Genomic DNA, 57,671 nt, shown 5'->3' with positions numbered 1-57,671 from the left:
AGCTATTAAATTAGCGTGCGCCAGCAAACCAATCAAACATCAAGCTCTCGCCAAAGCGAGTTTGTTTCAATATCGACGGCAGCTCTGCCTGTAACTTTAAAGAGGAAGAAAAGTTACGTGATCCAATTTAGATCTGATACAGACGAGATATCAAAACCATCTACGGGAACTTACAACTATAGATCAAGATAATGACCTGTGCATAACTTTGTGCAAAAAAAGTGCACAAATCAGAAGTAAGTATTAAGCACCAAATTCTAAACATTAAAAAATCAATTATTTAAACAATATTCAATTTCATAAAATACAGGTTAGCCGCTCAACATCAGCGACTAATCCCGTTAAGCCTAGATTTCGTAATGCAGTCCACACTCACGTTTTAAACCGTTAAAACGGGTTTCCTCTTCGCTCATGCCTAGCTCTAACGGCTTACTCGAATGCGTATCACCCACCGACACATACCCCTGCTCCCACAATGGATGATAAGGTAGGTCATGGGCAGTTAGATACTCATGCACATCCTTATTGCTCCACTCTAATATCGGCAACAGCTTATAGCGATCGCCATGAATCGCTAAAATAGGCAAGGCTTCGCGAGTGGTCGATTGCGAACGACGCAACCCAGCAAACCAAGTTCCCACATTGAGATCGCTTAGTGCATTTTGCATCGGAATCACTTTATTGATCCGATTATACTGCTCCAATCCATCTAAACCTTGCTCCCACAAGCGTCCATAACGAGCCTCTTGCCAGGCGCTACTGTGTGGCGCTCGATAGGTTTTTAGGTTCAAGCTTAAACGCTCAGTTAACTGGTCAATAAACTGATAGGTTTCGGGAAAAAGGTATCCCGTGTCAGTGAGTATTACCGGAATATCACTTTGCGCTTGGCTGACCAGATGCAGCATCACAGCAGCCTGAATACCAAAACTCGATGACAGTGCATGATTCCCTGGCAAGTAAGCCAAGCCCCACACCACACGTTCACTTGGACTGAGCTTGGCTAAAAACTCATTCACCTGCGTTAATACGGCTTGCTGTTCAACTTTTGGCGCAGACAACAGCGCCAATAGTTCCTCAGCGGTCACCACTGAATTATCCATGAAAATCCCTAGCAGCATCGAGCACTGCTTTCACCACGCCAACGCGCACGGTGAAATTACCAAAGGTTTCATCTGTTTCGCGCTCACTGACATAACGAGCAAACAGGGCATCAAGTTCAGATAAGATCTCTGCTTCTTGAATATTCTCACGATAGAGTTTATTCAAACGCGTCCCTTCAAAACTAGCCCCTAAATAGAGGTTGTAACGTCCTGGCGCCTTACCCACTAAACCGATTTCAGCCGCAAATGGACGCGCACAACCATTAGGACAACCTGTCATGCGGATCACAATACCTTGGTCGAGAAAGCCATGTTTTTCTTGCAGCGCCTCAACTTTGGTTAAGAAGTCGGGGAAGTAACGTTCCGCCTCTGCCATCGCCAATGCACAAGTCGGTAGTGCTACACAAGCAATTGAATGGCCACGCGTTTCACTAATCAACTTGCCCATCAAGCCATGACTGCGAGCAATCGCTTCAATTTGTGCTTTGTCGGCTTCGGCCACACCCGCAATGATGATGTTCTGATTAGAGGTCATACGGAAATCACCTTTGTGTACCAAGGCTATCTCGCGTAACCCCGTTTGCAATGGTTGACCCGGCAGATCTTTAATGCGACCACCTTCAATAAATAGGGTTAAGTGCCACTGATCATCAACACCTTTGATCCAACCATAACGATCACCACGATCGCCGATCACAACGTCACGTTTAGGCTCAAACTTTATCCCTGCACGCTTTTCCACTTCAGCTTTAAACGCCTCAAACCCATGTTTTACAATGGTGTATTTAAGACGAGACTGTTTACGATCGGAACGATTGCCCCAGTCACGCTGCACCTTAAGTACCGCTTCGGCAAACTTAAGGCAGTCTTGTGCCTGAATAAAACCAAAATCATCCCCAAGACGCGGGAAGGTAGCGACTTCACCATGGGTCGATCCCATTCCACCACCAGCAACCATATTAAAGCCAATTAACTCACCCGCTTCAGCCACCGCGACGAAACCAAGGTCATTGGTATAAACATCCACGTCATTATCTGGCGGCACAGCAACGGCCATCTTAAATTTACGTGGCAGATAAGTCTTACCGTATACCGGCTCAACTTCATCACCTTCACTGACAGCAACTTTGTCATCACCCAGCCAGATTTCAGCGTAGGCTTTAGTGCGTGGTAAATAATTGTCTGACAGCTTTTTGGCCCAGTAAAAGGCTTGTTGGTGCAATCTAGACTCAACGGGGTTTGGATTACACATCACGTTGCGGTTGACGTCACCACAAGCTGCGATTGAATCTAATGCCTCTTTGTCGAGATCTTGAATCAAGGTCTTCAGGTTACGCTTTGGAATACCGTGATACTGAAACGTCTGACGTGTGGTAAGACGAATGCTATTTGAACTGGTAAGGTTTGTGGCAATTTTATCGACCCCTAACCATTGCTTAGGCGTACACACACCACCAGCCACACGAGCACGTAACATAAAGCTATATAAAGGCTCTAGTTTTTGCTCTTTACGTTCATTACGCAGATCGCGGTCATCTTGTTGATAGAAACCATGAAATTTGATGAGCTGCTGGTCACCTTCACTGAACGAGCCTGTCAATGAGGTATCTAAACCCTCTTCGATGGTGCCGCGCAGATAGTTACTGTCTGTTTTAAGGTATTCGTTTACTGATAATTTCTGATCACTCATGGCTAGCGCCTCATCCTTTTCGAGCAGCGGCATCACCACTGCTCGTTAATCTTTTTAGTCAAATCTACGGGTATCAAGACGTAGGGTTAGTAAACGTCTTTTTGATAACGCTTATCGCTACGCAGTGCTTCTAAATACGCTGCCGCCTGTTCATCATCTTTACCGCCAAACTGTTTAACCACCTCAAGAAGTGCCTGATGCACATCTTTGGCCATACGCTCTGCATCACCACAGATATAGAGATGTGCCCCGTTTTCTAACCACTGCCATAACGCTTCGCCGCGCTCAGTAATACGATGTTGCACATATATTTTGTGTGCTTGGTCCCGTGAGAAAGCTGAATCCAAACGGGTCAGGCTGCCATCATTGAGGTATTGCTGCCACTCGGTTTGGTAAAGGAAATCTTGTTCAAAGTGCGGATTACCGAAAAACAACCAGCTCTCTCCAGTCGCACCTTGCACGGCACGCTCCTGCATAAAGGCTCTGAAAGGCGCTACACCTGTGCCTGGGCCTATCATGATCACAGGCGTTTCTGGGTTCTCGGGTAAACGGAAGTGGTTGTTAGGCTCAACATAAACCTTCACTTCAGCTCCCTCATCAGCAGTCGCTAAAAATTGCGACGCGCCACCGAAACGGCTGGTGCCATTACGCTGATCTTCAACCAACGCCACAGTTAGATGTACTTCAGATTCCACTTCACTTTGACTCGATGCAATGGAATAGAGTCGCGGCGTGATTGGACGTAACAACTCGACCAACTGAAAGGCGGTGATATCAACGGGATATTGGGCAACAAGATCTGCTAGCTGATGATTGAGCACAAACTGACGCGTCTGTTCTCTATCTTCACTCAGTGCTAGTAATGCTTCATCACCGCTTAGTTGTGCCCAGTTTTGCACCAATCCTGGGTAGAGCTGAGTCAACTCTCGTTTTTCAGTTAATGCTTGGTTCAAGCTGAGCGTTTCATCACCAAGTGTTACTTGGGTTGCGCCATCCAGTGATAATTGCTCAATAATCTCATTCACTAAATCGGCAGAGTTAGTAAACCAAACTCCTAGCGCATCCCCCACCTGATAGCTCAGTCCTGATTCACCTAGGTCAATCTCAACATGACGAACGTCTCTGTCTGAGTCTCGCCCCGTCAGTTTTTGGCTGACAAGCAACTCGGCACTATAAGGCTTTTGCTTAGTGAAAGCTGAGCTGGTCGCTGACGTCACTGAAGAGATAGACACTACACTGGCACTCGCGGCACTGATTAACGGCTTCACCGCTTCAAGTACATTTTGCTGCCAAGTGCTCGCAGCTGCTTCATAATCCACATCGCACTCTGTTAGCGGCACAATCGATTTTGCCCCGAGCGCGGCAAGGCGCTGCTCAAAGTCTTTACCGGTTTGACAGAAAAACTCATAACTTGAGTCGCCTAAGGCTAACACTGAGTAATGTAAATTTTCTAAACTTGGCGCACGTTTCGACGCCAAGAACTTATGCAGTTCAATCGCATCATCAGGAGCTTCACCTTCACCATGGGTGCTGACCACAGCCAGTAGTAAGGTCTCCTGTTTTAGTTGACGCACCTTGTAATCAGCCATCGAAACCAGATTAACGGCATAGCCTTGGGCCAGTGCCTTCTCAGCAAGTTCGCTGGCAACGCCCCTGCCATTACCTGTCTGACTACCATATAAGATAGTAATGGTTTGCTCAGGGGTGCTTTCAACACTTCCTGTGCTAGCACCCAATTGCGCTGTCGCAGATAGATAACCACCCACCCATGCCAATTGCACAGCACTTAATTCTGCAGTGAGTTGCTTCAGCTTATCCACCTGTCCTTGAGACAGTGGAGAAGCCAGTGATGAAAGCTCTTTTAACAACATGGAAGACGGCCCTATATCAGTGTAATGAGCCTAGCTTAGTCCCTTACGTGAAAAGCAAAAAAGAATAAAATCTAATTTTTAATTCGATTTTGGAATATGCAAAGGTTACTATTTGAGCTACAAAAGTGAGGGTGGCGATAAAGTTTTTCGAAAAGAGTGCAGTTAACCACAGAATTTGAAATGAAATTTTGTGGCCTAGCGCAAATAAATTGCTCTGACCAGTGCTAAACACCTAAATATGAAAAATTCGCGCTTGTGTCTGATTTCAGACTCGCCACAATAACGAGCCTACAAAACATTAATAACGACGTCTGTCCCTAACTAAGAGGTTTCCTCAGTGAAACTAGGTCTACCTAAAGAGAGCCAAGCCGACGAAAAACGCGTAGCGTTAATTCCGGCCAACGTGACTCGGTTAATCAAAAAGAACCTCCAAATCCTTGTTGAAAGCGGAGCTGGCCTTGCGGCGGGTTTTAGCGATTCAGAATACCAGGAAGCAGGAGCGACTATCACCAGCCGTGAGCAGCTATTTCAAGAGGCTGAAATCATCACCTTAGTTAACTGTAAAGGTCAGCAATTTGATGAGATCAAAGCACTCGCTAAGCCAAATCAGTTATTCATTGGCATGATGGATCCCCTAGCTAATCCGGACAATGCGAAAATGCTTGCATCAACGGGCACAACGGCTATCGCGCTTGAACTGGTACCACGTATTACACGTGCGCAAAGCATGGATATTCTCTCTTCCATGGCAACGATTGCTGGCTATAAAGCAGTGCTATTGGCCGCCCATCATGCACCGCGACTCTTCCCCATGATGATGACTGCAGCGGGCACACTAAAACCGGCACGTGCATTTATCATGGGGGTAGGTGTGGCTAGTCTACAAGCTTGTGCGACCGCGAAACGACTCGGCGCAGTGGTTGAGGCCTATGATATTCGCCCCGCCGCCCGTGAACAGATCCTCTCGGTTGGCGCAAAGCCGGTAGAACTCGATCTTGAAACCGAGAACACAGAAACCAAAGGTGGTTACGCAACCGAGCAAAGCGACGACTTCCTCAAGCGTCAGCAACAGGCGATGACCAATGTATTGGCCCAGCAAGATATCGTGATCACCACCGCGGCGATTCCAGGCCGTAAAGCCCCTGTTCTTATTACCAAAGAGATGGTTGATGGCATGAAGCCTGGCACCATTATTGTTGACTTAGCGGCTGAAACGGGTGGTAACTGTGAGCTAACTCGTCTTGATGAGATTGTGGTTCACAATGGTGTCACCATTTTTGGCCCAGCCAATATTCCCGGTACGGCAGCCACCCATGCCAGCCAGATGTACGGGACTAATATTGAAAACTTGCTCAAGCTGCTGATCGATAAAGAAGGCCAGCTTAACTTAGACTTTGACGACGAGATTGTACGTGACACCGTTGTCGTACACCAAGGTGACGTGGTTAACGCGCGGATCCGAACACTATTGGGCATGCCCGAAATTGCTGCGCCAGAGGAGGCTCAATAATGGAAATTCTATTACTACTCACCCTATTTATGGTGGCGGTATTTTTAGGTGTCGAACTGATCACTAAAGTGCCACCAACACTGCATACACCATTAATGTCAGGTTCAAATGCAATCTCAGGGATCTCATTAGTTGGCGCACTTCTATCGGCCGGTTCTGGCGCGGGCATTTGGGTCAATGTGTTAGGTTTTATCGCTGTGGTACTTGCCACAATTAATGTTGTTGGTGGCTATATGGTTACCAACCGCATGCTTGCCATGTTTAAAAGGAAATAAGCTAACATGAGTATGACGATTATTTATCTCGCCTACCTTGTGGCTGCGAGTCTGTTTATTTTAGGTATCAAAGGCCTCACTAAACCACGCACTGCGGTACGTGGTAACCAGTTATCGGCCTTAGGTATGTTTATAGCTGTTGTGGTAACCCTTTTTGATAAAAGCATTTTAAGCTACGAATGGATCATCGCAGGGGTATTACTGGGCGGAACCATTGGTGCTGTGATGGCCACCAAGATTCAAGTCACGGCAATGCCACAGATGGTCGCCCTGCTTAACGGTTTTGGTGGTGGAGCATCGCTATTTATCGCCATGGCGAGCTTCCTTGATCCCGAATCAGCAACCCATCTGGTGGCGCTTATCTCTATCAGTTTAACTGTACTGATTGGTGCGGTGACGCTTTCTGGTTCGTTTGTGGCTTTCGCGAAACTCCAAGAGCTGATCTCGGGTAATCCAATTAGAGTACCCGGTAATAAGTTTATCAATGCTGTGTTATTGATTTCAGCCATTGGTCTCTCTATTGCTATAGTCCTCGACCCTAGTAATACCGCGCTCATTTATGCTTTAGTGGCGGTATCATTACTGCTAGGCCTATTCCTCGTCGTCCCTATTGGTGGTGCGGACATGCCTGTTGTGATTGCACTGCTTAACTCATACTCAGGTATTGCGGCGGCGACCACAGGTTTCATCACAGGTAACACGGTACTGATTGTGTCTGGTTCACTGGTCGGTGCGTCGGGGATTATTCTGACACAAATCATGTGTAAGGCGATGAACCGTTCGCTATTTAACGTGCTGTTTGGCGTCATGGCGGAAGGCGGCGAAACCATCGATGCCGATGAAGTCTACGCAGGTAAAGTCACCTCATCATCGCCTGAAGAAGTCGCTATGCTATTAGAAACCGCAGAGCGCGTAGTTATTGTACCTGGTTACGGATTAGCCATGGCCCAAGCTCAACATGCGGTGCGTGAACTGGCCTCAGTACTTGAAGGACGTGGCGCACAAGTCTTGTACGCGATTCATCCGGTTGCAGGGCGTATGCCAGGGCACATGAACGTACTGCTGGCAGAAGCAGAAGTGCCTTATGAGCAGTTGATAGAGATGGATGAGATCAACCCTCAGTTTGAGCAAACCGACGTGGCTATTGTTATTGGTGCCAACGATGTAACCAACCCTATGGCGCGAGAAGACAAAGGTAGCCCAATCTATGGCATGCCGATTCTTAACGTAGACAAAGCGCGCACCGTGGTTGTGGTTAAACGTTCATTGAGTCCAGGTTTTGCTGGACTGCCTAACCCCTTGTTTGCCAAAGACAACACTTTAATGTTGTTTGGCGACGGTAAAAAGGCAATTGTGGATTTAACCCAGAGCCTAAAAGAAGCAGATTAGTCTAATCGCTGACATATTAAAAAGACCGCGATGCGGTCTTTTTATTTTTCTAGCCCTTTTAGACTTTGACCTGTTGAAAACCTAAATAAACGCTTGATTTTTAACCACCTTGTAGCATCCTATGACTACGGCTCATTGGCTAAACTAATAATATGAAAACGATAATTTCACTCAGCCCCCTCATACTCTCGTTATCACTGATAACGCCCTTATCACTCATGGCAGAAGAAACCTCTACACCACAGGCCAACTACCGCACTGACGATTGGGGGGTTGCTATTGGTGTCCGTCGTGGCGATATTCCCTATGCCGTTGAAGACGATGAAGTCTATGACGTACTGCCACTACTTAAATTTGAAAGTGACTATGCCTTTATCAATGGTATGGAAGGTGGCGTACATTTATGGCAGCAGGGCGATCATCAAATTAATGCTTATACCCGCTTTCGCTTTGTCGATATTCCTAAAGAGTTACAAAATGAATCTCAGGCGCAAGCCTTCGATTTTGGACTGCAATACAAATTTACCCATGGACCTTGGGAAGCCGACGTTGCCTTGCTTTCTGATTCGCACAAACGCGGCTACCTTTACACGCGAACTAAATACCACTGGCAACAAGGCGACTGGAAGCTCACCCCCTATGCAGAGTTTCAATGGAAGAGCGACGACTTTAACCAGTATTACTATGGATTAGAGCAATATGACGTCGGCGGTGGCGTTCAAGTAAACGCTGGTGTAGAGGCACGTTACCATGTAGTCAGCAACCTTTACCTACTTGGCCAATTTGGCATTGGACGTTTGGAAGACAGTGTATCGAATCTGCCAAGCATAGACACCGCCTACCAATATGAGTCCTTTTTTGGATTTGGCTTCTTTCCTGAGCCTAACAAAAAGAGCTACCGCTCGGTGCCCTATAGTGATGACAGTGATGAGTTTTTGCGGCTCTCTCACGGCTGGGCTACGCCCTCCAATCTCAATGAAATATTAAACTGGAACACGCGCACCGATCCCTATAATAACCAAATGAGCTCGCTGTTTTACGGTACCCGCTTGAGCGAGACACTATTTACCCTGCCCATTGAACTTTATTTTACCCCCGGTTTGGCTTGGCATCACAGTTCTGAAGTGCAAAATGATTTAGCTGAGGCGGTCGTCGCCATTAAAGCATTCTATACCTTTGAGCTAGGACCAAGATTTAGATTAGGCGTAGCCGAAGGGCTCTCTTATGTCAGCAGCCTTACCCATATTGAAGGTTCTGAAATTGAGGAGAAAGGTTATAAACCATCAAAGCTACTTAACTATCTTGATTTCTCGCTCGACGTCAACATGGGCGACCTATTCAACAGCCACAACATGCGAAACATGTGGCTAGGCTATGCTATTCACCATAGATCGGGCATATTTGAAACCAGCTCAGCATTTGGGCGTATTAAAGGCGGCAGTAATTACCAAACAATTTACCTGCAATGGCATTTCTAATCTGCCATCCAGCCTATGCAGGTTTGTGGCCAAGAATCATTCTGGCAACAAATCTGAACATATTTGTGACGTTCAACAGTGATCCGATCAAGTAACCGTTGCGTATTGCTTGCATAAATAGGAGTCATCTGATTATATAATCATCGATAGTGAATTAATCTGAGTGTTAATTGAGGAAAGTGTTATGCAAGCGTCAGCCTTAGACAGCAACTATCTCACCTTTGAGGAGAGAAGAATTGCCCAAGCCAATGTTGAGCAACATTGGGATCGCCTTACTACACCTCAAAGATTCGCTTTTTACACCCTTGCAAAACTGGGCTACCAATTACTTTTTGTTAGGAGCTCACCTCACTCTCGCACTGCTGTGGCTAAACAAGACGACAAGCTCGTCACCATTGACGATGAAGGTGATATCGATTTTAACCCTGATGTCGTCCTACGTGAACGTCGTCCACCACGTCACTGAATGAATAATTATTAAAATAAAAGGAGCACTATGCTCCTTTTATTTTGGCCGGTATTATCCATTCAGCATGTTATACCAATCAGTATTAAGATCTGTTCGCTCTGCGAGCGTTTAGTGCGTCTGAAGCAAGGCCCTCAATTGCTCCTCGTCTCTAACATCCTCGGTAACCGATCCGTGCGTTACCCTATCTCCTATATCCATATAGTCGTGCATCAAGGGCATTCACAACGTCATTGTTGATTGCAATGAATGAGGAACATAGTCGTTCGTTAACACGGCATCGGATGCAGTAAAACACACTGAGTTGATCACACTCTTATCGTGATTGGTATCACTCCCCATGCACAGGGCTATTCATCGCTTGTTCAACCAGCCACGCTGTCGCCGCCTGTTGCCCCATCATACGTTCTAATGTGGGTCGAATATATTGCGCCATTGCTGGGCGCCGCCAAAACATATATTGCGGTAAATCATGCAGTTTACTAGCACCAAATAGCTGCTGTAGCAGGCTAGAAAACTCATTCAACTCATCGGCTTTATACTGATGCAAATGGGGATAAACCTCTGCAATCAGCGTGGAAAACCGCTCAAATTGACCCAGTTGCTGCCACGTGTAACGCGCTAATAACTGTGAAAGCATTGGCGTTGTCCAGTGAGACATCGCCTGCACACTCTCAAATACTGCCAAATTACGTTTATGATACTGCTGCCAGGCTAACGCCATTGGCTCTCCTTGTTTAGCCAGGTGCCAAACAAGGTAAAAGTCGGCGAGCCACTCATGCTGATATGGGGTTAATCCTTCTTGCCCCCAGTAGTCGACAGGCAAACGTGCCGTGGCCAGATGACCTAGCTCATGAATTAAGGTGAGCTGTTGTGATGCCGCTAAAGGTAGCGCATACACCTCGCCTCCCCATAGTGCTGAAGAGGACATAGGGATATTTTCAACTGATAAAAACACCACCCCAGCAATAGATGAATGAGAAACGGGGCGCGCCATGGCTCCTCTTCCCCCCATCTGTAGGCGAAGCTGAGCGCGATTGCTCGGCAGTTGCCGTTTTACAGTGCTAGGCAACTGTGCCAAGCACAACTCCAGTTGCGGCGTATGGCAAACTAAGGCCTGCGACGTCTGGCTGATCGGCGCCCAAAACCAGCCGCTAGCGATAAATAACGCTTCTGCTAACACTCGATAGCCAACCTCAATATGCATCTGCTTGCCCTAGGTAACAGATTATCTTGAGTATGAGAGTCTGTATAGCGCAAACGTGCAAGCAAGTTAATGTGGCCCTCCCCTGCTCGCTTTGAAGCAGATAGGTATTGGAGCATGATCCAGCTACTCTTTTTAAAAAATTGTCAGTGATTATACCAATCCCCTCCACTAATTGCGGTAGAATGTGGGCTCGTTTTGATTAACACATTTAGGTTTCCGTGGTCGAAAAAGCAAGCTTCTCATCCTCTTTTTATCATCCAAAGTACTGGCTTATCTGGCTAGGCGTGGCCATTATGCGGTTAAGCCAGTTGTTACCTTTACGCCAACAGATGCGCCTAGGAAAAGCCATTGGCCGATTGGCCATGAAGCTTGTCAAAGGTAGAGTTAACACGGCCAAGCGTAATATTGAATTGTGTTTTCCACAGATGTCGGCAGCAGACCAAGCAGTACTGCTCACCCAAAACTTTGAAGAAACGGGTAAAGCTATTTTCGATATTGCCAACGCTTGGTGGTGGCCAGATAGCAAAGTACAGCAGCACATGACCATTAAAGGACAAGCCCATGTAGAGCAGACCTTAGCCGCCGGCCAAGGTGTCATCCTATTTGCGGTGCACTGTCTTCCTCTTGAGATGGGGGCACGTATTTTTGGCCAATTCCAACCCGGTATTGGTGTCTATCGGCCCCATAATAATCCGTTGATGGAGTATCTGCAGGTCAATGGGCGCTTACGTTCTAACAAAGGCTTAGTCGCTAAACGCGATATCCGTCAAATGGTGCGCAGCTTAAGAAGCCCTGATGTAATTTGGTATACCGCAGACCAAGACTTTGGCCGCTCGAGTGCGGTATTTATTCCTTTTTTCGCCGTCCCCGATGCCGCCACGATAACCGGTGCCACGACACTCGCCAAACTGGGTAAAGCCAAAGTGCTCCCTTTGCCGTCGTCCGCAACGATGATGATAACGGCTACAGCATTGAAATACAGGCGCCATTGGACGATTTCCCCGGTGAGAATGAGCTTGAAGACGCCAAACGTGGTAATCAAATCGTCGAATCAATCATTGATCGTAATCGCGCCCAATATATGTGGTTACATCGCCGTTTCAAAACTCGACCAAATAAAGACGACCCCTCTTTATATCAGTAACCCCTGCACTCGATGGCAGTGATATAGCGCACTGTCATTAAGACACCTCAATGTCATATTGACTACTTACACTGAGTGTCATAATGACAGTAATGACGTAAATAAAAAACACTAAACCACATAAAAACAATAAGATACAAAGCTGGCACAGCTAGTGCTATATCAGTGCAACTTATACTAAAATATATTGCGCTGAGAGGTTTTATGAGCAAGCAACGGCTAACTGCAATAGCACTGATAGTGGTACTTATTGCATCCTTCACGGTACTGCTAAGTATTGGCAGTGAGATCTATCGAGAAAAGCCCCCGATTCCCACCGCCTTTGTTAATGAACAAGGCAGCCCTATCTTCACCAAAAATGATATTGAACAAGGTCAACTGGTCTGGCGTTCAATGGGTGGCCATCAGTTGGGTTCAATTTGGGGACACGGTTCCTACGTTGCACCAGACTGGACTGCAGATTGGCTGCATAAAGAAGCACAAGCTTGGTTAGATATCACAGCTAAAGCACGCCACAACTTGCCCTTCAATGAACTCAACTCTCAAGTTCAAGCTGCACTGGAGCAAGCATTACGCGAGGATATTCGCGCCAACAGTGTCGTCACCGATCCCCAAGGCAACAGTGTCATTACCCTGTCAGCTACCCGTATTCAGGCGATCGGTCAGGTCGTCGAACACTATCTGGCATTATTTGGTGATGACCCTAAATTGTCAGTGCTCAGAGAGCAGTATGCAATGAAAGAGGGCACTGTGCCGGATCTCGCTAGACGAGAAAAGCTTAATGCCTTCCTATTTTGGGGCGCTTGGGCAGCCGTCACAGAGCGCCAAGGAGAGTCCTACACCTACACTAATAACTGGCCTTATGATCCACAGATCGGTAATACACCAACTTCTGATAACATCGTGTGGTCAATCTTAAGTATTATTACCCTGATTGCCGGTATTGGCGGCTTAGTTTGGCATCATGCAAGTGGCAAACATGAGAGTCTACCTCAGCCTGCAGAACAAGATCCCTTATTCCTCACCAAACCCACGCCGTCACAAAAGGCCGTAGGCAAGTATTTCGTCACTGCCATTGGTTTGTTTTTACTACAAATTTTTCTAGGTGGTATTACCGCACACTACGCTGTTGAAGGGCAAAACTTCTACGGTATACCACTCTCTGAAATTTTACCCTACTCGGTCACTCGTACTTGGCATACCCAACTCGCGGTTTTTTGGATCGCGACCGCATGGCTGGGTACGGGCCTTTATATCGCCCCAGCACTGTCTGGATATGAACCCAAATTCCAGCGTCTTGGTGTGAATGTGCTCTGGATTGCGTTAGTCATCGTCGTACTCGGCTCTATGGCGGGTGAATGGATAGGCGTTCAACAGTATTTCGACTTGGATATGAACTTCCTATTTGGACACCAAGGCTACGAATACATAGATTTAGGCCGTGTATGGCAAGTGCTACTGCTAGGCGGTCTACTGATTTGGTTAGCCCTGGTGACGGCATCAATTCGCCCAGCCCTCAAAGTAAAAGGTGAGATGCGCCCAGTTATTTGGGTATTGTATGCATCATGTGTCGCTATTGGCCTGTTCTACGGTGCAGGGCTAATGATGGGCAAACACACCAACCTTGCCATCGCCGAATATTGGCGTTGGTGGGTGGTTCATTTATGGGTTGAAGGCTTCTTCGAAACCTTTGCAACGTCAGTTATCGCACTCATGTTGGTACGCTTAGGCCTCATTCGTGCTCGCAGTGCTAATGCTGCCGTGCTCTTTACCACTGTGATCTTCTTAACGGGTGGTCTAATTGGTACCCTACACCACCTCTATTTTACTGGCACACCAACGTCGGTTATTGCTTGGGGCGCTATATTCTCGGCTCTTGAAGTCGTTCCGCTCGCCTTAATCGGTTTCGAAGCCGTTGAAAGCTACCGTTTACGTAACGCTAGTCCATGGATGATCCGCTATAAGTGGGCAATCATGTTCTTCGTCGCCACCGCGTTTTGGAATTTAGTCGGAGCAGGCATTCTAGGTTTCTTAATCAACCCTCCTATCGCACTGTATTTTATTCAAGGATTAAACACCACTGCCACCCATGGCCATGCTGCCTTTATGGGAGTCTACGGCATGCTCGGCATGGGATTAATGCTGTTCTGTCTTCGCGGCTTAAGTGGTCAAATTCAATGGAATGAAAAATGGCTAAAAGGCGCGTTTTGGAGCCTTAACATTGGCCTTGCCGCCATGGTATTTATGTCACTATTGCCTGTAGGGTTAACGCAGTTCTTTGCAGTACTTGAAAATGGCTACTGGTTTGCACGTTCACCAGAAGTCATTCACAGTCCACTCGTGGAAACCTTAGTCTGGATGCGTATGCCTGGTGATATTCTATTTGGTGCAGGCGGCTTGTTTATGGGCGTATTCCTGTTTGACTTAATTAAGAAGGCGCTGGCTAAATCTAAAGGCAAAGTAGAACAAGGGGAGCCACTACCAGCCGCTACATAATCGTATGATTCACTAAGGTCGAAGTACAGAAATAGGGGCAGCGAGCCCCTATTTCTGGTCTGATATCAGCGCTACGGCCACTCAGTCAACAAGACGAGACATCTATGTAAACTGGCATGTTCAATTTGGCATAGTCAATCAAACGCACTAAATTAAACACGTCAAATTGACAGCATCAAATTGACATTGCACTAGGATTTATTGGTCATATCCGTTCATAATAACCACTCATATTAACCCTATTACCTTGTTAACATTTGGAGACCCTATGGCCCTCAGCCAGACTGAACTCACTCGCATGGCACTCGATCTCACCTCAGGGCTCTCCAACCACGATAGATTCTCTCGCCTGCTCAATACAATCAGACTTAGCGTTCAGTGCGATGCCGCAGCACTACTACAATTTAAGGGGCAGCTATTTACGCCATTAGCCATAGATGGACTCAGCCCAGATGTGCTTGGTCGACGCTTTAACCTTCACGAACACCCCCGCCTCGAAGCCATTGCGCGAGCGGGTGATATTGTGCGTTTCCCCGCCGATAGCGATCTTCCAGATCCCTATGATGGCCTGATCCCAAATCAAGGCGACAACCTAACTGTACATGCCTGTATCGGCTTACCACTCATCGCCGATGGTGCCCTGATCGGCGCTATCACAATCGACGGCTTTAACCCGGATCAATTTACCTCCTTTAGTGATGGGCAATTACGTGCCATCAGCGCCATTGCCTCGGCTTCGCTCAATAACGCGCTACTCATCGATAAACTCGAGAAACAGTCACTACAATCAAAATGGGATGACACACAAGTCAGCACAACGCGCGCTCAAGCTGCCGACACCGAGATCATAGGTCAATCTCCAGTAATGCTTAATCTCAATCAAGAGATCGCCGTCGTCGCACCAACCGAGCTCAACGTGCTCATTCTTGGTGAAACGGGCACGGGTAAAGAGCTTATAGCCAGCGCTATCCACCAGCAGTCCCAACGTGCCAATCAAGCCTTGGTATACCTCAATTGCGCAGCATTACCAGAATCTGTGGCAGAAAGTGAACTCTTTGGCCATGTCAAAGGGGCGTTTACGGGAGCAATTAGCCATCGTAGCGGTAAGTTTGAAATGGCCGACAAGGGCTCACTGTTTTTAGATGAGATAGGTGAGCTCCCGCTGACACTGCAATCGAAGTTACTGCGGGTATTGCAATATGGTGATCTACAAAAGATCGGTGATGATCGCAGTTTAAAGGTGGACGTTCGTATCATTGCCGCCACTAATAAAAACCTTAAAAATGAAGTGTTAGCAGGCCGCTTTAGGGCCGATTTGTATCATAGACTTAGCGTGTTCCCGCTGCTCGCTCCGCCTCTCAGAGAGCGCGAACAAGACATCACCTTACTCAGTGGTTTTTTTGTTGAGCGCTGTCGCCAGCAATTAGGCCTGCAAAGCCTACGTCTCAGCCCCCAAAGCATAACCATGCTCAACCAATATGCTTGGCCGGGTAATGTTAGGGAGCTCGAACACAGTATTTATCGAGCGGCCATCTTGGCAAGAGCACAGTCGACCGGCAATATTGCCTTGATAAATCCAACACATTTTGAATTTGCACCGCAAAACCAAACCGCAATGACCCAAGAGATCGCTACCCCAGCTTTCGCCGTCAGCGGCGATCTTAAGCAGGCTACAGAGCAATTTCAAAGCAACTATATTCGTCAGATGTTGCTGCAACACCAAAATAACTGGGCAGCAACCGCTCGCGCCTTGAAAATTGATTCAGGAAATTTACACAGATTGGCAAAACGACTAGGGTTAAAACCGAACAACGAATAAAAACAATCGGCATAATCAGGCTTTAGAAGCGAGACAATTACATTGAACTTAACACTTTCTCGACACTTGATAATGGCGCACTTATTTATAGCCGCCACAATAACGACTAGCGTAGCGGCAGCCAATGATGAGTTGGTTAAGCTGGCATTGCCCCTTTATCAAGTAGAAAAAACCATTGAGTATCGCCGTTTAGACAATGGGCTTGAAGTGAGGCTATTACCACTTGCGCAACGACAAAGTGTGGCAATTGCCAGTCAGTTTGCAGTCGGTTCGCGCAATGAATCACAAGGTCAAACCGGCTATGCCCACCTGTTTGAACATATGCTATTTAAAGGCAGCCAAAATGCTCCAGGCGACAGTTATAGCCAAACCATGAGTGCACTCAGTGGCCGATTCAACGCGAGTACCTTTTTCGATTACACCAACTATTATCTTAACCTTCCCAGCAATGCCCTTGAGTTAGCACTCTGGTTAGAGGCCGATCGTTTTATTCGTCCCTCACTGACAACAGACACAGTGAAAAACCAGCAACAGACAGTGCTAGAGGAGATGGCGACGACGATAGATAATCAGCCCTATATTCGCCCTGCTATGGAGTTTTTGCTCAAGCAAGTGCAGGGAACCCCTTATGGCCATGCCGTGATTGGATCTAAAACCGATATTGAAGCGGCGACAACCGAGAGCCTAACTCAGTTTCATCAAACATTTTACCGCCCCGATACCCTGCAACTAAGCATAGTCGGGCAAGTGCCACCACAAACGCTCACTTGGGTAAAAGCGTATTTTGCTGACTGGCCAATGCCAAATAACACACCCCAAGGCTTTCATCCACTCCAAGTTAACAGGCAGTCTGTGCATCATGAGATCATCGATGCTCGAGGGCCTTGGCCTGGCTTACTATTGGCATGGCACACCGTTGGTCGTTCGCATCAAGATGCCGCCGCCATCAGTTTAGTTGAATCCTACCTGTTACAAAGCCGCTCTAGTGTATTAGCTAAACTCAGCCTCACAGAACCTAAACAGTTGCTGTATTACTCATTGCCATTGACCATGGAACATTTTGGTGTGATGAACCTTGTGATGGTGCCAAGAGCCAACATCTCCTTAGATCAGCTCACCGAGCAGATCACAGCGATTATCGATGACTTTGCAGCCGGTGGGCTCACATCCGAACAACTTAAGCAGTTAAAGCTGCGATCACTACAGCAGCAGCTAGCAAAACTAGATAACGACATCAGCTTAGCGACAACACTCAGCGCGACCCTTGAAAAAGACAGATTAACTCCACTATCTGGCCCATGGGAGCGCGTCAACGCAGTCACCAACGCCGATATTATTCGAGTCACTCGACAATATTTACAGCCTGGTGTCGTCCGTTTAGATCTGCTGCCGCCTTGGTATATTCGCTGGAGTAAAGCGGTACTCGAATGGCTACCTACAGGATGGACAGACTCATTAGAGGAGCAAGTGTTATGAGGCCCTTTGTTGTGAAGCTGTGCGGTATAAAGCTGTGCAGTATAAACTCATGCCTCTTACTCAGTTTTTTTCTCATCTTGCTAATTTGCGGTGGTTGTCAGCAGACCAAAATGACCTTTACACCAGTTCAATCCCCCGAGCCCCCTAGCTTCAAACCGTTAATCAACGCACCTATAGTTGAATCATCAGGTTCGAGCCTAGTAGAACACCATTTAGTGCCGCAAGTGAGTGTGCTAGCCCCCTTTCATCTCCTGCATATACTCCCAGGCAGACTCTCTACGCTTAACCGCATTCATTTAGTCGCAGTTAGCCCAAACCAGCCTTATCAAGATGCGGATATCTTGGCCAAGGCCTTTACTGAAAAAGGGCTTTGGCTGGCAAATAAGCCATCTGCAAAAACACCTTTCAACTGCATAGAAAGCTTTAACTCACAAGTGAGTCTACATAGCGTTACGCTTACCTTGGCCTGCCCTGATGATCAGCTTGAAACGGCCTTATCGCTATTAGTCGATATATGGTCAACCGGCAGTTTTAGCGATCTAGATATCGCCAAACTAAGACGACAACTCGCACTCGATAAACATATCAACGCGTTTAATGGTAACGAAATAGAGAAGCTGTGGGCGGAAAAAATATTGGGACAAACCCATCCCTATAATGGCGCGCTCAATAATGAAGCACAGCAAAAAACGCTAACACATCAGTCTCTTGAAAAGATTGCTCATCAAGCAGGGATCCAAAGCCAGTGGCACCTAATCATCGAACGCGACGCGTCAATTGAGCCGCAGCAAAAAACGGTTATCGCAGCGCAAATGAAACGCCTGCCTGTGCCATCGAGTTTCAGTGAACCAAAGCTAGATAGCTTTAAACCCTATGGTAAAACCCTCTACGTTATCGACGCGCCGGGCAGCGTACAAACCCAAGTGCGCCTTGGATACCATTTACCATTACAGGCTCACAGCAGTGATAGTGGCCAGATAGACAGCACTTTTAGTTGCGAACTTCTGAGCCGTTGGCTCGGAAGAAGTTTTTCAGGCAGACTTTACTATGATCTGCGTGAACGACGAGGACTCACCTATGGAATTTATGGACGCTGCTTCGACAACCCTATGGCGACAATTCTAAAGTACTACGGTAGTACCCAGTTACAGCACACAGGGGCTTTTATTAAAGGGATTTTAGATCATTTACAGCTAGCCCAAACTGAGCTCGCCGAAGACGACGAGGTAAAAGCGCTCGCAGATTACTATCAAAATCAATTCAACTTAATGTTTGACGATCCCGCTCATCGCACGGCGCGCTATATTCAGCTGCTGAGTAAGCAGCAGGATTGGCAAGCGATAGTGAATCAGCAAGCTCAATGGCAACGTCTCAATTCGTTGACATTACAGCAAGCGGCACAGCAAGTGTTCCACGCTCCACCAGTGATGGTTATCCGTGGCGATCTCGATAAAATAAAACCCGATCTACAGGAAAAATTACCAGATTGGCATATAGTCACACCATAGGTTTACTTACCTCATTTATGCCAAGTTATAACACCTACAATCTGCAGGGTTGTGTCTAATAGATATATAGATAAAATAGTAAACACATTTTGATACAACTAACATAATAATAAAGTTGTACGATTTATTCGTTTCAAAAACAACCCTAGTAATAAAGTAGTACATTATAAATCTCATAAGGAAGTGAAATGTATAATGGTGAATTATTTACCCTAAGTAGATGCCCTAGAAATATCCAATTTTTAAGAAGTACTGCGGGCTTGCTCAACTTAAAAACAAATATACTCACACACCAAAATACCCAGGGCGGGATTAAACTTTGTTAAATCATTTAACCAAAGAAAATCTCGCTCCTAAAATCGCCACTCCATGCTGCTTTTCTTATCTTGGTTGGTTTACTTGCTTTTAGCGGATGCTGCTCTAAAAGGTTCAGCACGATACGCCGAAATAGCGCCATCTTCTTCGCGTTTTCATGGTCACCAATCCTTGAACAATCTTCCCTAAAGGTGACGTCAAGCACCCAGTGTTGCTGGTTCTCGATGTGCCAATGCTGACGCACCGCTTTGGCTGCGAGTTTGATGTCTAGAGGCAAAGAACTTAAGTAATAATCCGTACTTATGGTGGTAATGCCTTTGCATGTTCGTTGACGTTCAACGGCAATGAGCGACTTTGCTGACGGCCACTTTTTCGCGAGCGCCTGCGGCAGCTTTGCTGAAATTTGAAATGTCGTGCGACGCTCCTTACGGCCATGCCCCTTATCATCCTCTTCGATACTCAAGATGTCGACGCCGTCGTTATCCCAGTGAGGTTGAAACTGCATCTCTATGGCCTGCCTCAGTAGCGGTTGATTGCCTTTTACCTGAACAACATAGTCGCCTTTAGCTTTGATGATTTGTTGAAGCGTTTCCCGCTGGCAGTGAAGTGCATCAAAGGTTACAACAGTGTTTTTAATGTCTAACATGTGCAATAACGCCTGAACCGTTGCGATTTCATTGTCTTTAGTCTGTGTATCTTGCTGATACAGCACAATTCCTTGTTCAGTATCAAAGGCCGAAACCAAGTGAAGCGCATTGTTAGCGCCATGTTGATTAACAGCCCCACGCAAGGTTTTGCCGTCAATAGCGATCAATGGCTTGGATGAGGCTTCTCTTAAGCGATTTGCCCAACTAAAGAGTGTCATAACCAGTATTTCGGTATCGATCACTTTAATGATCCGAGCAATGGAATGTCGAGTAGGGATTCCGTTATCAAAATCTCGATGTTTACGCAGCCAAGATAGGTTCTCTTGGCCGAATTATTCGATAGCTTGCCAGCCATCACAACCTGAAGCGATAGCGGCTAAAACGAGAAAAATAATATCAACTAAATCATGGTTTAGGTTGATGTGAGAGCGAGGGTCTTCGATGAGTTTCAAGTGTTCAAATAAGGACATGGATTAGGCTCAGTAGAATAACATGCCCGATCAGATCATGCAGATACGAAGAAGTTCCCTACTATTAACAAAGTATGATCCCGCCCTGCAGCTGGCTAATACCTTTTTTAAACAAGTGACTTTTTATCAAAATTAGCAAATGGCCCCTAGACTACGGGCTCGTCAGTGCATTTTATGAGCTACCCAAGACACATTTCATATAAATCTAGGGCTAACAAGTCTAATTTCCAATCAAAATACACCCGAATGGATAATACAGCGGGTCAACACTTTAAGATAAGATCCGTGCGTAAAACTAAAGTTTTATTTTTAGCAAATAAGGTTACATCTCATTGTGATGCTTTTTTGTCTAGATTAACATCCACTCCTTGATGGACGATTTACTCTTGATATAAAGGACTATTTAAATGAAATATGCTTCACTTTCTGCCTTAACACTTGCCGTTATTCTTACTGGTTGTGCTTCAGACCCAGGCCCTCGTATAGCACTCGAAAAAACGGTCGAAGTCGATGGTACAGTGCTCAAATTTAACGGCAGCTATCATGACAAGAAAAATATTTTAATCTTAACCGTAAACGGCGATCCAATTATGCAAGGTCGTTTTCCTCCTTACACTCCAACTCAGAACTTAAACGCCAATTACAAAGACTTCGCTGTACGCAGTCATTGCTACTTCGGTTCGGTGTTAGGTAATCAAGGCGGTGCCTTTGGTGCCATCGCAAGTGTAGTGCAGTCTTCAAAGAGCAGCACGGCCGATAAATGTGAGTTATATGTCAATGAAAAGTTAGTCGATAACTTATATTTCTAAATTTCGGCTTAACGATTAATCAGGGGGCAGCGTTCCCCCTGAATTAATATCTCATGGCCTATCTTTTATGACCCATCTTTTGTGGCATATGTTTTATGAATCAGCTTTGTGGACAACCTTTATGGAGAGTCGTCAATCAAGGTTAGATTGATTGTATAAACAGGGAAGTCAATGGCAATCAAGCGATTATTAAAACTAACACTCTACCGCGGCTTCACAAATAAACAATTAGGCTCGGCAATATCTATTGTGCTTGTTATCACAGCGATGACATACAGCAGCAAGCTACTCGCAATGTCGACCCGCGATGCCATCCTGAATTTCAAACAAGATACCAACACTATCGTCGAGCAATCTCATCGACTCAGTAAACAACATGCTCGGCAAATGGAGTTGTTATCACAAAAGCTGGACGAAACTCAAAGCGCTAAAATCGTGCTACAAAGCGAATTCATTGGCGACATGACACAGACTGCCGAGCAGATGTTAGCGCTCGCTAATCAGTACTTACCTCATTATCAGCATTTTCTCGCAAACATCGACAAAGACAGCGACTGCTACCAACCCGAGCAATTAGCGCAATTTCAACAGACTACAACTGAACTACAAGACTATGTCGATAACATCGACTCCCTGCTAACAAAGCGAGATGAAGCCGAAGCGTTCTCGGCATTAATGGCGTTCAACCTTGGTCAAACTCAGGTCAATATGCTGGTAGACATGTTTGAGGTGTCTAAATTCTGCTATCTGTCTGAGGCTCTGCCCCCTCTGGTTGAAGACGTTCAGAGCGTCGAAACTGAACTGGTTGAGAAACTGATACAACATGGGGCGATAGATGAATTTGATCACGCGACGTCGCAAACGGATCGAACAAGGGCACCTGAGCCTCAATCACAGCAGCCACAGAACAAGTCAGTTGAAACACTGACGCTAAGCTATGAATTTACGGCTAATGACCTCCCTTATTTTAACGATCTTAGCACTCTTGAAGTCAGCGATATCTCTGAACTCAAGCAACTTACGCTGACCAATCAACTCCGTATTAATGACCAGCTTCAGTTACAACTGCCTGATGCAGCATTAGCAGATATAAGCCTGCCATACCAAGCCCGTATTACCGGTGTTGTCGAGACCGACAATGAGCGAATCACCCTAGATATATTACTGCTCCGCTCGCCGTCATATTCCATAGATGCAATGTCATTTAACGACCCACAAATAGCAAGCTGTATAAAAGCTATCGCCAAGCAGCTTCAATTGAGTAATAGCAATGAGCTGACCCAAGTTAACTGCCGTCTGTCATCGACAGTAAATCTTGACGACCTGCAAAAATTCAAACAACTGCACACAGTCAGTTTAATGGGCGGGAAGCTCACTGATTTATCCCCCTTATCGAGCTTAGCGCAATTAGAGATGCTCAACATAGAGCTGAGTCAGATAGCCAAATTTGGCGATATCAGCCGACTATCTGCCAACTTGATGCTATCAAATATCGACACTCAAGATTGGCAGGCATTAGCACAAAGCCAAGCAACATCGGTCTCCATCATGAACATTACAGATTGCTCGCGGTTAGCCCCTTTAGCACACCAGCCTAATGTCGCCTTAATGTATAAAGGGCTTAACCCCAATGAGATAATGGCGTTAATGCAACAAGTAGACAAGAGCAACAGATCGCTAACAGTGTTAACGGATTGCCCTGCCCCTAAAAACTAATAACCAAACAGCTGAGCCACAGAAACTAAGCGACATAGATAGTCGATGGCCTTTAGCCAATAAACTGTAAAAGGAAATACAATGATAAAAAAACTGTTATTAGCGCTATGTTGTACTTTAACGCTCAGCGCTCAAGCAGAGGCTGAACAACTGCCGTTTGCATCGCTTGCCGAGAGTAAGGTTTATAAAAAACAGACTCGTCATTATATTCCTTTTGCCTTTATCTCAGGTATTGATAAGGGGTCATATCAAACTCAAACTTATGCAGGGCAGCTAAAACGCATCTATTATGAACTGCCCACCAGCTATGACCCCAGCCATGCCGTTAATAACTATAAAGCGCAAATTTTAAAGCTAGGAGGCAATATACTGTTTGAGTGTCAGCTAGATGCCTGTGGTAACAAGAGCAAACTATCGAAACAAGTTAGTCCGCTTCACGATATTCCTAAAAACTCTCCGGCGCTACTCACCGCTAAGCTCCCCCTTAAAAACAAACAAGTTTACCTCTCAGTCTATGCGGCGAATTGGCACAATGGTGCTGGGCTGCAACTGGATATTATCGAGGAAATCGATGAACCATTGGCTCTGTTAACAACCAATCAAGCCTATCTCGGCACATCGGTAGAACAAGAGTCATTTAAAGACAGAACGAATAATGATACGCAAGGCGCTAGCGATCACCCCATGATAGCCAGACTACCCGGTGCCTATATTCATGATTACCTACAACAAGGATTTGGCCAAACCTTAGTGCTCGATGGCGTCGATAAAGGCCAACACAAAATCAAAACCCTTGAAGGTAAGATCACCGATATAAACTACAAACTTCCTCGTGGTTATTCTGAGTATGAGGTCAATGCCAATTACAAGGCGGCGTTAGAAAAACTCGGTTTTGTGCGCGGATTTCACTGCCAAGGTAATGATTGTGGTCAATCACGAAAAATTCATCCACGCATCAAGACATTTGCACATATAGGACAGGATGAAAATCAGTTTTACGCTCTCTATACCTTAACTCGCCCCGAGGGTAATGTGCATGCCATGGTCTACATTATAGGTTACGAGAATGGCCTATGGAGCGAGCTTAAGCTCGTTGAAGAAACTAGCCTAGTAGATGATAGATTAGTCATTGATCTAGAAGGTCTAACCGATAAAATTGCACAAACAGGTCACGTGGCACTAGACGGCCTATTGTTTAAGTTTGATAGCGATGAAATGTTACCAGAGGCCGCCGAAGTGATAACGATTGTCGCAAGTTACCTTAAGGCTCACCCGAAGCAAGACTTTTATGTCATCGGTCACACCGATGACCAAGGTAAGCAGAGTTACAACCAAGTGTTATCGGAAAAGCGGGCTAAAGCAGTAGTGCAAGCACTGACACGTCAGCACGGCATAAACAAGCAACAACTCACCGCCAAGGGGATTGGCGAATATGCCCCCGTTGCAAACAATAGTAACGATGCAGGCAAGCAGCTTAATCGCCGCGTCGAGTTGGTACTTCGCTCCGATAATAAGTAATACTGATTGGTATAATTTTAGATGTGCGCCGAACGCCCGTTCGGCGCCCCTATTGCAGTACAAATATGCTAGCATAGCTGTACTCTCAGCCAATCACCTTGCAAGTCTATGCCTCTGTCTCCACGCCAGCACTTCGAATCACTGCAGCGCCAAAAAGGCTTCACCCACGACATAAGCCAGGTAAAGGTTGTCGAGCAATTACAGAGGTTGCACCAACAGATTCTCGATAAAGACCAGCAGATTAAAGGACTTTATTTATGGGGTGATGTTGGCCGCGGTAAAACCATGTTGATGGATGTTTTTTACAACAGCTTGCCACAGCAAACAACCTTGAGACTGCACTTTCATCGATTTATGGCCAAGGTACACAGTGAGATGCAAGGGTTAAATGGGCAACGCGATCCATTAAAAATAGTGGCCACACAGATAGCAAAGCAATATCAAGTCATCTGCTTTGATGAGTTTTTTGTCAGCGACATCGGTGATGCTATGATTTTAGGGCGGCTATTTGAAGCGCTATTTGAACTAGGCGTTGTACTGGTTGCCACCTCGAATACCCCTGTTGAAAAACTCTATGAAAATGGCTTAGCCCGTGACCGGTTTCTGCCTTTTATCGGCCTATTACAAGGCCAAACAGAATCGATACATCTTGATGGTGATATCGACCATCGACTAAGACAACTCACCAGCCAGCAAACCTATTTTCTGCATGATGAGATCAATCTCAAACAGCTCTTCGACACCATTAAGGAAGAACAAACCTCAACGTCCACCGCGCTAACCATACTCGGACGGCAGATCCCTGTAATTGAACGCAGTACAAACTGCCTGTGGGTCAGTTTCGATGCCCTATGCGATGGACCACGCTCTCAACTCGACTATATTGAACTGGCGAGTCAGTTTAGTAGCATGTTGATCAGTCATATTCCACCACTTGGGGGGGTCCCCAGATCCTGGATACGCGCCAGAGGTACGGAAGATGGCACAACCGCAGTAGAGGCCGGCGCACGCCAACTTCACTATGCGCCCAAAGACGATCCAGCGCGACGCTTTATCGCCTTGGTCGATGAGCTTTACGATCAGCAGGTTAACCTCTATCTTCATGGTGAACTGCCATTAGAACATCTATACACTCCGGGTGCCTTAGCATTTGAATTTAAGCGCACCATGAGCCGACTGATTGAGATGCAATCGGTCGAATACCTACATAGCCAAAATCAACCATGATAAAGAGCTTATCTCAATGCAATATCAAACAGAGGTGGGTCAACAATGACACAAGCAGCGGTTGATATCGACTGGATTTCGGTCAGTCTGTTTATGCTGGTTTTAGTCATACCGTTAGGCATTAGTCGCTACTTCCAACTGGGACTCAAACGTGACGTCGCCATCGCTGTGACTCGTATGACCTTACAGTTGATATTAGTTGGCTTATATCTGCAATTTCTGTTCGATTTAAATAGCCTCTGGCTCAACCTAGCCTGGCTGTCGGCCATGATGGCCATTGGTGCCAGCGCGATCATCGCTGGCGCAAAGCTGCCAAGACGACCACTGATGTTACCGATATTAGCCAGCTTAGTGTTAGCGCTAACCCCCATTCTGCTATTGTTACTGCTTTGGCTACTGCAGCCAGCGCCGCTATTCAGCGCGCAATACCTCATCCCACTCGCCGGCATGCTACTTGGCAACAGCCTCAGCGGTAACATTATTGCGCTACAAAGGTTATTTTCGTCGCTTGAAGAGCAACGTCATGAATATGAAGCTCGTCTCGCCTTAGGCGCTAGCGCCAAACAAGCCGCATGGCCTTTCTTACAATCAGCATTGAAGCAATCTCTCGCGCCAATTTTAGCCACGATGACAACCACAGGCTTAGTGACGCTGCCGGGAATGATGACTGGACAAATTCTAGGAGGGAGCGATCCTATGGTCGCCATCAAATATCAACTGATCATTTTGGTAGCCATTTTTGTCATGTTGAGTTTGAGTGTAACCCTAGCCCTAACTCTAACCCTTCACACGGCATTAAATGCCAGCGGACGAGTGCTATTAAAACGATGGGGATGATTTGATTACTGAACTGGTGGGGTTATTGATATTTACTCAAAATATTTTGATATTCACTGAGTCCATTTTCCTGGATGTTAGCCTTAACCCGATCGACCCCCAACTGTAACAATGCCCGCAATTTGGGATCGCTATCGAGGCTAAATGCATAGTAGAGTTCACTCTCTTTTAGGGTATACACAGCTTCAAATTCATCAATTTTTATTGCCGCCCTTTTAATCAGCCAACGCCCAACAAACTCCTCATAAGCCCACATATCAATGCGCTCACGCTGTAACATATACAGCAGTGAGTGTGCATTATGAGCCTGCATGATCTGGGTTCTCGGCACTCCCATATTCAATACCGCTTGCTCCCCAATATCATCGCGTATGGTGCCAATCATATGTTTTTTAATGTCTGCGATATTGGCTATTTTTAATTGCTTGGCCGTTGGAGCAAACAACACCACTCGAGTCGTCGCTATCGGCCCAACCCATTCAAACATCGGCTCCCTAAAGGGTGTCCTCGTTGTCGAAAACAGCACAGTATTAACGCCCGACAGTGTCAATTTGTAGCCTCGAGCCCATGGGACAAGCTGAATACTATTTGGATCGAGACGATCGTCCACCTTGCTCACAGCTGCCAACAGCAGATCGACGGCGATCCCTTTTAATTCATGGGACTCGCGATAATTATAGGGGGGATAAGACTCAGTAAAAAAGCTCAGTTGCGAGAGATCATTCGCCATGGCCAATGTCCCAACGCTAGCTGGGAGCCAAAGCATGATGATAAGACAAAATTGGCGAAAAAGATCAATTGGCATAGACAGATAATGGCATAGTTACAACTGAATAATCTCAGTGTAGCAGATGTCACCACTGTCTGAGCATTGAGTCAGAAATGTTGCGCAATCTGTCCCACATAATGGCATTGACCCAGCTAAAGCTCACCTCACTCTCCTAATATTTGCTCATAGATGGTAACCACTCGCTGGGCATGTTCGGCCACGAAAGCTACCGGCAGTTGGCCCACATTCTGTTGTAGGGTTAATCGATGACTTTCATCACGCAAAAAACAGTAGGCTTGAGTTAAATACTGGGCACTTAAATAGGGTAGTAATTCGAGCTCTGATAACACTTCAAAAATACGCACATTATCCGACCATATACTGAGTTCTGGGTGCTGTTCGGTATTTGCCAGCACCAGATATTGGGCAATAAACTCAATATCAGCGATACCGCCTGCACTCTGCTTTAAGTCAAAATTGCTTGGGTCGACTTTTAGCAGATGTTCGCGCATCTTGATTCGCATCTCTCTAACGTCTTTAGCTAGCTGTACTCTATCCCTATGGCTGCCTAGCACCTCAGCTCTCAAAATGCTAAAGCGACTGGCTAGCGCATTGTCGCCAAACAAAAATCTTGCCCTAACAAGAGCTTGATGTTCCCATGTCCAGGCTTCTTCTTTCTGATATTGTCCGAAATACTCAATTTCACTGACCAACAAACCCGATGCACCCGATGGACGCAGACGCATATCCACCTCATAGAGTTCACCTGAGGTCGTTCGGGTTGAAAAGAGGTGTAAAATACGTTGAGCTAACTTAAGGTAAAAGTGACCAATATCTATTGGTCTATCACCATTGGTTTCAGTACTTTGCGGGTACTTTACTCGGTTGTAATCGTGCAAAAACACCAGGTCTAGGTCGGAGCCATAGCCCAACTCAATGCCGCCCGCTTTGCCATAACCTATCACCGCAAACCCTTTCTCGTCGCCTTGCAGATGAGGGGGCGTACCATGACGTGCACTCACCTGTTGCCAAGCCTGTACCACGACCTGTTCAATAATCGCTTCAGCTAAAAAGGTAAGGTGATCGCTCACCTGCATCACAGGTAATACCCCAGTGACATCGGCGGCGGCGATCTTTAACTGCTGCGACAGCTTAAACTGCCTCAACGCTTCCATCTGCTGCTCCATGTCCTCTTCAGGCACGCGCAGTAGATATTGGCGTAACTCACTGGGGTAATCGTCCAGAGAGGTAGTGTCATAGAGCTGTGAAGGATCGATGAGTTCATCGAGCAGCATAGGAAACTTAGCTAACTGCTGCGCAATCCATGGGCTGGCCAAACACAGACTCACCAGTTGCTGCCTTGCTCCTGGGTTTTCATATAACAGTTCAAGATAAGTAGTACGTGTGAGAATTTGGTCCAATACCTTGGACACGGGTTCAAAGGCTTTTGACGGTTGAGCTAAGTGTGTAAACTCTTGTAATAACAACGGCATGAGTTTATCTAATGTATCTCGCCCTCTTGGGCCAATCGTGCGTTTTACTACCGTTTCTCGCCAACTTTTTACCGCAGGCCACAGCCCTTGATCTTCAACACTTTGCTCCGCCATTAAACTATCAGCATCTTCATCATCTTGCAGATTCCACAACTGTTGCGTCCATAGATCGCTGGTCTCCTCCCCCTCTTGGCCCCCAACGGTTTCCTTAAAATAGCGATGGATTTTACTCATCGCATCCTCAATGTGAGTACGCAGTTCAGCCTCGCCCGCCATCTCCATTGCAAAACAGAGTCGCTGCCAATCAAGTTGATGATGCGGTAACGTTTGGGTTTGATTATCGCCAATGGCCTGCAATAAATTCTCAACTCGTCTGAGCAGCAAATAACTGTGCTTAAGCTCATCGACTGCGAGGTATTCCAATTGCCCTAAACTGTAAAGGGTATCGATAGCAGCAAACAGGCTTTGCTGGCGCAGCGCAGGCTCTCGACCGCCACGAATCAACTGAAAGCTCTGTACCACGAACTCCACTTCTCTTATGCCACCCGCACCCAGTTTAATATTGTCGGTGAGCTGACGACGCCTCACCTCTTGGGTGATCAACTGCTTCATTTTCCGCAAAGATTCAATGGCAGAAAAATCGATATAACGGCGGTATACAAAGGGACGCAGCATGTCGTGCAGTTCATCAGAAAATCCAGTCCAAGGACCCAGCGCACGCGCCTTAACCATGGCATAGCGTTCCCAATCTCGCCCCTGCTCTTGATAATAATCTTCTAGACCACTAAAACTGACCACTAACGGGCCACTTTCGCCATAGGGCCTAAGGCGCATATCCACGCGATACACAAACCCATCAACCGTGACTTGATGCAGCAAGTTAACTAAGCGCTGCCCCATACGAATAAAAAACTGTTGATTGTCTTGGCTACGTCGACCGCCAACGGTTTCGCCATGCTCAGGGAAGGTAAAGATAAGATCGATATCAGATGAGAAATTAAGCTCTCGACCACCGAGTTTACCCATACCTAATATCATCAAAGGTTGCGGATTACCCTCACAATCACATGGCGTACCATATTGCTGGCACATCTGAATATAAAGCCAATCACGAGCACCAATAATCAGGGCTTCGGCTAAGGCAGACAGATCGAGCAGAGACTCATTCAGGCCGGAGTAACCTAAAAAGTCACGCCAGGCAAGACGAACCATTTGTCGATTACGGTAACGACGCAATATCGCTTTGGCTTGGTCTTCATCAACAGCGCCTGCCAACAGTGAGTCGAGCTCATGGGAAAAACTATCACGCGACAGGTTTTCAAGCTGCCCTTCAAACAGTGGCAACACCCAATTGGGATGTCGACAAAGTTGCTCTGCGGCAAAATCACTCAAGCCCATGATGGTTTGCAGTTCATGAATTTGCGCTTCAGTTAACTGTTCAGATATATCAGGCCAAGCGTCGAGAATTCGCTGCCAGTTCAATTGTGCGGCTTGCATGACCACTTGGGGTAACACTCGATTGCAAATATTTTCCATAGCCCAAACAATCCCTAACATTTAAACGGTCGACATAATATGTCTTGAATGATATAGATATGTGTCAATTGGAACCAAGGCGTGATCAAGTTGACGCATTGCCGTCATCAAGTTGAATTGATTCGACAATTGATTACGTATTATGGCTCGCAGAAGGTTACTATACCCTAACTAGCAGCTATATTATGCAAAGATGTGATGAACTGATCATCGATTATCAGTCTCAATCCTAACTCAATAATGGAGAAACCATGGCAGCAATGCTCATTCGTGTTCTCACCTTGACTCTACTGTTAACCCAAGTCGGGTGCGGTGACGATAGGCCAGAAAAAATTGCTAACTATCAGCGACTGACTGAAGCGCGTGTGGCTGCGCTTGGGCAGATGCTAGATAATGGCGAAATCCGTAATGCAAACTTACTCAAGCAATACGCTAGCATAGTCACCAGCCAGAAAGCGGACCTGTCTCCACTATTGCAAGAGTTAGCTAAAGACGGCACCAGTAAAGGTCCATTATTTACGTCGCTAAAACGGCGCTTGAGTGAATTAGGCAACGACAATAACTTTGTCCATATCGATCAACGTCTCGACGAGGCGGAAAACCTCTATCAAGCAGCCGATCCTAGCCTGTTTAATGACATGCTCTCCGACCCCGTCAATGTGGTTGCCGATATGTCTGACGGCGCACTCGCTCGCGTCAACTCCATCAGTCGCGAAGCGGCAGTGCTCGCCAATGGTGCCGAAGATTTTGGCGCAGGCAGCCAATTGGTCGGCAACCCTGCGTACGGCAACTGGCAAACGGGTTCTAATGGCATGTCTTTTTGGGCATGGTATGGCATGTACGCGATGTTCTCGAACTTCACTCGGGGGCCTATCGGTTACGACCGCTGGTCAAGCCGACGAAACTATAGTTACTACAACGATGTAGGTCGCTATCGCTACACTTCGCCAAAGCAGGCCAGCTCGCAAAACCAGACCTATCAGCGTACCAAGAAGCAGTTTAATTCGCAGGGCAAAAAATTCGATAGCCCCTACGCTAAATCTCGCTCTGGCTCCACCAGCTTGTCTCGCCAAAGTAGTAGCGTTCCCAAAGCGAGTACAGCCGGCACGAGTAAAAGTAAATTTCGCTCAAACTACTCTAAAAACAGCAACTTTAGAAATTCAGGCAACCGCACAACCCGTGGTGTGCGCCGGGGCAAATAAAGGATATTACGATGACATTTTTTCAAAACTTCGGCATCACATCTGAACTGATAGGCATACTCGCCATCGATATCACTATCGCCGTAATCTTACTCACAGCCATGCGTTATCTGCAGGGATGGAACCTCAAAGTAAATAGCACCCACGAACTCTCAGAGCGCGACAACTTCGCCTTTGGGATCAGTACCGCTGGCGCTGTGGCAGGTTTAGGCATAGTGCTAACGGGTGCTATCACAGGTGAAGCCGCACACTCTTTTCTTTATGAAGCCATCGGCATGAGTGCCTACGGTATTTTTGGTCTATTGCTGATTAAGTTAGGTCGTTTTCTCCATGACAAAATCGCCCTCAATGAGATAGATAAAAATGCCATGATCCTCAAAGGCAATATCTCTGTCGCCCTTGTCGATGCCGCTGCAGCTATCGCCACAGCCATTATCATACGCTCAGTATTGATGTGGGCTGAAGATATCACCTTAGACACCTTTATCGCGATTTTTAGTGCCTTCGCGATTTCACAATTGATGTTAGTGTTGTTAACCCGCTTTCGCGAAAAACAGTACGCTAAACGCAATCAAGATGCGTCAATGCAAGCGGCTTTAGCACAAGGTCACACAGCAGTGGCAATTCGTCACAGTGGTTATATGCTTGCCATGGCATTGAGTTTTAATGCCGCCAGCCATTTTATCCTCTATGAACCACAAGCCTATATCAGCAACCTTATTGGCTGGTTAGTGTTCTCAGTTATCATGCTTATCTGTTTATCATTACTGCAAGCCTTAGTGAAAAAGTTAGTGCTTGCTAACATTGATTTAGCCCAAGAGGTTGAACAACAGCATAATATTGGTATCGCAACGGTAGAGCTTGCTATCAGCGTCGCCATTGCGTTAATTCTCACCAGCTTAATGGCGTAACCTCAGCCGGGTTAAAAGGAATTAATGCAGTCACCTACTGAAAATGCGCCAACACCTGTTGGCGCGAAAAAACTCTCTTGGTTCGATGATATCTTGCTATTGGGGATCATGGCAGTCTTGGCCGGTTGCGGCCTGATCTATGAATACCTGCTCTCTCATTATGCCGGTCGGGTGCTGGGGGCATTAGAAGCCGCTATCTATACCATGATAGGTCTTATGATTGTTTCTATGGGGGTGGGCGCCTTTGCCGCACGGAAAATCCGCTGTGCTTATACTGGTTTTGCGGTATTAGAGTTGTGTGTCGCCCTATGCGGCGCACTGGCTATTCTCATTACTGCCGCCGTTATCGGCTTTGGCCAGCAGTTACCTATCATCATTGCTAATACCTTGGGCTTACCGCCCGATCAACTGCCCCAAGGCGGTGCTATTGGCTGGCTGCAAAAGCTAAGCGAACATCTCCCCTACTTCTGGGGTGTGTTACTCGGCTTGATGATTGGTATGGAGATCCCGCTTATCGCACGAGTAAGACAATCGCTTTGCGACGAACACTTGATGCATAACGCAGGCACTATCTATGGTGCCGACTATATTGGTGCAGGCATAGGTGCCGCCATTTGGGTGAGCTTTATGCTTGCCATCGACATTCAGCTCGCCGCAGCGCTCACCGCCAGTTTTAATCTCTTGGCCGGCTTTATTTTCATCTGGCGTTTCTGGAGTAAAATTCGTTACGTTAGGTTGCTGCTCGTTGGCCATCTGTTTGCCACTGGTCTCTTACTGCTACTCGCTTGGCATGGTCCAAACTGGGAACAAGACTTTAATAATCTACTCTACAAAGACAAGGTGGTTTACGCCAAAGCGACGCGCTTTCAGCAACTCACTTTCACTGAGCGCCTGCGGGGCAACGATCTCTCACCTGTCTACTCACTCTATATTAATGGCCGTTTGCAGTTTTCCAGCCAAGATGAACATATCTACCACTCGTTTCTAGTACACCCAACACTTGAAGCCAGCGCGCGCCATGACAAGGTGCTGATCATCGGCGGCGGGGATGGCCTTGGCCTGAGACAAGTGTTCAAATGGCAACCTAAACACGTCACGTTGATGGATTTGGATAAGGATTTAGTCAACTTATTTAAAGATGGCAGCGACGCCATGCCTGCACGCTTAAATCTAGCACTGAAGAAACTTAATGCCGATGCGCTGAATGATCCACGAGTCGAGTTGCTCTTCGATGACGCCTTTAACGGCACAGATAAGCTTATTCAGCGTGGTGAAAAGTATGATGTGATCATTGTTGATCTGCCGGATCCGAGCCATCCAGATCTCAATAAACTCTATTCAGATCTTTTTTATCGCAAACTTAAGGAACTCTTAAGTGCAGATGGAGCACTAACAGTACAGTCGACTTCGCCCTATCATGCGCCCAAGGCGTTTATCTCAGTGGGCAAAACCTTGGCAAGTGCAGGCTTTAAGGTTAACCAATACCACCATAATGTCCCTAGTTTCGGTGAGTGGGGATGGAGTATTGCAACCCTTCAAGGCAAAGATGCTCAAGCAAGGCTTGCAGGCTTGAATAAGCTGTCCATTGATGAAGCTTGGTTAACCCCAGGCATGATTAAAGGAGCCTTTGAGTTTCCCGGAAACTATTACCATGATGCAAGCCAAGTGAAGATCAATGCCATAGGCTCAATGCAGCTGTATCAGTACCATCAGCAAGCTTGGTTAGAAAATGAAAACGTGTCACTTTTTTGAACACAAAAATAGCGCTTGACATATTATGTCTCAGTGCTATCTTTAACCGCAGACATAATATGTCAAAGAGGACAAATATGAACATTCACAACATTGCCAACCATCTAAATGATCTTTGTGACAATAGCCACACCGGCTTTCAATTTGACTGCTATCCCATCGATGGTGATGTCGAAGTCCTTCAGGTCAATATCGTTGGCCGTGAAGAGATCCCAGTATTTGTATCGGTCACTGATAATCAAATTCTTTGCATCAGTTACCTATGGGGTGAAGATGAAGTCAACCAAGAACGTCGTAGTGAGATGTTTGAAACCATGTTAGAACTCAACATCCCTATGCCACTGTCTTCCTTTGCAAAAATTGACAATAAGTACGTAGTTTACGGTGCGTTGTCAGTGCAATCGAGCATGTTAGAAATTGAACAAGAGTTGTCAGTACTGTCTGACAACTGTTTAGAAGTAATTGACGAATTGAGCGATTACTTAAAATAACCCAACCGTTTTAGTTATGTAGTGGTGCGGCTTATCAATATTGAAACCGCTTGAATCATTACTTTATAAAGGAGCCACATTATGGGCATTCTAAATAAGATTTTAACCGCATTTCGTGGCGGCGCTAATGAAGTCGGCCAAACCATCGTCGATGCCAACTCAACACGCATCTTTGAACAAGAGATCCGTGATGCTGAAAAGCACCTCACCAAAGCTAAGCGTGAGCTCACCGATGTGATGGCTAAAGAGATGCAAGCGAGCCGTGAAATCGATCGCCTTAAACGCTCTATTAGCGAACATGAAGGTTACGCAACTCAAGCGCTTGAGAAAGAAAATGAAACCTTGGCATTAGAAGTTGCAGAGAAAATTGCGCAGCTCGACCAAGAACTTGCTGACCAACAATCGGCCAATGACAGCTTCAGTGCTCATGCGACCCGTCTAAAAGAGCTGGTACGTAAGACTGAACGTCAACTCACTGATTACCAACGTCAGCTCAGCATGGTTAAAACCACTGAAAGCGTGCAAAAAGCGACAGCGACTATCACAGACTCGTTCGCAAGCAGTAACTCAAAGTTACTCAATGCTAAAGATTCACTTGAGCGAATCAAGGCACGTCAGCAGCAGTTTGATGACCGTCTAAAGGCGTCTGAAACCTTGGCCGAAGAGAACAGTGATAAGTCTCTGCATGCTAAGTTAGCGGAAGCTGGAATTGGTGAGCAAAAGTCGAATGCCAATGCGGTACTCGATCGTCTAAAAGCACGTAAATAGTCTATTGCTTTAGTTCCCTCACAGCACCTTTAGGCCAAGCCTAAAGGTGCTTTTTAGCTAAATAAGATCACGCGTTAGGAGCATTTCATGGGATTCTTAAAAGGGCTTTTCGGTAAAAAAGAGCAGCCTAAACGGCAACTTTCTCATCCGAATCATTTGCTTAAAGGTGATATGATCTCGCTTGATGATAGCTTTGCATTGCCGCCACAACTTCGCGGACAACAGCTAAGAGTCGAAGCCGTTAATACCTATGAGTTTGAACGCAAACAACTTATCGAATGGGTATTAAAAGGGCACGGCAACGACACACTGTTTCTCTCTTTAGATGAAGATGATGAAACCTATTTAGCCTTTTCCCTAAAGATCCCCCGCAATCTGGTTGAGCAAATTTTTGACCTTGAGCAGTTTAGCGATATTTTTGAAGAGGATGTGCAGGCAAATCTCACCGTGCAACCTTCAATACCTGAGCAACTTGAACAGTGGCTTGGAAAACAATACCATCAAATTAATTTTGCCCAGTTTGGCTATTTTCACCGCGAAGATTACCGCAACCAACGTCCGCCACAAGATGCCGAGGGCGCCACAGGCGATGCATTCGAGTCATATCTGCTGCTCGATGATGAGGAACGTTATGCGCTAGACATCGAGGTCTATGAAGGTGGTGAAACCGATGTTATGTTAACCTTATACCGTCCCTTAAGCGATATTCGTGAATACTGGCCCGGCCAAATTTAAGCGTTACCAATATCTTGGCTTTGACATCGAGATGAAAAAGCCAAGAAGCAAGGATTAGTCAATGAGTAAAACCAAACATCCACTTCCCGAACAGTGGCAACAAAACCAAAAAGCCGCCAAAGCAACCCAAGTGGCGTTCGATCTGGATGAGCAGTTTCAGTATTCAATCCGAAAAGCAGCCTTAGATTCAGGCGTCAGCCCCTCTGATCAAATCCGTACCATCCTCGGCCTTAACGTGACTAAGCGCCCCAAACGTCCAAGACTTACCGTTTCTTTGAGCCAAGATGACTATGAGCAACTTGCTGAGAAATATAGCCTATCTGCAACGGATCAACTCGAAATAAAAAAGCGAGTACTCGATGATCTGGTTCATTTTGTTGTTGAAAGCGAATAGTATTAGCAGAGTAGAGACTTTAGGTTACCGAGCGTTGTAGGAAGGAGTTTGATTCATGGCAGATAAGAAACGTTGGTTACTCCCCGTCGATCAGGCACCGACTCCGTTTCAGCTTGCTATGATGGCCCTTTCTTTAGTTTCGGTGTTCATTGTACTGGTGTTGACCTTTGCGAAATTAGATAGCGAAACACGCCGCTTACTACTGATGATTGATACCAGCATCTGCGTCATCTTTATTAGCCACTTCTTAATCAATTTTATACGCGCCAACGATAAACTTTTCTACATCAAACACAATTGGGTCGATCTGATCGCCAGTATCCCTGCCATTGAACCACTGCGAATGGCGCGGCTTTTCCAGATCTTACGAGTCATCCGCCTGATCCGCATGACTCAATCAATATTAGTTCCACTGATGAAGCAACGTAGCCAGGCCACGTTAGCCAGTTTATTAGTCGCCATGGTCACCATACTGGCCTTTGCCTCAGTACTCATGCTAATTGTCGAAACAGGTGTCCCAGGGGCCAATATTCAAACCGCTGAAAGTGCTATTTGGTGGGCATTAGTGACTATCTCTACCGTTGGTTATGGCGACTATTACCCCGTTACCACCGTCGGCCACATTATTGGCGGGGTCGTCATTATCTGTGGTGTCAGCTTTTTTGGGGTGATCTCAGGTTACATGGCATCACTGTTCATCTCTCCCGATGAGAGCGAAAGAATGGAAAGCCAAAGGCAAGAGATACGCTGCGAGCTAAAGATGGCCCTTGATAGGATGGAACTAAACCAACAACACCTACTGCAAGAGATTGAAACCCTCAAGCAGCAAGTGCAACAGAAACGCTAACGCCAATAGGGTTGAGATTTAAGTGCAGAGCGTCTTGAATGCTCCATTGCAAAGAGTAAGCTTTGCTCTTTATTATCCAACCAGTCTTGAATATCAAGCTGATGTGCCTGACTAATAAGACTTAAACGTCGATACGCCGCCAAGGTTCTTATGCCCATCGCAAGATCCCGCCACGGCGCACGAAACAGATCACGCCCTTTGCTGGGGTAAAGTTCACCATACGCCACCCCCACAAAAATACTTTCATCTAATGCTTTGGCAAACGACTGATAATCATCGCTGTCCAAATCTACTTCGGCCGGCATTAGCGCCACAATCCGCTGCCAGGAGGCTTCTTGCATTTTGTCGGCAAATTGTTGCACACCCAGATGTGGCTCAACATGAATTCGCCCACCGCGGCAGTCAAATAGTAAGGAGACTAAGCGCATCTGCAAATGACCGTAACAGGTGTCGGCTAACATGAGTGCTATCGCGTTAGGAATCGCCAACTCAGTTAATCCTTGAGCCACCCAATGTGCTAAGTCAGCTTGCCGTGGCTGTTTGGCAATCAGCGCAGCCTGGCTGTCTAAAATCTGACTGTAGCTTAATCCATCTTCGACAAATGCTAAGTGAGATTCAATGCAATCAAAACCATGGGTTAATTCATCATCGAGCAAATTAAACTGCGACAAGGTACAGCGTAATAACCGCACACAGGCGCGCAATCGATAGCTCAGTTCAGGTAGCTGCTCATCGGGCGCATCAAGCAGCATAGTTTCAAGCAACTGCCAACGCTCTAAACCTGTACTCAATAAAGTTATAAAAGTCTGTTTAAGCGTCGTTTTTTGCGGCAATTCAATAAACTCTAATGCCTCTAAACTTAAAGGGCTTGCCATGGCCGCAAGTCGATAACCACGCTTAGCTTTACTGTCATGACCCAAACGTGCTGGGATCTGGGCAGTCACTTGTAGGCCTAAAGCCAATAAGGCTTGAGTGTCACCCGCCAATAACTCAAACTCAAGCTCACATATTGGTTCATTAATGCCGTTAGCACTTACCGTACCCACATCAAGGGCAACTTCAACCAGGCTATCATCTAGGTAGATATGCCAGGTCATACGGGTAAAATCGGTATCAAATAGTGGTTTCAGTTGTTGCTGCACTTGGACTAATTCAGCCTCTTGTGGCCAAATTTTTTGTGGAAAAAGCGATAAATTGACCTTTGGTTGATCGATATCAATATTGTATTCTGGGCGTGAGTGCACACCACCGACAACCGTGCCTGCCGTCTTAATCGTCTGTTCGAAGCGACCATCGCAACCACGAATTCGTAACCCCATATCCCAATGTCTTAGGGTTAATTTCGGCGTATCGTAATAACAATTGCTAAGATGTTTTGTTCCTTTTGGGTCACTATGAGGTAGACTGTCAAGCAGTGACACCAAGCGTTCTCGTTCATTTTCAGGGAAAAATAGTTTTAGTTCTATTTCGGCAGCCATTCGCCAATTGCTCACTTTTTGATTAACTAATCAGAATCTGTCATGAAAGTTTAATTATAATTTAACCAAACTTTCATAGTGTAATATTGCTGTAATAAAAGCCCTTTAGGATTACGCTTTGAAGTTTATATATAACTCGTTAGAATAAAAACTGTGAGTTTTTATATAAAAACACAGTTTCAATACGCGGACGCTTGGGTTAACATGCGCCCGCATTTTCCAACAGTGGAATAACCTAAATAGGTACACGGCAATGCCAGTAAACTCTATTTTGGGCGTGTTTGCAAAATCGCCAATAAAACCGTTACAAGAACACATAGATAAAGTGCACGATTGTGCGTCGATTCTAGTGCCATTTTTTGAAGCTACTGTCGCAGGTGACTGGGACAAAGCTGTTCAACTTCGCAAGCAAATCAGCCAAGCGGAAAGAGAAGCAGATGAACTCAAAAGAGAGATCCGTCTGACTCTGCCTGGTGGCTTATTTATGCCAGTTGAAAGAACTGACTTACTGGAGCTACTCACCCAGCAAGATAAGATCGCTAATAAAGCGAAAGACATTTCAGGCCGAATCATTGGCCGTCAACTACTTGTCCCAGAAGCTATTCAAGATCCGTTTACTGCCTACCTAAAGCGTTGTCTCGACGCCGTAGCGCAGGCTAAGCAAGCTATCAACGAACTCGATGACCTACTTGAAACAGGTTTTCGCGGACGTGAAGTGGATCTAGTCGCTAAGATGATCGTTGAACTCGATAAGATTGAAGAGGACACCGATGATCTACAAATCAAAATCCGTCGCCAGCTATTTAGTATCGAAAACGATCTAAATCCTATCGATGTGATGTTCCTCTATAAGATAATTGAGTGGGTTGGAGACTTAGCAGATCTTGCTGAGCGCGTCGGTTCCCGCCTAGAGCTAATGTTAGCTCGCGTCTAAAACACAAGTTATCAAGGTATCAACATGGTTGATGTATTAGTCACCAATGGCCCAATGCTAATTGCAATTGCGGCCGCATTTGGATTTTTAATGGCGTGGGGTATTGGCGCAAACGATGTAGCCAATGCAATGGGAACCTCTGTAGGTTCTAACGCGATAACCATTAAACAAGCGATCATTATTGCAATGATCTTCGAATTTGCCGGCGCTTACCTTGCTGGTGGTGAAGTAACAAGCACGATCCGTAAAGGGATCATCGATTCCGCTTACTTCGTTGACTCACCAGAACTGCTGGTTTACGGCATGATTGCTGCGCTATTAGCTGCGGGTATCTGGTTAGTATTGGCATCAGCACTCGGCTGGCCAGTTTCCACAACACACTCTATCGTTGGTGTGATTGTCGGCTTTGCCGCGGTCGGTGTTAGCGTTGATTCTGTGGCGTGGGGCAAGGTTGTTGGCATCATAGGATCTTGGGTTGTCACACCTGCTATCTCTGGTTTTATCGCCTTTATGATATTCCAAAGTGTGCAAAAGCTGATTTTTAATACGGCAAACCCACTTGAAAATGCCAAGCGTTATGTTCCATTTTATATGGGACTTGCAGGCTTTGTTATGTCACTGGTTACCATCAAGAAAGGCCTTAAGCATGTAGGTTTGCATTTTAGCAATGTTGAAGCTTACGCATTGGCTGCAGCAATTGCTGTACTTGTTGGCCTAGCTGGTATGGTTGCTATCAAACGCTTGAAGATGAGTGCAAAAGCGGATCGCCAAACTCAGTTTGGTAACGTTGAGAAAGTCTTCGCAATCTTAATGGTTGTAACGGCATGTTGTATGGCTTTCGCTCACGGTTCAAACGATGTTGCTAACGCGATTGGCCCGCTGGCTGCAGTGGTTTCTGTAGTGCAAAGTGGTGGTGAGATCAGCAGCAAAGCACCACTTGTTTGGTGGATTTTGCCTCTTGGTGCAATTGGTATCGTAATGGGTCTAGCTATCTTTGGTAAGCGCGTTATGCAAACCATAGGTAAGAACATTACTCACCTTACCCCTAGCCGTGGTTTTGCCGCTGAGCTTGCCGCTGCATCGACGGTAGTCATTGCATCAGGTACTGGTCTGCCAATTTCTACCACACAAACTCTGGTTGGTGCAGTATTAGGTGTCGGTATGGCCCGTGGTATTGCAGCCATCAATATTGGTGTGGTGCGTAATATCGTCGTGTCTTGGGTGGTTACCCTACCTGCAGGCGCAGCGTTATCAATCATCTTCTTCTATATCATCAAAGGCATCTTTAGCTAAACGATGACTAAGAAGAGACAAAAGGAAGCCCACGGGCTTCCTTTTTTGTTTCTGCCAGCACAATTTTGAGCCGAAATGTTGATCGGCTTATTATACCAATCTAACTCTTGCAAAAAGCCGCCTAAATCCATAGCATGTGGCAATATTTCGTTGAAGAGAACTCAATGTGTTAAGACTACTATCTCTCGTTGCACTGATGTTGCTGTCACCTTCACTTTTGGCGGCTGAGCAAACCCGTTATATTTCAGATAACGTCTACACCTTCCTTCATGGCGGTCCTGGTACGCAGTACCGTATTTTAGGTAGTGTAGAAGCTGGCCAACCTGTCACCTTCTCTGGTGAAAAACAAGGTGACTACGTCAAAATAGTCGATCATAAGGGCCGCGAAGGTTGGGTCGATGCTAACTTGATCTCCAGCGAGAAAAGCTTCCGAGTACAATTACCTGAAGTGCAGGCAAAACTGGATCAAGTGCAAGCTGAATTATCGCAAGTTACCGCTGATAGTAATGACAGCGCTCAGATCATCCGCCAGTTACGTTCGCAACTTGCCACCGCTGAAGAGTCACTGTCGATCGCAAGCAATGAACGTGACAGTGCCACACGAGAATTGGCTAGCATTCAAAACAACGAACGCTACGAAATGCTAAAGCAAGGCGGCATGATTGCTGGTGCAGGCATTATCCTTGGGGTTATCTTGGTTTATTTACCACGCCCACGTCGTCGCCAAAAGAATCGCTGGTAAAACGACACTGCATCACTCAATAAAGCCAGCCTATTCATACGCTGGCTTTTTTATTGCCTGTCAAAAACCCTCGAAAACACTGCGTTAGCGCACCCTCTGGCCGGACAAGATCAAACAAAGCTCACATATCGTTTCGCAACAGTGTTCCTCATCACATTTTGGAGGTATAATCGGCGCGCGCAAGGCGTCAGATTGTATACAAAAAAGATAAAACGCCTTATAAAACTAATATTTTGTTCAAGCCAAAACTGTCCCTTATTTAGGTCCAGGTGGAAGTTACTACTATGTTCAAAGCAAGTGAAGTTCTGACTGGTCGTTATGACTCAGCTACCCTAAACGAGCTTTTTGAAGCCATCACCAATAACTATATTGTCGACGAAGAGCAATATCTTGGTGAGCTGATTCAGCTTGTCCCTGCAAGTGAAGATGAGATTCAACGTGTCACCCAGCGTGCCCACGACTTAGTAAAAAAAGTTCGCCAGTATGACAAGAAAGGTCTGATGGTCGGCATAGATGCCTTCCTACAGCAATACAGCCTAGAGACTCAAGAAGGCATTATTCTGATGTGTCTGGCTGAAGCCTTACTGCGCATCCCCGACGCAGCCACAGCAGATGCTTTGATTGAAGACAAGTTATCTGGTGCCAAATGGGATGAACACCTTAGTAAGAGCGACTCAACACTTGTTAACGCGTCAACTTGGGGCTTAATGCTCACAGGTAAAATCGTTAATCTAGATAAGGATATTGACGGTAAGCCAAGTAGCCTGTTAAACCGTTTAGTTAATCGCATGGGCGAACCCGTTATTCGCCAAGCGATGCTTGCCGCCATGAAGATCATGGGTAAACAATTTGTCCTTGGCCGCACGGTAAAAGAAGCATTAAAAAACAGCGTTGATAAGCGCAAGTTAGGCTACACCCATAGCTACGATATGCTAGGTGAAGCGGCTCTCACCAGCAAAGATGCGCAAAAGTATTTCGATGATTATTCAAGTGCCATCGCTGCACTCGGTGCCGAAAGCTATGACGAGCAAGAAGCACCTCGCCCAACGATCTCTATCAAACTATCTGCCTTGCACCCACGTTATGAGGTGGCCAATGAAGACAGAACCATGACTGAGCTATACGACACCTTGATTAAGCTCATTAGTCAGGCGCGTAGTTTAAATGTTGGTGTCTCTATTGGTGCTGAAGAGATGGATCGTCTAGAACTCTCTCTAAAGCTGTTTAAGAAGCTATATAACTCAGATGCTGCCAAGGGGTGGGGACTACTTGGTATCGTCGTTCAGGCGTACTCTAAACGTGCTCTGCCTGTACTTTGCTGGTTAACACGCCTGTCAAAAGAGCAAGGCGATGAAATTCCATTGCGCTTGGTTAAAGGTGCTTACTGGGACAGTGAGTTAAAATGGGGGCAAGTCAATGGTGAGGGGGGCTACCCACTTTATACCCGTAAAGCGGGTACCGATGTCTCATACCTGGCTTGTGCGCGCTACCTATTGTCTGACGCAACACGCGGAGCCATCTATCCGCAGTTTGCCAGCCATAATGCTCAAACGGTTGCCGCTATCTCAGACATGGCAGGCGATCGCCAGTATGAATTCCAACGTTTACACGGCATGGGTGAAGAGTTGTACGACACCCTGTTGGCAGAAAGCGGTGTATCAACGGTGCGTATCTATGCTCCCGTTGGCGCTCACAAAGATCTGCTGCCCTACTTAGTGCGTCGTTTACTTGAAAATGGGGCCAACACCTCATTTGTACACAAGCTCGTCGACCCTAAAACACCGATTGAATCTTTGGTTGTCCATCCTTTGACAACCCTACAAGGCTACAAAACCCTAGCAAATAACAAAATCGTTCAGCCAATCGACATTTTTGGTGATGAGCGTAAAAATTCCAAGGGACTTAACATGAACATCCTCTCTGAATCTACGCCCTTCTTTGCCGCGCTAGATAAATTTAAAGACACCAACTGGTCAGCAGGCCCAATCGTCAATGGTGAAACCCTTAGTGGCGAAACGATTGACGTGGTTAGCCCATTCGATACCACTAAAGTGGTTGGTAAGGTGGCTTTCGCTAACAATCAAGCGGTAGAACAGGCACTTTCCAGCGCTCACAATGCGTTTGGCTCATGGTGTTCAACTCCTGTTGAGGTCCGTGCTAATGCCCTGCAAAAGCTTGCCGACCTGTTAGAAGAAAACCGTGAAGAACTGATTGCATTATGTACCCGCGAAGCAGGTAAGAGCATTCAAGATGGAATAGACGAAGTGCGCGAAGCGGTCGACTTCTGTCGCTACTACGCTGTGCAAGCGAAGAAGATGATGGCTAAGCCTGAACTACTTCCAGGCCCAACGGGCGAGCTTAACGAACTGTTCCTCCAAGGTCGTGGCGTATTTGTTTGTATTAGCCCATGGAACTTCCCATTAGCGATCTTCTTGGGCCAAGTGGCAGCAGCGTTAGCGGCGGGTAATACAGTCGTGGCTAAGCCAGCAGAACAAACCTCTATCGTGGGTTATCGCGCCGTGCAACTTGCACACCAAGCGGGTATCCCTAAAGAAGCGCTGCAATTCCTACCAGGTACCGGTGCGACAGTTGGCGCAACCATCACTGCCGATGAGCGCATTGGTGGCGTCTGCTTTACGGGTTCAACGGTTACCGCGAAACGCATTAACCTGACCCTAGCTCAGCGTGACGGTGCAATTATTCCGTTAATTGCCGAAACAGGTGGCCAAAACGCCATGGTTGTGGATTCAACCTCACAACCTGAACAAGTGGTCAATGATGTCGTCTCTTCATCGTTTACCAGCGCCGGCCAACGCTGCTCGGCACTGCGCGTACTCTTCCTGCAAGAAGATATCGCAGACCGCGTTATCGATGTCATGAAAGGCGCAATGAACGAACTGACCATTGGTGACCCAAGTTTCGTCAAAACCGATGTCGGCCCAGTGATTGATGCCACCGCCAAAGCCAACCTTAATGCGCACATAGATCACATCAAGCAAGTGGGTCGTTTGATTAACCAGCTTGAGTTGCCAGCTGGCAGCGAAAATGGTCACTTTGTTGCCCCAACGGCGGTAGAGATCGACTCAATCAAGGTGCTTGAAAAAGAACATTTTGGCCCTATCCTGCACGTTATTCGCTACAAAGCGGCCGATCTACCTAAGGTTATTGATGAGATCAACTCCACAGGTTTCGGCTTAACATTAGGCATCCATAGTCGTAATGAAGGCCATGCGCTAGAAGTGGCTGATAAAGTTAACGTAGGTAACGTCTACATTAACCGTAACCAAATTGGCGCAGTGGTTGGCGTACAGCCGTTTGGCGGCCAAGGCCTATCTGGCACGGGCCCTAAAGCAGGCGGTCCACACTACCTAACACGCTTCGTGACAGAGAAGACACGCACCAACAACATCACCGCTATCGGTGGTAACGCGACCCTACTTTCATTGGGCGATAGCGACGAGTAGTTTTAGCGACTTGTCAGTAAAGCCAGTGGGTAACACCACTGGCTTTTTTATTTTCCGCTCCCCAAAGAATCTGCTCCTATACTTACACTGATTGGTATGACTCAACACAACACCAAAAATAGGAACAATAGAATGAGTGATAAACAACTGACCCTTGAGCAGGTCTGTGAAATTTTGAATAAGACTCCAACCACCATCAAACGTTATGCGCGGGAGAACCTATTAACCAACGTCGGCGAAGATGATAACTATCTATTTAACGAAGCCGAGGTGATGCGTTATCTAGAGTTTTCTAAGCGATTAGGGTAACCACGCAGTCAAGCTAACTACGGCGTGGTATCCATATTTCAACCGTTAAGCCTCAGTCAAACGCTGATATAAACTCGCATAATAGCTGTCTTGTTGTAACAGTGTTTGATGACTGCCACTTTGACGAATCTGGCCATTTTCCATTAAATGAATGCGATCCATCTGACTCATTGCGGTGAGTCGATGGCTAATCATCAATAGGGTTTTATCTTTGGCAAATTCAAACAATATGGCCAATATTTCTCGCTCAGTGCGCTGATCCAACCCTTCAGTGGGCTCATCAAGCAGCAGTAATGGTGCCTCACGTAATAACGCACGCGCCACACCGATACGGCGTTGCTCCCCGCCCGAGAGCTGACGTCCGCCTTCACCTATCCAAGTATCCAAAGGCTTATCTCCCTGCACTAAGCTTCCAAGCCCCACTCGATTAAGCACCTCAATTAATACGATATCATTGGCTGCACGTGCAGCATTGCGCTCCGCCCGTGTCATCAACTCGGTAAATTCCGGTGCCAGTTGTGCTAGGATCAAGTTGTCACGTAAGGTGCCTGCAAACAGATAGATGCGCTGACTTACCACTGTCATTCCACTGCGTAATGCCGTTTCGCTGTATCGGTCCAACTCATGCCCATCAATCGTTATCTCCCCACTTTGCGCTTGCCACTCACGGGTAAGTAACGACAGCAGACTCGACTTGCCGCAACCTGTTTGCCCCAGCAAGGCGACCTTACTGCCCGCTTTCACTGTTAAGTCGATGCCATCCAGTACCTTTTGTCCGGCATGGTAACCAAATTGCACCTGACTGATGCGCAGATCTCCCTGGGTTATGGCAAGCGTCGATTGTTCAACGAAGCGAATACTTGGCTGCTTATCAACTACCTCATTAACTCGCTCCGCCGCCAACACACAGGCAGAGAGGTGCTGAAATGCTCCAGCCAGCGGCATCAGCATTTCGATACAAGCTAAAGTCATAAAGACCACCAGCGCCAACATCGGGCCAGGAGGGATATTGTCACCCACACCGTGAGCCGCCAGATAAAACAGGACGACAACCGCCACGCCATGACATAAGACTAATGTGGCTTGACTGAGCGCTGTGACTTTGGCCATGGCACTTTGGCTTGCAAATAACGCTGCTTGAGCCTGATCCAACTCTGCCCGATAACGCTTCACCGCGCCAAATAGGGTAAGTTCCGCCTGCCCTTGCAAATATTCCAGCAACAACACGCGATACTGACGCTTACTCTCAAGCTGCAGCCTGCCTGGCTCCTCACCCAACAGATAAAAAGCCAACGGCAATAACAACCAAAAGAGTAATAGTAAGCTACACAAGGTCACCGCTAAGCTGCTATCGAACCAGCCTAAAAATAGGTACAGCGCAGCGATCATCAACAGTGACGCAGCCATTGGGGTGACAAGGCGTAAATAGAGGTGGTCTAAGGTGTCGATATCGGCGACTAGGCGATTAAGCAGGTCGCCTCCTCGCACACCTTTAAGGTCGCTGGCACTCAGCGGAATTAGCTTACGCCATGCCCAACTGCGAAGCTGAGTCAGTAACTTAAATGTGGCTTCATGGGTTGCTAGACGTTCACCATAGCGACTTGCGGTGCGAGCGATTGATAAAAACCGCACCCCACCGGCGGGAGTAAAATAGTTAAAGGCTTGCGCGGTGGCCACACTAAGGCCCGCAACGGCCGTTGCCGATAAAAACCAACCTGACAGCGATAACAAACCGATACCAGCCATCAAGGTGGTGATACTCAAAAATAGGCCGATAAACATCATCAGCCATTGGTGTTTAAACAGTTTTAAAAAAGGGATTAGCTGCTTCATGACTGTACCTCATCTAGCGATGACACCTGGGTATGGCACATGGCGGCAAATAACCCTTCTTGAGCAAGCAATTGCTGATAACTGTCTTGCTGCACTATCTTGCCCCCCTCCAATACCACTATGTTGTCCATCGCCTTGAGCGTGTCTAATCTATGAGTAACCATCACAGAAGAAGCCCCCTGCATCGCTTGCGTCAACGCCTCTAGCACAGCCTGTTCACTATGACTGTCTAAACTGGCGCTAGGTTCATCGAGTAGATAAAGCCCCGCTTTTTGCCCAAGTGCGCGCGCCAAACAGATACGTTGCGCTTGGCCAACCGATACCCCTGCAGACTGTTCGCCAATGGGATGAGACAATCCCAATTTAAGGCTATCGACAAAAGGTCTGACTTTGGCTTTTTCAAGCAGAGCCATAATTGTTTCATCACTCATATGCGGGTCACTCATGGCAACATTTTCACGCAAGGAGCCATGAAACAACTGTGGCTCTTGGCCAAGCCAAGCCAGCTGCTGACGCCAACTGACTCTGTCGAGCTCTCGTAGCTCAATGCCGTTAACCAGTACACTGCCTTGATAGGGTAAAAAGCCCAGCAGCAGATTAAGCAAAGTGGTTTTGCCCGCGCCACTTGGCCCCACCACGGCAATATGCTCGCCATGAGTTAGGCACAAATTAAGCGGCCCGAGCAAGCGAACACCTTGAGCGGTTTGCACCACAACATCCTTCATCACTATGCTGGGCGCGTGTTCGCCTTGATAAGGGAGCTTGATTGCGGGGAGATCATTGTCGCTATCTGGTGCTTGGTAGGTCAACAATGCCATTAAGGCTTCTGCTGCACCAATGGCTTGGGCCTTAGCATGGTAGTGAGTCCCCATGTCTCGTAGCGGCTGATAAAACTCAGGTGCCAATATCAATACAAACAGGCCAGTAAACAGCGTGAGCCCTGCACCATAATGGCCAAAATTTAAATGGTCTAAAAAACTAAACCCAAAATAGACGGCTAACACTGCAATGGACACGGCAGCAAAAAACTCCAACACCGCTGAGCTTAAAAATGCCATCCGCAATACGGCCATGGTGCGCTCGCGAAACGCTTCAGAGGCCGTTTCAATCGCTTTCACTTCACTGTCGGCTCGATTAAACAACTTGATGGTATTAAGCCCTTTGAGCCTATCCATAAAATGGCCACTTAGACGCGACAACGCACTAAAGTTTTTGCGGTTGGCATCGGCGGCGCCCATACCCACTAAGATCATAAATAGCGGAATAAGCGGTGCGGTCGCTAATAAGATGATGCCTGCCGCCCAGTTGATGGGGAATACCACCGCAAGAATCATCAGTGGAATAAAGCCAGCGAGCATCATTTGCGGCAAATATTTTGCGTAAAAGTCGTGTAGATCTTCAACTTGCTCCAGCACAATGCTGGCCCAGCTTCCCGCTGGACGCCCTTTGATAAATACCGGACCAAGCTCGGTCATTTTATCAAGTACCGTCTGGCGGATCTGGTGGCGTAATCGCATGCCCGCAATAAAGCTCACTCGCTCTCGGCCGTAGGCCAATAGCGCTCGGAGTACGATAACGGCACCCAGTAAATACAGTTGGTTAGAGAAAGCCTCTATAGGCTGCTCATCGATAATTAACCCATGCAGCATAGACGCAAGCAGATAGGCTTGCAGCACCAACGCCAACCCCGTGAACACACCAAACAGCACGGTCAGGTTTAGGTAGAAGCCACAGGCCGACTTTTGCTGTTTTAACCAACGGGTAAGGACTTTTTCTAAGCTTTTATCCATGATGCTCCGAGGCGATCTTAGGGGGGGAATATTCATTTTTGGTGAAGTATCGCAGGCTATGGAAAGGGAATAAACAATGGTCAACGGATTTGCTAGGAACCTCACAAAAATTGAGCTAGATCAAAAAAGCCAGCACTCAGTGCTGGCTTCTTACTACATCATTAAAGACTTAAATATTAGTCTTCTTTGCTGTAAATATCTTGGTCGTCGGCATCGCTACCATCGTCATGAGCATCACGCCACTCTTGCGCCGCTGCTTCTTTTGCAGCCAATGCTTCATTACGTTCGGTGCGCTGCTTAGCGCGACGTTCGTTACGTACCATTAGGTTCTCAACGATCTCTTGCAGTGCCTTATTGCCCCACTCATTGGCTTCTGCTTCAGTAGCAAAACCCTTTTGAGATTTAGAGACAACCGTCTTACGTGCCGTCATGCGACGTGTAACTTGTGCGGTCCATGTACCTTCGGCTTCGATCACACGAAGACCGTATTTCTTTTGTTGCGTCATTGTATTTCCTAATTCGATCTTCGAGTGTCTAGTTCGCTATCAATATGGGTTGGGTGCTGCTGACATAAATAGGATGTATAGCAGAAAGGCGGCTATTGTAGTCTCCTTTGCACAAAACTCAATCATGAGCGACACAATAATAGCATTAAATTGATTTTACTTAACCCGCTTGGCAAATATTGGCCATTCCACGCGGCTAAGAGGCTGTCGGTACCAGCTTTTACACTTTTAAGACGATTAACCTATACTTTTATCCACCATAGAGACACATGGTCAAGTTTGCACTGTACGTTTCATCGCCGAGTTTTATTGAATCATTAGCGATTTTTAAGCAGATCCTGTAAGATGCACGCCCGCCAGCGTACCTGGCACCTGAATTTTGCTGCACGTTGCAGCCCCAAGAGACCCATCTATGAGTTTTACCTCCCTAGGTTTATCCGCCCCAATTTTAAAAGCTGTAGCCCACAAAGGTTATGAAACACCTTCCCCTATCCAAGCACAGGCAATACCAGCGGTGTTAGAAGGCAAAGATGTGATGGCGGCGGCACAAACCGGTACGGGCAAGACGGCAGGCTTCACCCTGCCACTGCTAGAACTTCTGAGCAAAGGTGAACGAGCGCGTGCTAAACAAGTGCGTGCCTTAGTGTTAACACCAACACGAGAACTCGCCGCACAAATCGCAGAAAGCGTCACCACCTATGGTAAATACCTGCCGCTTCGCAGCGCTGTTGTCTTTGGTGGTGTAGGTATTGGCCCACAGATCAGCCAACTTAATCGCGGAGTCGACATACTCGTTGCCACCCCTGGCCGTTTACTCGACCTTTATAATCAACGCGCGGTGAATTTTAGCCAGCTTGAAGTCTTAGTGCTCGACGAAGCCGATCGCATGCTAGATATGGGCTTTATTCACGACATCAAAAAGATCTTGGCCATCTTACCAACCAAACGCCAAAACCTGATGTTTTCAGCAACCTTCTCCGACGAGATCCGTACCCTAGCCAAAGGCTTGGTGAATAATCCCGTTGAGATTTCGGTAACGCCACGTAACACCACTGCGAACACAGTGCAGCAGCTTATCTGCCCAGTCGATAAGACACAAAAGTCGGCCGCACTGGTAAAAATGATCAAACAAAACGATTGGCAGCAAGTATTGGTCTTTAGTCGCACCAAACATGGGGCTAACCGTTTAGCCAAGAGCTTAGATAGCAAAGGCATCACCTCGGCGGCGATTCACGGCAATAAAAGCCAAGGGGCACGTACCAAAGCACTGGCAAACTTTAAAACTGGTGAAGTACGCGTACTCGTGGCCACCGATATCGCTGCACGTGGACTGGATATCGACCAACTTCCACAGGTGGTCAACTTTGATCTGCCCAACGTGCCAGAGGATTATGTGCATCGTATCGGTCGCACAGGCCGCGCGGGTGCCGATGGTAAAGCAATCTCCTTAGTCAGCAGCGAAGAGATCAAATTACTTGCCGATATTGAACGCCTTATTGGTAAAAACTTACCGCGTACTGAGGTTGAAGGATTCGAGCCGACACACAGCCTGCCAGAGACAGATTTAACGCCTAAGCGTCACGGACAAAACCGTGGGCCACGCAACGCTAAGCCCAGTGGCAACCGCCCACCGCGCAATAGTGGCGGTCACAACCGTAATGACGATAAGCCACAAGGCAACCGCGAAGGTCAAAGCAAACGTCGTAGTGGCACTGCCAACAAACCTAACGCTGAAGGCCAGAGTCAAGCTCGTCAAGGGCAAGGACAAAGCAAAAGTCCCTATCAAGGCAAGAGCGAACACAGAGATGGTAATGCGCCAGCTCGCCGCCGTACTCGCCGACCAAATGCGGCAGCACAGACAAAGTAGTTGCTTAATTGTTAACTGGGGCCAGAAAGTTTCTGTGCCCCTTTTAACTAATAGCTATTAACCAATCAAGAGCATTTATCACCAACCAACATGTCATTGACGTGTAACCAGTAAACTCCCGATTTCCGCTACTTTCCTAGCGCTTAAAAATAATCCCAAACATTTACACCTTGTCCTAAAGTACTGTATTGTCTATTTATCTAGAAGATAAAGCGTTTATTATTCCAACGGTGAGTAGAACAAATATGAGTTAAAGGATTAACGTGAAAACCTTGTTTAAAATTGTAGTGTTTGGCTCATTAAGCCTAGTGGCGTTTTTTATCGGCATGATAGCGATAGCCGCGCTGACTTCAGTCGATAAAGCCGAGGTATTTGAACCTTACCTGACCGAGACAGTCCCCAAGCTGGTAAAATGGGAGCACCAAACCTTCAAAGATTTGATGACTCAAGACGCTTACAATACCGCCAAACCTGAGCAATGGGATCTTTACATCAAAAAGCTTTCAACCTTGGGAGCACTAAAGTCGTTCGAACAAGCCGAACTGCAAAATTGGCATAGTACTACCAATATTGGCAGCGCTTCAGCAACCTATGCCACCTATATTGTTCCCATGGCCTTCGATACCGGGCCCGCTCACCTGACTCTAACCTTAGTATCATCAAACGACAAGACGCTGATCCACTCGATTAAATTCTCATCAGACATCTTGATGCAATAACGTCAATACATGGATTTATAATATGAAATATATAAGCCTAATAATATTATGCCTCACCTCGCTGTGCGCTATGGCAAACTCGGGCCTACCCAATCATAGACATATAGTCGTTCATGGTGCTGGCCAAATTATCACTAAACCCGATATGGCAAAAATAACGTTTGAAGTCAGCAGCGTCCAAGATGATGCATTAGCAGCAAAAAAAGAGGTTGATAAACGAGTCAATGCTTTGCTCAACGGTCTAGATAAATTTAACGTTAATGACGATAACGTCTCAGCCTCAAGTCTGCTCACCGAGCCACATGTAAACTACACAGATGAAGGCCTCGAAGTCATTGCAGGCTATGTTGCTACCCGAACCCTGAAAGTAACGCTCAGTGAACTGGCACAGATGAATGAGTTTATCGACTTTGCTTTAAGTGTCGGTATTAATGAGATAGAAGACATCAAACTATTATCCATCCACTCATCCACACTCAAAAATCAAGCGACAACATTAGCAGTGGAAGATGCAAAGACAAAAGGCGCAGCATTAGCAAACGCTTTTGGAGCAAACTTAGGTAAGATTTACAGTATCAATTCAAGCAACAGTAGTAGTCGTTATGGTTATAGCGCCTACAGTAATGTTGAACGTATCGAGGTGACTGGCTCAAAGATTGATGCAGACGAACTAGCTCCAGGACGATACCTGCAAGCCACGATCAATTTTTCCGCGTCGATTACGGTCGTTTTTGACCTAGAAGTCGAGTAAACACTCACATCGTTGCAACCTGACTGAAATCACTACAACCCTATTGGAGAACACAATGCTAAAGCATATTTTTTTAACGATTCTATTGCTATCTGGCACAGCGCAAGCGGCTGATGACATTTTGACCCTTGATAGAAGTGTGTCGGGTAGCTTTCAATCATCCTTCCCCAATGACAATAACATTCAACCTGATATCAGCGATTTTAAAGTAATAAACACCGTACTGATGAGCAATGAAATTGGGGAGCGCTGGGCAGTTTTGACAGTTGAAAACTTGGCATCAGGGCAGCGTACTTTAAATCAGAACCACCTACTTGGACTATTTGCCAACGGTGAAAGAATGACACCACATACCTTCAAAATAAAGTTTTCAGCGAATGAATTGCTTTCTATCACCATCGCTTTTGGAGAGAGTAAATTTCCAATTCTTGAGGTTTACCCTCGAAACTAAGGCGACTTATCCGAGAATGGTAGTGCAGGAGTGACTAACGAACTATCCCCCTATGGTGAAATCACAATCAAGGACAGCACGATGGAAACAACCAACCTATTACAAGGCGGCTGCCTTTGCGGCGCACTGCGTTATCAAGTATCAGCCATGCCGTTTGACAGTGATTACTGTCATTGCAGCCAATGCCAAAAGAGCACTGGCTCAGTCGCCGTTAGCTGGATGGATTTTAACGTCGAGCAGATCACTTGGCTTAAGGGAGCGCCAACGGAATATGCTTCATCAACCACCATTCGCCGTGGTTTCTGTAACCAATGCGGCACCAGTATCAGCTACCGCAGCACCGATTATCCTAACTATTACACTCTCACCATAGCGTCCTTAGATGAGCCAAATCGAGTACCACCCAAGTATCATATCTATACCGACAATCAGGTGGCTTGGTTAAAAATCGCCGATGATTTACCCAAATATCGCGGTGGTCGCAGTGAAGGAGAATCTTAGAATAAAAAAGTAAGCAGAGGAAAAAAATAAGAGCGAAAAACTAAGCCACCAAAAACTATGCCACCCATAGTTAATCACCACACAAGAATGCCTTACGCACCACTCGAGAGCAGCAGTGATAGTAAGGCGTATCTTCCAGGCTAACGATTGTCTGTCTTGGTCTGGCCATCTTCAATTACCATTTGGAAAGGGTAAATAAAGCGTAGTTAAGCGGCCAATATTTAGCCAAGAATCTTGGATGTCTTAATTATTTAAATAAAGCGTAGTTAAGCGGCCAATATTTAGCCAAGAATCTTGGGTGTCTTAATTATTTTTTCATTGGGTGTCTTAATTATTAACTAACGTGATAGAAAGGCGTAGATTCAGCATTTATCAATTGGCGTCTGGCGGTGGTCATGGTGAGCCTCGACTGGTGAGAAGGGGATACTTCAAAGCCTAGTCGAGGGGTTATCGAACATCAAAAAGATTTGGCTGTCCTGTTTTTCTCTCTGTTTTTACTCTCTGGTGGAACTTACTTCACATTCAATTGATAACTTGCGAGCCTTACCTTTCACTTCCAGTTTGCCTGATAAATCATTTGTAACTAGCAACCTAAAGCTCCAGTCTTGCAATTCAGTATTTTCAGATAAGGCAGTATTCTTGTCGCCAAAGTAATGAAATTCCATACTAAAAATAGTCATTTCTGCCCCTGAGCCTTCTTTTACCACACTCTTCGATACTTTAAGTGTTTGTAAGTCAGGGAAGTGAATATCTTGAAAGCACTGCCCAGTAACCTCAATCAGTGCCCCATTTCTGGCTATGGTCACTTTACTCAAGCCGATACCTTGGTCTGCAAACTAAATAAAACTAAGCCACCCATTTCTTACAAAGAACATAACTTTTTTTCATGGCTTTGGCGAGGGTTACGATCTATGTGATCAACTCATCAATTTTTATCGATATGGCTAAAATAAAACTAAGCCACCCATAGTTAATCACCACACAAGAATGCCTTACGCACCACTCGAGAGCAGCAGTGGTAGTAAGGCGTATCTTCCAGGCTAACGATTGTCTGTCTTGATCTGGCCATCTTCAATTACCATTTGGAAAGGGTAAATAAAGCGTAGTTAAGCGGTCAATATTTAGCCAGGAATCTTGGGTGTCTTAATTATTCCTCTTAATTAATATGTCACACAGAAATGCAGCCTCTAATTGATACTCTCTTTAATCACACGCCCCCTCCCAAAACGCTTACAGATTTAAAGCACCGTATTTTTTTAGCAACTTGTTAAAATCTATCCACGACTAACAGCAGCTTGGTCAGTTCAAAGCAGTAGAAGTGATCATTCATGAACAGCAGAAGCGATCAATTGGGCCAGTGCCACCAGTTAGCGGCGCTGGCCCAAACTGCCCGTCCTGCTGTCAGACACTGATCGTTTCTACTGGCAAGCTCTGCCTAGGCTGCTGGTCGAATTGCCCAATTTCAGACAAGAAAAAGCCCCAATTCAATGAGGCCAGCAGCGAAGGCAAGGAAACTGTTAAATCAGAACTAAGCTAGTACACATTAACTATGGGTTTCTAGGCATTACTTGTGCTCTGCGTAAAATTAAATTAACTCCAAACAATCGGAGACTTCCCTTCCTGTTTCAATATCATGGCTTCAGGTCCGTTGTAATCATTATCTTTTAAACCGATTGAAATAGAGCTACCGTCAGAAAAGGTAATTGAAACTTCATCACAAACCTCTTCTACAGACTTAACTTTCATGCCTTCAATATCTAGTACCGAGCCACAGTCATATACATAACTATTGAAAATACTTAGCGTAGCACCATCAGAAAAGACAATCTGAATATAGTCATGAACTTTCTCAATCTTACTTACAATAAGACCAATCAAAATCTGTAGACAAGCCATATATTAACTCCTTATTTTATTGGATAGTGGCTATCTTTATTGGAAATAGTACGTCCGGTATATGGGTCTACACCTTGGCCGGACTTATTTTCATACTTGATATAACCGTTCGGATAACCAGGACTTTTACCTCGCGGAGGAGTTGGGTTCATGATACGCATAGTATCCACTTTTCCATTTGCCCCACCTTTACCGTTAGTAAATGCACTTCCGGTGGTTTTACCTCCTGGATTCACAACAGGTGTTGGCCCAGCAGCGCCTTTAGGAACGGGGTATGCAAAACCAAAAACTAAGCCACCCATTTTTTTAAAATAACATAACTCGTTTTCATGGCTTTGGCGAGGGTTACGATCGATGTGGAACAGCTCATCAATTTTTATCGATGTGGCTAAAATATTATCGTTAAATGAGTGATTTATGGTCATCTAAGATATTCAACACAGCAGAAAGACTTGATAGCAATCAAGTATAAGGTGAATTGTAATTTGATTGGGGATTATGACTTAAGCGCACAGCCAGCGCTGGCAATTTGCCGCGCCTTGTCGTCGTTTTCGGTCTAAATGCTCACAGTATTCGGTTAAGGCAGGTAGTGCACCTACAGCACCTTTAAATAATGCACCAAACTCTGTAGTGATTTTAAGCCAATTATCTGCGGGGATGTTTAGCCTATTCAGTATATCCTGGCTGCTTGAGCTAATGGCACCACGCTTATCTTCTCGAATAATCCGACCGGTATCTTCAACCAGTACTATGTAGTCTTTCACGCTGAACATGAGCCCGTTAGGCATATTGAGTCGCTCATTACCTACAAACGGTAATAGCTCTGTTGGTTGCTCGCCTTTCATTGCTGAATGTATACGTCGTTTAATACTGGTGTAATCAGAAGTTTCGGGGGTGGCGGCCATTTTTGCACGAATGGGGTTTAAATCAACATAAGCCATACAGGCGAGTACAGCGGCTTCATCAAGTAATGCTTGAGACTTAAAGCGCCCTTCCCAGAAGCGACCGGTACATTTATCTTCTTTGTTGGCCATTCTGGCGATGGGCTCACTGAGTGAACGCATAAACCAACTGATATCAATTAAGCGTTTACGATATTCGGTAATGCATTCATTAACCGTTTGAAGTTCAAACTGGTTAAGGTCTTCCTCTTTAAGGTATTTGTGCGTGAGTAACGTACCTTTAAAGCCCTTATGCCACTGTATAAGCACTTCTTTATCTGACCATTTTTGTGCTTTATCAGCATCAACCTTTAACACCACATGCAGATG

At 46.3% G+C, this 57,671-nt stretch carries 46 protein-coding genes and 3 pseudogenes; 33 read left to right on the top strand and 16 right to left on the bottom strand.

The genetic code is table 11. The features are described from left to right. Positions 1-347 precede the first annotated feature (347 nt). From L876_RS0112820 to L876_RS0112810, 3 genes are all read right to left on the bottom strand, one after another. Positions 348-1,100 (bottom strand): phosphoadenylyl-sulfate reductase, encoded by a 753-nt coding sequence (locus L876_RS0112820; RefSeq protein WP_175427318.1) that lies wholly within the window; start codon positions 1,098-1,100, stop codon positions 348-350. After that, entirely contained in the window at positions 1,093-2,790 is a 1,698-nt protein-coding gene (gene cysI, locus L876_RS0112815) for an assimilatory sulfite reductase (NADPH) hemoprotein subunit (RefSeq protein ID WP_028764177.1), read from the bottom strand. Before cysI ends, L876_RS0112820 begins: the two co-directional genes overlap by 8 nt. 86 nt (positions 2,791-2,876) lie before the next feature. Next, a complete protein-coding gene (locus L876_RS0112810) occupies positions 2,877-4,661 on the bottom strand; it encodes an assimilatory sulfite reductase (NADPH) flavoprotein subunit (RefSeq protein ID WP_028764176.1) in 1,785 nt (594 codons plus the stop codon). 337 nt (positions 4,662-4,998) lie between these two features. On the opposite strand from L876_RS0112810, the gene L876_RS0112805 reads away from it, so the two are divergent. The 5 genes from L876_RS0112805 to L876_RS0112785 all read left to right on the top strand — a co-directional run bounded on the left by L876_RS0112805 (position 4,999) and on the right by L876_RS0112785 (position 9,779). Beyond that, on the top strand, positions 4,999-6,171 hold the full coding sequence (locus L876_RS0112805) for a Re/Si-specific NAD(P)(+) transhydrogenase subunit alpha (protein WP_028764175.1): 1,173 nt from the start codon (positions 4,999-5,001) through the stop codon (positions 6,169-6,171). Then, on the top strand, positions 6,171-6,446 hold the full coding sequence (locus L876_RS0112800; protein WP_028764174.1) for an NAD(P) transhydrogenase subunit alpha part 2: 276 nt from the start codon (positions 6,171-6,173) through the stop codon (positions 6,444-6,446). The genes L876_RS0112805 and L876_RS0112800 overlap by 1 nt, the downstream gene beginning before the upstream one ends. Before the next feature lie 6 nt (positions 6,447-6,452). Next, positions 6,453-7,835 (top strand): NAD(P)(+) transhydrogenase (Re/Si-specific) subunit beta, encoded by a 1,383-nt coding sequence (locus L876_RS0112795; RefSeq protein ID WP_028764173.1) that lies wholly within the window; start codon positions 6,453-6,455, stop codon positions 7,833-7,835. Positions 7,836-7,987: 152 nt separating this feature from the next. Next, positions 7,988-9,313 (top strand): MipA/OmpV family protein, encoded by a 1,326-nt coding sequence (locus tag L876_RS0112790; RefSeq protein ID WP_028764172.1) that lies wholly within the window; start codon positions 7,988-7,990, stop codon positions 9,311-9,313. Positions 9,314-9,497: 184 nt separating this feature from the next. After that, positions 9,498-9,779 (top strand): hypothetical protein, encoded by a 282-nt coding sequence (locus L876_RS0112785; RefSeq protein WP_028764171.1) that lies wholly within the window; start codon positions 9,498-9,500, stop codon positions 9,777-9,779. Between the two features lie 331 nt (positions 9,780-10,110). Here the strand turns inward: L876_RS0112785 and L876_RS0112780 are convergent, their stop codons facing one another. Further along, entirely contained in the window at positions 10,111-10,986 is an 876-nt protein-coding gene (locus tag L876_RS0112780; protein WP_051413112.1) for a hypothetical protein, read from the bottom strand. Positions 10,987-11,204: 218 nt separating this feature from the next. Between L876_RS0112780 and L876_RS21720 the strand changes: the two are divergent. From L876_RS21720 to L876_RS0112755, 5 genes and pseudogenes are all read left to right on the top strand, one after another. Further along, positions 11,205-12,130 (top strand): annotated as a pseudogene (locus L876_RS21720) (LpxL/LpxP family Kdo(2)-lipid IV(A) lauroyl/palmitoleoyl acyltransferase). A 204-nt stretch (positions 12,131-12,334) separates the two neighbouring features. Further along, positions 12,335-14,626 (top strand): nitric-oxide reductase large subunit, encoded by a 2,292-nt coding sequence (locus L876_RS0112770; protein ID WP_028764169.1) that lies wholly within the window; start codon positions 12,335-12,337, stop codon positions 14,624-14,626. A 268-nt stretch (positions 14,627-14,894) separates the two neighbouring features. Beyond that, complete coding sequence (gene norR, locus L876_RS0112765) at positions 14,895-16,445, top strand: nitric oxide reductase transcriptional regulator NorR (RefSeq protein ID WP_028764168.1); 1,551 nt, start codon at positions 14,895-14,897, stop codon at positions 16,443-16,445. A 72-nt stretch (positions 16,446-16,517) separates the two neighbouring features. Further along, the gene (locus tag L876_RS0112760; protein WP_051413111.1) at positions 16,518-17,921 is read left to right on the top strand and encodes a M16 family metallopeptidase; all 1,404 of its coding nucleotides are present in this window, start codon (positions 16,518-16,520) and stop codon (positions 17,919-17,921) included. A gap of 110 nt (positions 17,922-18,031) precedes the next feature. Then, positions 18,032-19,429, top strand: a complete 1,398-nt coding sequence (locus tag L876_RS0112755) for a M16 family metallopeptidase (RefSeq protein ID WP_162149002.1) — start codon at positions 18,032-18,034, stop codon at positions 19,427-19,429. A gap of 331 nt (positions 19,430-19,760) precedes the next feature. On the opposite strand, the pseudogene L876_RS21715 reads toward L876_RS0112755, so the two are convergent. Beyond that, positions 19,761-20,861, bottom strand: a pseudogene (locus L876_RS21715) (ISAs1 family transposase). A 407-nt stretch (positions 20,862-21,268) separates the two neighbouring features. Between L876_RS21715 and L876_RS0112745 the strand changes: the two are divergent. From L876_RS0112745 to L876_RS0112725, 5 genes are all read left to right on the top strand, one after another. Then, positions 21,269-21,670, top strand: a complete 402-nt coding sequence (locus tag L876_RS0112745) for a hypothetical protein (RefSeq protein ID WP_028764165.1) — start codon at positions 21,269-21,271, stop codon at positions 21,668-21,670. A gap of 171 nt (positions 21,671-21,841) precedes the next feature. Then, positions 21,842-23,386 carry a hypothetical protein gene (locus L876_RS0112740; protein ID WP_028764164.1) on the top strand — a complete coding sequence of 515 codons (1,545 nt, stop codon included), beginning with the start codon at positions 21,842-21,844 and terminating at the stop codon, positions 23,384-23,386. A gap of 81 nt (positions 23,387-23,467) precedes the next feature. Further along, positions 23,468-24,904: an OmpA family protein gene (locus L876_RS0112735; protein ID WP_028764163.1), complete on the top strand. Its 1,437-nt coding sequence runs from the start codon at positions 23,468-23,470 to the stop codon at positions 24,902-24,904. Positions 24,905-25,012: 108 nt separating this feature from the next. Beyond that, positions 25,013-26,131 (top strand): cell division protein ZapE, encoded by a 1,119-nt coding sequence (gene zapE, locus L876_RS21710; protein ID WP_037428659.1) that lies wholly within the window; start codon positions 25,013-25,015, stop codon positions 26,129-26,131. Between the two features lie 45 nt (positions 26,132-26,176). Continuing rightward, positions 26,177-26,968, top strand: coding sequence for an ABC transporter permease (locus L876_RS0112725; protein ID WP_028764162.1), 792 nt, complete (start codon positions 26,177-26,179; stop codon positions 26,966-26,968). A 22-nt stretch (positions 26,969-26,990) separates the two neighbouring features. Here the strand turns inward: L876_RS0112725 and L876_RS0112720 are convergent, their stop codons facing one another. Beyond that, complete coding sequence (locus tag L876_RS0112720; RefSeq protein WP_245686939.1) at positions 26,991-27,698, bottom strand: substrate-binding periplasmic protein; 708 nt, start codon at positions 27,696-27,698, stop codon at positions 26,991-26,993. A 203-nt stretch (positions 27,699-27,901) separates the two neighbouring features. Next, positions 27,902-30,766 (bottom strand): bifunctional [glutamate--ammonia ligase]-adenylyl-L-tyrosine phosphorylase/[glutamate--ammonia-ligase] adenylyltransferase, encoded by a 2,865-nt coding sequence (gene glnE / locus L876_RS0112715; RefSeq protein ID WP_028764160.1) that lies wholly within the window; start codon positions 30,764-30,766, stop codon positions 27,902-27,904. A 251-nt stretch (positions 30,767-31,017) separates the two neighbouring features. Here glnE and L876_RS0112710 point away from each other — a divergent pair, with 251 nt between their 5' ends. The 8 genes from L876_RS0112710 (at position 31,018) to L876_RS0112675 (ending at position 37,866) form a co-directional block, all read left to right on the top strand. Next, positions 31,018-31,968, top strand: coding sequence for a hypothetical protein (locus tag L876_RS0112710; protein ID WP_028764159.1), 951 nt, complete (start codon positions 31,018-31,020; stop codon positions 31,966-31,968). A gap of 11 nt (positions 31,969-31,979) precedes the next feature. Continuing rightward, positions 31,980-32,879, top strand: a complete 900-nt coding sequence (locus L876_RS0112705; RefSeq protein ID WP_028764158.1) for a DUF350 domain-containing protein — start codon at positions 31,980-31,982, stop codon at positions 32,877-32,879. A 24-nt stretch (positions 32,880-32,903) separates the two neighbouring features. After that, positions 32,904-34,631 carry a polyamine aminopropyltransferase gene (locus L876_RS0112700; RefSeq protein ID WP_028764157.1) on the top strand — a complete coding sequence of 576 codons (1,728 nt, stop codon included), beginning with the start codon at positions 32,904-32,906 and terminating at the stop codon, positions 34,629-34,631. Positions 34,632-34,708: 77 nt separating this feature from the next. Beyond that, positions 34,709-35,122, top strand: a complete 414-nt coding sequence (locus tag L876_RS0112695; RefSeq protein WP_028764156.1) for a YjfI family protein — start codon at positions 34,709-34,711, stop codon at positions 35,120-35,122. A gap of 81 nt (positions 35,123-35,203) precedes the next feature. Then, positions 35,204-35,890 carry a PspA/IM30 family protein gene (locus L876_RS0112690; RefSeq protein ID WP_028764155.1) on the top strand — a complete coding sequence of 229 codons (687 nt, stop codon included), beginning with the start codon at positions 35,204-35,206 and terminating at the stop codon, positions 35,888-35,890. A gap of 87 nt (positions 35,891-35,977) precedes the next feature. Next, positions 35,978-36,625: a hypothetical protein gene (locus L876_RS0112685; RefSeq protein WP_028764154.1), complete on the top strand. Its 648-nt coding sequence runs from the start codon at positions 35,978-35,980 to the stop codon at positions 36,623-36,625. Between the two features lie 61 nt (positions 36,626-36,686). Beyond that, positions 36,687-37,019: a hypothetical protein gene (locus tag L876_RS0112680; RefSeq protein WP_028764153.1), complete on the top strand. Its 333-nt coding sequence runs from the start codon at positions 36,687-36,689 to the stop codon at positions 37,017-37,019. 55 nt (positions 37,020-37,074) lie between these two features. Next, positions 37,075-37,866 (top strand): ion transporter, encoded by a 792-nt coding sequence (locus L876_RS0112675; RefSeq protein ID WP_028764152.1) that lies wholly within the window; start codon positions 37,075-37,077, stop codon positions 37,864-37,866. Here the strand turns inward: L876_RS0112675 and L876_RS0112670 are convergent. Beyond that, entirely contained in the window at positions 37,863-39,344 is a 1,482-nt protein-coding gene (locus L876_RS0112670) for a CYTH domain-containing protein (RefSeq protein WP_028764151.1), read from the bottom strand. The two genes, L876_RS0112675 and L876_RS0112670, sit on opposite strands and share 4 nt — an antisense overlap. A 253-nt stretch (positions 39,345-39,597) precedes the next feature. Between L876_RS0112670 and L876_RS0112665 the strand changes: the two genes are divergently transcribed. From L876_RS0112665 to L876_RS0112645, 5 genes are all read left to right on the top strand, one after another. After that, a complete protein-coding gene (locus L876_RS0112665; protein WP_028764150.1) occupies positions 39,598-40,278 on the top strand; it encodes a TIGR00153 family protein in 681 nt (226 codons plus the stop codon). 24 nt (positions 40,279-40,302) lie between these two features. After that, complete coding sequence (locus tag L876_RS0112660) at positions 40,303-41,571, top strand: inorganic phosphate transporter (RefSeq protein ID WP_028764149.1); 1,269 nt, start codon at positions 40,303-40,305, stop codon at positions 41,569-41,571. Between the two features lie 166 nt (positions 41,572-41,737). Next, entirely contained in the window at positions 41,738-42,313 is a 576-nt protein-coding gene (locus L876_RS0112655; protein ID WP_028764148.1) for a TIGR04211 family SH3 domain-containing protein, read from the top strand. A gap of 284 nt (positions 42,314-42,597) precedes the next feature. Further along, positions 42,598-45,777, top strand: coding sequence for a bifunctional proline dehydrogenase/L-glutamate gamma-semialdehyde dehydrogenase PutA (gene putA / locus L876_RS0112650; protein ID WP_037428654.1), 3,180 nt, complete (start codon positions 42,598-42,600; stop codon positions 45,775-45,777). Between the two features lie 132 nt (positions 45,778-45,909). Continuing rightward, a complete protein-coding gene (locus L876_RS0112645) occupies positions 45,910-46,086 on the top strand; it encodes a helix-turn-helix domain-containing protein (protein WP_028764146.1) in 177 nt (58 codons plus the stop codon). Between the two features lie 45 nt (positions 46,087-46,131). Here L876_RS0112645 and cydC read toward each other — a convergent pair whose 3' ends face one another. The 3 genes from cydC to L876_RS0112630 all read right to left on the bottom strand — a co-directional run bounded on the left by cydC (position 46,132) and on the right by L876_RS0112630 (position 50,215). Continuing rightward, positions 46,132-47,919 carry a heme ABC transporter ATP-binding protein/permease CydC gene (gene cydC / locus L876_RS0112640; RefSeq protein WP_028764145.1) on the bottom strand — a complete coding sequence of 596 codons (1,788 nt, stop codon included), beginning with the start codon at positions 47,917-47,919 and terminating at the stop codon, positions 46,132-46,134. Beyond that, positions 47,916-49,709: a heme ABC transporter permease/ATP-binding protein CydD gene (cydD, locus tag L876_RS21705; RefSeq protein ID WP_037428651.1), complete on the bottom strand. Its 1,794-nt coding sequence runs from the start codon at positions 49,707-49,709 to the stop codon at positions 47,916-47,918. Before cydD ends, cydC begins: the two co-directional genes overlap by 4 nt. Positions 49,710-49,885: 176 nt before the next feature. Continuing rightward, entirely contained in the window at positions 49,886-50,215 is a 330-nt protein-coding gene (locus L876_RS0112630; RefSeq protein ID WP_028764144.1) for a DUF3622 domain-containing protein, read from the bottom strand. A 412-nt stretch (positions 50,216-50,627) separates the two neighbouring features. Between L876_RS0112630 and L876_RS0112625 the strand changes: the two genes are divergently transcribed. The 5 genes from L876_RS0112625 (at position 50,628) to L876_RS0112605 (ending at position 54,504) form a co-directional block, all read left to right on the top strand. Beyond that, complete coding sequence (locus tag L876_RS0112625; protein WP_028764143.1) at positions 50,628-52,082, top strand: DEAD/DEAH box helicase; 1,455 nt, start codon at positions 50,628-50,630, stop codon at positions 52,080-52,082. Positions 52,083-52,345: 263 nt separating this feature from the next. After that, positions 52,346-52,801 (top strand): hypothetical protein, encoded by a 456-nt coding sequence (locus tag L876_RS23045; RefSeq protein ID WP_248674597.1) that lies wholly within the window; start codon positions 52,346-52,348, stop codon positions 52,799-52,801. A 22-nt stretch (positions 52,802-52,823) separates the two neighbouring features. After that, positions 52,824-53,552 carry an SIMPL domain-containing protein gene (locus L876_RS0112615; protein ID WP_028764141.1) on the top strand — a complete coding sequence of 243 codons (729 nt, stop codon included), beginning with the start codon at positions 52,824-52,826 and terminating at the stop codon, positions 53,550-53,552. A gap of 55 nt (positions 53,553-53,607) precedes the next feature. Beyond that, entirely contained in the window at positions 53,608-54,003 is a 396-nt protein-coding gene (locus L876_RS0112610) for a hypothetical protein (RefSeq protein WP_028764140.1), read from the top strand. Positions 54,004-54,084: 81 nt separating this feature from the next. Then, positions 54,085-54,504 carry a GFA family protein gene (locus L876_RS0112605; RefSeq protein WP_028764139.1) on the top strand — a complete coding sequence of 140 codons (420 nt, stop codon included), beginning with the start codon at positions 54,085-54,087 and terminating at the stop codon, positions 54,502-54,504. A 494-nt stretch (positions 54,505-54,998) separates the two neighbouring features. Here L876_RS0112605 and L876_RS0112600 read toward each other — a convergent pair whose 3' ends face one another. The 5 genes and pseudogenes from L876_RS0112600 to L876_RS22845 all read right to left on the bottom strand — a co-directional run. Then, positions 54,999-55,319, bottom strand: coding sequence for a hypothetical protein (locus L876_RS0112600; protein WP_028764138.1), 321 nt, complete (start codon positions 55,317-55,319; stop codon positions 54,999-55,001). A gap of 158 nt (positions 55,320-55,477) precedes the next feature. Further along, positions 55,478-55,573: pseudogene (locus L876_RS23040) on the bottom strand (Mobile element protein); the annotation flags it as partial. A gap of 521 nt (positions 55,574-56,094) precedes the next feature. Beyond that, positions 56,095-56,400 (bottom strand): hypothetical protein, encoded by a 306-nt coding sequence (locus L876_RS0112595; protein WP_028764137.1) that lies wholly within the window; start codon positions 56,398-56,400, stop codon positions 56,095-56,097. Positions 56,401-56,411: 11 nt separating this feature from the next. Then, complete coding sequence (locus L876_RS21700; protein ID WP_211237664.1) at positions 56,412-56,825, bottom strand: hypothetical protein; 414 nt, start codon at positions 56,823-56,825, stop codon at positions 56,412-56,414. A 78-nt stretch (positions 56,826-56,903) separates the two neighbouring features. Beyond that, positions 56,904-57,671: hypothetical protein (locus L876_RS22845; RefSeq protein WP_028764136.1), on the bottom strand; the 768-nt coding region annotated here is incomplete at its 5' end.

Source organism: Shewanella colwelliana ATCC 39565, from assembly GCF_000518705.1.
Taxonomy (GTDB): domain Bacteria; phylum Pseudomonadota; class Gammaproteobacteria; order Enterobacterales; family Shewanellaceae; genus Shewanella; species Shewanella colwelliana.
This window is presented reverse-complemented; position numbering and strand designations above follow the sequence as displayed.

What these genes read in the sequence shown, in the direction of transcription:
- L876_RS0112685 (WP_028764154.1), top strand. Translation starts at nt 35,978, where the DNA reads ATGGGATTCTTAAAAGGGCTTTTCGGTAAAAAAGAGCAGCCTAAACGG.
- L876_RS0112610 (WP_028764140.1), top strand. Translation starts at nt 53,608, where the DNA reads ATGCTAAAGCATATTTTTTTAACGATTCTATTGCTATCTGGCACAGCG.
- L876_RS0112785 (WP_028764171.1), top strand. Translation starts at nt 9,498, where the DNA reads ATGCAAGCGTCAGCCTTAGACAGCAACTATCTCACCTTTGAGGAGAGA.
- L876_RS0112745 (WP_028764165.1), top strand. Translation starts at nt 21,269, where the DNA reads ATGAAATATGCTTCACTTTCTGCCTTAACACTTGCCGTTATTCTTACT.
- cydD (WP_037428651.1), bottom strand. Translation starts at nt 49,709, where the DNA reads ATGGATAAAAGCTTAGAAAAAGTCCTTACCCGTTGGTTAAAACAGCAA.
- L876_RS0112820 (WP_175427318.1), bottom strand. Translation starts at nt 1,100, where the DNA reads ATGGATAATTCAGTGGTGACCGCTGAGGAACTATTGGCGCTGTTGTCT.
- L876_RS0112710 (WP_028764159.1), top strand. Translation starts at nt 31,018, where the DNA reads ATGGCAGCAATGCTCATTCGTGTTCTCACCTTGACTCTACTGTTAACC.
- L876_RS0112695 (WP_028764156.1), top strand. Translation starts at nt 34,709, where the DNA reads ATGAACATTCACAACATTGCCAACCATCTAAATGATCTTTGTGACAAT.
- L876_RS0112660 (WP_028764149.1), top strand. Translation starts at nt 40,303, where the DNA reads ATGGTTGATGTATTAGTCACCAATGGCCCAATGCTAATTGCAATTGCG.
- L876_RS21700 (WP_211237664.1), bottom strand. Translation starts at nt 56,825, where the DNA reads ATGACCATAAATCACTCATTTAACGATAATATTTTAGCCACATCGATA.
- L876_RS0112810 (WP_028764176.1), bottom strand. Translation starts at nt 4,661, where the DNA reads ATGTTGTTAAAAGAGCTTTCATCACTGGCTTCTCCACTGTCTCAAGGA.
- L876_RS0112790 (WP_028764172.1), top strand. Translation starts at nt 7,988, where the DNA reads ATGAAAACGATAATTTCACTCAGCCCCCTCATACTCTCGTTATCACTG.
- L876_RS0112595 (WP_028764137.1), bottom strand. Translation starts at nt 56,400, where the DNA reads ATGGCTTGTCTACAGATTTTGATTGGTCTTATTGTAAGTAAGATTGAG.
- zapE (WP_037428659.1), top strand. Translation starts at nt 25,013, where the DNA reads ATGCCTCTGTCTCCACGCCAGCACTTCGAATCACTGCAGCGCCAAAAA.
- L876_RS0112690 (WP_028764155.1), top strand. Translation starts at nt 35,204, where the DNA reads ATGGGCATTCTAAATAAGATTTTAACCGCATTTCGTGGCGGCGCTAAT.
- putA (WP_037428654.1), top strand. Translation starts at nt 42,598, where the DNA reads ATGTTCAAAGCAAGTGAAGTTCTGACTGGTCGTTATGACTCAGCTACC.
- L876_RS0112665 (WP_028764150.1), top strand. Translation starts at nt 39,598, where the DNA reads ATGCCAGTAAACTCTATTTTGGGCGTGTTTGCAAAATCGCCAATAAAA.
- L876_RS0112645 (WP_028764146.1), top strand. Translation starts at nt 45,910, where the DNA reads ATGAGTGATAAACAACTGACCCTTGAGCAGGTCTGTGAAATTTTGAAT.
- L876_RS0112625 (WP_028764143.1), top strand. Translation starts at nt 50,628, where the DNA reads ATGAGTTTTACCTCCCTAGGTTTATCCGCCCCAATTTTAAAAGCTGTA.
- L876_RS0112800 (WP_028764174.1), top strand. Translation starts at nt 6,171, where the DNA reads ATGGAAATTCTATTACTACTCACCCTATTTATGGTGGCGGTATTTTTA.
- L876_RS0112725 (WP_028764162.1), top strand. Translation starts at nt 26,177, where the DNA reads ATGACACAAGCAGCGGTTGATATCGACTGGATTTCGGTCAGTCTGTTT.
- cysI (WP_028764177.1), bottom strand. Translation starts at nt 2,790, where the DNA reads ATGAGTGATCAGAAATTATCAGTAAACGAATACCTTAAAACAGACAGT.
- L876_RS0112630 (WP_028764144.1), bottom strand. Translation starts at nt 50,215, where the DNA reads ATGACGCAACAAAAGAAATACGGTCTTCGTGTGATCGAAGCCGAAGGT.
- L876_RS0112675 (WP_028764152.1), top strand. Translation starts at nt 37,075, where the DNA reads ATGGCAGATAAGAAACGTTGGTTACTCCCCGTCGATCAGGCACCGACT.
- L876_RS0112795 (WP_028764173.1), top strand. Translation starts at nt 6,453, where the DNA reads ATGAGTATGACGATTATTTATCTCGCCTACCTTGTGGCTGCGAGTCTG.
- L876_RS0112780 (WP_051413112.1), bottom strand. Translation starts at nt 10,986, where the DNA reads ATGCATATTGAGGTTGGCTATCGAGTGTTAGCAGAAGCGTTATTTATC.
- L876_RS0112740 (WP_028764164.1), top strand. Translation starts at nt 21,842, where the DNA reads ATGGCAATCAAGCGATTATTAAAACTAACACTCTACCGCGGCTTCACA.
- L876_RS0112615 (WP_028764141.1), top strand. Translation starts at nt 52,824, where the DNA reads ATGAAATATATAAGCCTAATAATATTATGCCTCACCTCGCTGTGCGCT.
- L876_RS0112720 (WP_245686939.1), bottom strand. Translation starts at nt 27,698, where the DNA reads ATGGCGAATGATCTCTCGCAACTGAGCTTTTTTACTGAGTCTTATCCC.
- L876_RS0112770 (WP_028764169.1), top strand. Translation starts at nt 12,335, where the DNA reads ATGAGCAAGCAACGGCTAACTGCAATAGCACTGATAGTGGTACTTATT.
- norR (WP_028764168.1), top strand. Translation starts at nt 14,895, where the DNA reads ATGGCCCTCAGCCAGACTGAACTCACTCGCATGGCACTCGATCTCACC.
- L876_RS0112700 (WP_028764157.1), top strand. Translation starts at nt 32,904, where the DNA reads ATGCAGTCACCTACTGAAAATGCGCCAACACCTGTTGGCGCGAAAAAA.
- L876_RS0112605 (WP_028764139.1), top strand. Translation starts at nt 54,085, where the DNA reads ATGGAAACAACCAACCTATTACAAGGCGGCTGCCTTTGCGGCGCACTG.
- L876_RS0112755 (WP_162149002.1), top strand. Translation starts at nt 18,032, where the DNA reads ATGACCTTTACACCAGTTCAATCCCCCGAGCCCCCTAGCTTCAAACCG.
- L876_RS0112705 (WP_028764158.1), top strand. Translation starts at nt 31,980, where the DNA reads ATGACATTTTTTCAAAACTTCGGCATCACATCTGAACTGATAGGCATA.
- L876_RS0112760 (WP_051413111.1), top strand. Translation starts at nt 16,518, where the DNA reads ATGGCGCACTTATTTATAGCCGCCACAATAACGACTAGCGTAGCGGCA.
- L876_RS0112680 (WP_028764153.1), top strand. Translation starts at nt 36,687, where the DNA reads ATGAGTAAAACCAAACATCCACTTCCCGAACAGTGGCAACAAAACCAA.
- L876_RS0112735 (WP_028764163.1), top strand. Translation starts at nt 23,468, where the DNA reads ATGATAAAAAAACTGTTATTAGCGCTATGTTGTACTTTAACGCTCAGC.
- L876_RS0112670 (WP_028764151.1), bottom strand. Translation starts at nt 39,344, where the DNA reads ATGGCTGCCGAAATAGAACTAAAACTATTTTTCCCTGAAAATGAACGA.
- glnE (WP_028764160.1), bottom strand. Translation starts at nt 30,766, where the DNA reads ATGGAAAATATTTGCAATCGAGTGTTACCCCAAGTGGTCATGCAAGCC.
- cydC (WP_028764145.1), bottom strand. Translation starts at nt 47,919, where the DNA reads ATGAAGCAGCTAATCCCTTTTTTAAAACTGTTTAAACACCAATGGCTG.